Here is a 55,688-nt window from a genome sequence, read left to right on the forward strand (position 1 = left end):
CCCCCCGCCCCCCCCCCCCCGGCCCCCCCCCGCCGCCCCCCGCCCCCCCCCCCCGGGCGGGCCCCCCCCCCGCCGCCCCCGGGGGGGGGGGGGGACGGCGGCGGTGAGACGGGCGGCCGCGCCGCCGCAACGGCGGCGGTCACCTTCAAGGGGCCGCCGCAACCGGATGTCATGAAGGTGCGCGAGGAGCGGGAAACCGCGGTCGCCGACGGGGAGGAGATGCTGGCGGTCCTGGAAGCGGCAGGCTTCGAGGTGATCTGGCGCTACCAGAAGTACCGCCAGGAGTTCGATTGTGGCAGCGCCGTTGTCGCGATCGACGAGACGCCCGCCGGCGTCTACGTGGAGCTCGAAGGCGACGAGGCGAGCGTCACGGCGCTGGCCCTCGCGTTGGGGCGGGACACGGAGGACTACATCAACGCCTCCTACCGCGGCCTCTGGGAAGACTATTGCGGCGCGCGCGGCCGTCCGGTCGACGACATGGTGTTCGACTGACGTCCTCGGCAGCAATGGCCTCCCCTCCCGCTCTCCCGCCCGCTCTCGTCCTGACCGCCGGGCTCGGGACGCGGCTGCAGCCCCTTACTTCCGTCCGTGCGAAGCCGGCCGCGCCGGTCGCCGGGCGGGCGATCGTCCTGCGCATACTGGACGGACTCGCCCGCGCAGGGGTCACCGACGCGGTGCTCAATCTGCATCACCGGCCCGAGACGATCACCGGCGCCGTCGGTTGCGGCGAAGCGTCCGGAATCCGCGTCCGGTATTCCTGGGAGCCACGGATTCTGGGGTCCGCGGGCGGGCCCCGGCAGGCGCTGCCGCTGCTCGGCCCCCGGCTCCTCATCGTCAACGGCGACACGCTGGCCGACCTCGCGGCCGAGGCGCTTGCCGGTCTGGTCGCCGCGCACGCCCGATCGGGCGCCGCCGTAACGCTGGCGGTGATGCCGCATCCCGATCCGGCGCGCTACGGCGGCGTGGTCTCGGACCACGACGACCGCGCCCTCGCCTTCAGCCGGGCCGGTGGTCCGCCGTCGGACCATTTCATCGGCGTCCAGGTGGCCGAGGCCTCGGTATTCGCCGACCTGCCGGCGGGGGTGCCGGCCGCGACAATCGGCGAGGTGTATGACCGGATGCTGTTGAACGGCGGCGGCCGCCCGACCGGCGCCATCCGGACGCACCGGGTGGAGGGGCGGTTTTTCGACGTCGGCACGCCGGCCGACTACCTCGCGGCGTCGCTCGCGCTCGCGCTCGCACTGGACGAACCCGCCGTCGCAGGCGCCGGATCTGTTGTCGATTCGTCGGCATCCTTGACGCGCTGCGCCATCTGGGACCGCGTCACGATCGGCCCGGGATGCCGGCTGCACGAGTGCATCGTCGCCGACGACGTGTCGCTGCCGGACGGCGCCAATCTCGCGCGCCGCGTCGTGGTGACCTCGGCGGCGGCCCGTGCGTCCGGAAGGCACGACGGACAACCCATCGGCGACGCGGTTGCCTTCCCGATCGATGCCTGAGACGACGTCAGCGGGACCCGGCGCTCCGCCCGCCTGGGCCGATGTGGAAGCGCGGGCGCGAACCTGGATCGCCCGCGCCGGCCTGCCGGCCGCCACAACGGTGACTCGACTCGCGGGGGACGCCTCCGACCGGTGCTTCGTCCGCATCGCGCCACCCGATGGGACGACGCGCATCCTGGTGGTCCACGCCGGGCCCATCCGCCCCGCCGAGCTGCCGCTCGTGACCGTCGCGGCGCTGTTGCGTGAGGTGCCGGTTCCGGTCCCGGACACGCTGGGAGCCGACGCCGAACTGGGCATCGTCGTTCTCGAGGACCTCGGCGATGCGACGCTCGAAGCGGCGCTCGCCGCGGCGTCGTCCGACAGGCGTGACGCGTGGTACCGGGATGCGGTCGATCTCGTCGTGGCGCTGCAACAGGGAGGGCCGCGGATTCGCCGGCCCGACGCGCTTCCTTTCCGTCTGGCCTTCGATATCGAGAAGCTCACCTGGGAGCTGCAGTTCTTCCGGGAGCACTACCTCGACGGGTACCGGCGGCTCGCGCTGGCGCCGGCGCTGCGTGACGCGCTCGCCGGGGAATTCCGGACGCTCGCGGAACAGATGGCGGCCGAGCCGCGGGTCCTCTGCCACCGCGACTTTCACAGCCGCAACCTGATGCTCCACGCGGACCGCCTCTACGTGATCGACTTCCAGGATGCGCGCATGGGGCCCGACACCTACGACCTGGTTTCACTCCTGCGCGACGCGTACGTGGAGCTCGACGGCGCGGTGATCGATCGCTGTCTGGATCACTACCGGCAGTCGATGGGCGTGACCGACGGCGCCGCGCTGCGCCGGCGCTTCATCCGGACCACCGTGCAGCGCAGCCTCAAGGCGCTCGGCACGTTCGGCTACCAGATAACCGTCCGCCACAACGACCGATACGCCGGCGCCGCCCATCGCGCACTCCACTACGCACGGGGAGCACTGGAACTCGATCCCGACCGGCAACGCCTTCGTGACCTGCTCGTGCCGCTCCTCGACGGGGACGCCGGGGTCGCCTGATTTGACCATGGTCATGACCATGGTTACAATGGGACCGCGGCAACGGAACGGGAGCCGAACGGTTCAAGACCATGTCTGACGCCAAGACGGTCGGCACGCAAACGATCAAGGCATCCGAATTCAAGGCCCGGTGCCTGAAGCTGATGGACGAGGTGGCGGCTTCCGGCCAGGAGATCGTCATCTCCAAGAACGGTCGGCCGGTGGCGCGACTGGCGCCCTACCGCACAAGACCGAGGAGTTTGTTCGGCATCGACAAGGGGAAGATCGCGATTCTTGGCGACATCATCGAGCCGCTGGATGTCGAGTGGGAGGCCGTCACTTACGGGGATGCTGACGGATGATTCTCCTCGATACGCATGTCATGCTGTGGATGCGGGTCGGTGAACGACGGTTGGGGCCCATTGCCCGGCGCGCGATCGATCGGGCCTGGAAGAACGGCGAACTTGCCGTCTCCGCGATCTCGTTCTGGGAAGTAGCGTTGCTTCGGGAAAGGGGCAGAATCCGACTCCCTGGAGACGTCGGTCCGTGGCGCCGGGAACAACTGCAACAGGGAATGATCGAAATCCCGGTGGATGGAGAACTCGGCATCCGCGCCGTCAGTCTGCCCGATTTCCATGCCGACCCGGCCGACCGCCTGATTGTGGCTACGGCGCTGGATGGCCACCGGCTGGTGACCGCCGACGAGCGCATCCTCGGCTGGTCCGGACGTCTCGACCGCCTGGCGGCAACCGAATGAGGAGCCGCGTTCTGCGGGCGTGCGGCGACCTCGGCTCCGAGTACACTGAGTTCACCCGACACCCATGAGCGCCACCACTACCACCATCGCCTGCATCGCCGATCACGTCAGCGACACGGTGACCCTGCGAGGCTGGCTGCAGAGCCGCCGGTCGAGCGGCAGAATCCACTTCCTCACCGTGCGCGACGGCACCGGTCTGGTGCAGGCGGTGATGTCGAAGCGGGCGGTCGGCGACGAGACCTTCCAGCAGGCGGACCACCTGGGGCAGGAAACGTCGATCGTCGTGACCGGTGTCGTGCGGAAGGACGACCGTGCCCCCGGCGGCTACGAGCTCGACGTCACGGGGCTCGACGTCGTCGGCCGGTCGTCCGACTATCCCATTACACCGAAGGAGCACGGCGTCGACTACCTGCTCGACCGGCGGCATCTCTGGATCCGGAGCCGGCGGCAGGCGGCAATCCTCCGAGTGCGGCACGAAGTGATCGACGCGATTCGCGACTATCTCAACACCCAGGGCTTCGTGCTGACGGACACGCCGATCTTCACCCCCGCCGCGTGCGAAGGGACGACGACGCTCTTCCCCGTGCAGTACTTCGAGGATCGGACCGCGTACCTGACGCAGAGCGGCCAGCTCTACGTCGAGGCAACGGCGATGGCGCTCGGCAAGGTGTACTGCTTCGGTCCGACCTTCCGCGCCGAGAAATCGAAGACCCGGCGGCACCTGACGGAGTTCTGGATGGTGGAGCCGGAGATGGCCTACGCCACGCTGGACGACGCCACGGACCTGGCCGAGGCGCTGGTGGCGGCGGTGGTGGCGCGGGTGCTCGACCAGCGCCGCGCGGAACTTGACATCCTCGAACGCGACACCGCAGCGCTCGAACGCGTCCGCACGCCATTCCCCCGCATCTCGTACGACGAGGCGGTCGCCATTCTGAAGGGACGCGGACTCCCGTTCGAGTGGGGAGGCGACTTCGGCGGACCGGACGAAACGGCGCTTGCCGAGCACTTCGATCAGCCCGTCGCCATCCAGCGGTTCCCGAGCGCAATCAAGGCGTTCTACATGAAGCCCGATCCCGGCCGCCCGGAGCTCTCTCTCTCCGTTGACCTGCTCGCGCCGGAGGGCTACGGCGAAATCGTCGGCGGCGGCGAGCGCCTCGACGATCTCGACCTGCTGCTCGAGCGCATCCGCGCGCACGATCTGCCCCAAGAGTCGTTCGAGTGGTACCTCGACCTGCGCCGTTACGGCACCGTCCCGCACGCCGGCTTCGGCATGGGGATTGAACGGATGGTCGCCTGGATCTGCGGGATCGAGCACGTCCGGGAGACAATTCCGTTCCCGCGGATGCTCTACCGGCTGACTCCGTAGCAGCCGGTGCTGAGAACCCCGCCGCGGCCTGCCAGGAGTCCGTTTTTCGCGGCTTGGAACGGCGCGAACTGACCCCGCGTACGGGCGCCCGCGCCGGTTGCAGCCCCGCTTTGGAGCGTGCTATAGTCACTGATTGTACGCAGCGAAGTCCCTCCAAGAAGTGGGCGTTTCGCCCACTTCTTTTCGTTTGGGGAGCTTTGCACGGAGGTAACAGCGGTTCGGGAGACGAAGCACGGCGATGACCCGCGAGGATCGGGTGGCGCGCGTGCGGACGGTGGCGGCGAGAATCGCCCGGGACTTCGGGCTGGAGTTGTTCGATGTCCAGTTCCGGCGTGAGGCAATCGGCTGGGTGCTGCGGATCATGATTGATCGGGTGCCACAGGAGGCAGGCGAGACAGCCGACGCCCCGAAACGGGCAGGAGGCGGAGCGACGGACAGCGCGGCGGAAGGTGTGACCGTGGACGATTGCCAGCGCGTGAGCCGCGACCTGAGCGTTGTGCTCGATGCGGAGTTCACGTTCGATCAGGCGTACACGCTGGAGGTGTCGTCGCCGGGTCTGGATCGCCCGTTACGGCACGTGGCCGACTGCCGGCGGTTTCGGGGCCGGCTGGCGCGGTTCGTGACATCGGAGTCGGTGCAGGGTCAGCGGTTCGTTCTGGGCCGAATCGCTGGCATCGAAACGGTTGACAATGCCGCAACGGAGGATGGAACGGGAGACGGAGACGCGCCTGGGCCGGAGCCTCGCGTGGTAGTAAGCGCCGGCAGGCGAACCTACCGAATTCCGTGGTCGCTCGTGACGCGTGCCCGGCTGGAAGTGGACGTGTAACGGGAACCGCACGATGAGCACATTGAACCGGCAGATGATCGAGGCGGCCGCGAAGGAGAAAGGGGTCGAACCCGACGTGATCATCGCGGCCATCGAGGACGCCCTGCTTACCGCGTCGCGCCGCCACTTCGACGAGAACCAGGTCTTGCGCACCCGGTTCAACCCGGAGACGGGGGTGGTCGAGCTCTTCTCCGTGCGCCGCATCGTCGACACCGTCGAAGACGCCGTGAACGAGATCTCGCTTGCCGAGGCGCAGGATCTGTACGGCGAGGAAGCGGAAGTCGACATGGAGATCGAGTTCCCGGAACCGACCGACGTCCTCGGGCGCATTGCCGCGTCGACGGCCAAGCAGGTGCTGACGCAGAAGGTACGGGACGCTGAGCGGGACAACATCTACGACGAGTACCACGACCAGGTGGGGGAAGTGATCGGCGGCGTCGTCAAGCGGTTCGAGAACGGCGACATCGTCGTCGAGGCGGGAAGGCTGGAGGCGCTGCTTCCGCGCAGAGAGCAGTCACGCGCGGAGAACTACAGCGTCGGCGACCGAATCCGCGCTGTCATTCGCGAGGTGAACAAGAACGCGAAGGGGCCGCAGGTCATTCTGTCGCGGACCGATCCGGCCCTGCTCGTGCAGTTGTTCCGGCAGGAAGTGCCGGAGATCTACGACGGCATCGTCAACATCATGGGCGCCGTCCGCGAGGCGGGCGAGCGGGCGAAGGTGGCGGTCCACACGACGGAACGGGACATCGACGCGGTCGGCGCGTGCGTCGGCATGAAGGGAACGCGGGTGCAGGGAATCATCCGCGAACTGCGTGGCGAGAAGATCGACATCGTCGAATGGTCGGACGACCCCGCCACGTTCGTCACCAACGCCCTCAGTCCGGCGCGGACCCAGCGCGTGAGCGTGGTCGCGGGCGCGGACCCGGCCATCGAAGTGCTGGTGGACGAGAGCCAGACCTCGCTCGCGATTGGCCGGAAGGGACAGAACGTCCGGCTCGCCGCCCGGCTGACCGGTTGGCGCATCGATATCAAGAGCGAGAGTCAGAAGCGGCAGGAAGTGGAAGCGCGATTCGATGATCTCGAGGAGGGTGAGGCGGCGCTCACGCTTCCGGGGTTGACCGAGGCCCAGTTGATCGCGTTGAGCGAAGCGGGGCTGGACACCGCCGAGCGCCTGCTGGAGGTCGAAATCTCCACCCTGGCTGACGTGGCGGGCGTGGACAACGCGACGGCGACCGCGCTCCGGACCGCCGTGCGGGAGCAGGTTGACGCCGCGGAGCGGGCGGCGGCGGAAGCCGTAGGTGATAGCGGAGCCGAGTAGAGAACCACGACAGCGAACTGATATCCGGAAATCTCCATGATTCGACTCTTCCTCATCGCGCGGGAACTGGGCATCGAGACCCAGGAAGTGGTCGAGTTGCTCCGCGAGCTCGGCATCGAGGCGAAGAGCGCATCGAGCACGGTGGAAGAGATCGTCGCTACGCAGTTCTGCAAGCGCATCGCCAGAGAACGGAACGTCGCCCTGCCGGACGGCCCGCTCTTTCAACAGAAGCCGGCGACGAAAGGCAGGAAGGGGGCCAAAGGCAAGGCGGAGCCGGCGCCCGCCCCGAGACCTGCCCTCGGCAAGCCGCGGCTGGTCAAGGTACCCAAGCCCAAGCCGGTTGAGGAAGAGACGCCAGCCGAGGATGTAGCCGCAGCCCAACCGTCGGAAGCGGCCTCGACGGCGCCCGCGGAGGCAGAGGCTCCGCCTGCCGTAGCGCCGAAGAAAACCCCTCCGAAGAAGCACTTCGCGGCCGGTGGACGCCTGCGGCTGCAGGTGGAAACCGACGCTGAGCCGACTCCGGTCCGGCCCGAGAAGATCGTCCCCGCCGCCACGGCTCCGGAACCCGCACCGGCGACCGAGGCGGACGGGCAACCGGCGCCGCCGGCCGCAGCCGCCGCGCCGCCCGCAACCGCTACGCCGCCCGCCGCCGCTCCACCGGCCGGTGCGCCACCTGCCGCCGCGGCGAGCACACCAGCCTCCGAGGCTCCCGTCGCCGCGTCGCCGGCCTCCGAGGCCGCAACGCCAGCCGCCGCGGCGAGTCCACCGGAGGCCGTTCCGGCGGTTTCCGAACCCCCTGCGGCCCCGCCGGCGGCGGTCGCGCCACCGGCGATCGCGCCACCGGCTGCCGCCGCTGCCGCATCGGCGGCCCCGGCGGCTCGCGTGGCGGCCGGAAGAGCACCGCTCGCGCAGCCGGCCCGCCCCACCGGCCGCGCCGTACCCCCGAAGCTCCGCCTGCGGGTGGAGGAACCGAGACGGGTCGCGCGACCCCCGGTGCAGCCGAGCGCCGCCCCGGCCGGGACGGCGCGCACGATTCCGGCCCAGCCGGTCAGGCCGCCGGCAGTTCGACCTCTGCCGCCCCGGCCGGCGGTCGGCGGTTATCGTCCGCCACCCCGGCCGCATCATCGTCCGGGCGGACGCCGCTCGCAGTACCGGCGTGCGCGCGCCGCCTCGACGCCGGCCGCGCCGGCGCCGCCGCCCCCCGTCACCCGCACCATCACCGTCACCGAGGGCATGACGGTGAAGGACCTGGCCGAGCGCCTGGAGGTGACACCCAAGGACATCCTCAAGAAGCTGATCGAGCGGCGCGTGATGATGACCATCAACACGACGCTCGACGAGGAAACGGCGACGACGATCGCTCGCGAGTTCGGGGCGGACGTCACGATGCGCACCTTCGAGGAAGAGATGGGTGTGATCGAAGCCGAGGAGGCGAACCCGGAGGATCTGGTGACCCGCGCACCGGTCGTCACCGTCATGGGACACGTCGACCACGGCAAGACGACGCTGCTCGACGCCATCCGGGAAACGAAGGTGGCGGAAGGGGAAGCGGGCGGCATCACGCAGCACATCGGCGCCTACGCGGTCGAGATCAACAAGCGGCGCATCGTCTTCCTCGATACGCCGGGTCACGAGGCGTTTACGCTGATGCGGGCACGCGGCGCGCAGGTGACCGACATCGTCGTTCTGGTCGTGGCGGCTGACGACGGCGTGATGCCGCAGACCCAGGAGGCGATCGATCACGCGAGAGCCGCCGAGGTGCCGATCATCGTCGCCATCAACAAGATCGACAAGTCGGACGCCAACCCGGACCGCGTCAAGCAGGAGCTGGCGGAGCGTGACCTGGCGCCGGAGGACTGGGGCGGGACCACGGTGACCGTCCCGGTATCCGCGAAGAAGAAACAGAACCTGGATGGCCTGCTCGAGATGATCCTGCTCGTGACCGAGCTGGAGGAGACCAAGGCGAACCCGAAGCGGACCGCCACCGGCACCGTGCTGGAGGCGAAGGTGGACCGGGGCCGTGGTCCGGTCGCCACCGTTCTGGTCCAGGACGGCACGCTCAGCGTCGGCGACAACTTCATCGCCGGCATCGTCGTCGGCAAGGTGCGCGCGCTGCATGACGATCTGGGCCAGACGACCCGTGAGGTCGGGCCTTCCAGCCCGGTGGAGGTGCTGGGGCTGACGGCGCTCCCGCAGCCGGGCGACGCGTTCCAGGCGGTCGCCGACGCGGCCAAGGCACGGCAGATCGCGCTCCTCCGCCAGACGCACGCCAAGGAAAAGGCGCTCGGCGGACGGGGCCAGCGGCTGACGCTCGAGTCGTTGCAGCAACAGCTCGAAGCGGGCACCGCCAAGGAGCTCCCCATCGTCATCAAGGCCGACGTGCAGGGGTCGGCCGAAGTGCTGGCCGACTCGCTCGGCAAGCTCGGCGACGAACGAGTGAAGACGCGCGTCATCCACACCGGCGTCGGGGCGATCAGCGAGTCGGACGTCCTGCTCGCCTCCACATCGAACGCCGTCATCGTCGGCTTCAATGTCCGGCCGGACCGGAACGCGACCACGGCGGTGGAACGCGAAGGGGTCGACCTGCGGCTCCACTCCGTCATCTACGACGTGACGGACGAGTTGAAGAAGGCGCTGGCCGGCATGCTGGAGCCGACAACCAAGGAAACCCAGCTCGGCGCCGCGGAAGTGCGGCAGACCTTCAAGGTTCCCAAGTTCGGCACCGCGGCAGGCTGCCTGGTAACGGACGGCATGATCACGCGGTCGGGCGATGCCCAGGCCCGGCTGGTCCGGGACGGCGTGGTCGTGTACGAGGGCAGGATCGGATCCCTGCGGCGATTCAAGGACGACGTCAACGAGGTCAAGAACGGCCTCGAGTGCGGCATCGCGTTCGAGAAGTACGCTGACGTGAAGGTGGGCGACGTAATCGAATCGTTCACCGTCGAGAAGGTGGCCGCCACCGTCTGACCGTGGCGCACGGTACGCGGACGCTGCGCGTCGCCGAGCGCGTGCGAGAGGAACTGAGCACGCTGCTCACCCGATCCGTCCGCGACCCCGGCGTGGCGGGCGTCATCATCACCCTGGTCCGCATGACTCCCGACCTGCAGATCGCCCGTGTGTATTACACGGTCGCGGACAGCGCCGACCGCCGCGACGTCGCACGCGGGCTCAGGCGGGCGCGACCGTTTCTCCGCCGTGCGGTGAGTGAACGGCTGCAACTCCGCCGCGCGCCCGACCTGCAGTTCCTGCACGACAACTCGGCGGAACAGCAGGACCGGATTGCGCGCATCTTCGACGATCTGGAGCGCGAGCGCGACGCGGCTCCATCCGACACCGGCGACGACAAGACCGATGGCTCCTGATCCGCTGACGCAGATGGTCGATGCCGTCCGGGCGGGCCGGCGCTTCGTGCTCTCGTCGCACGCCCGGCCCGACGGCGATTCCATTGGCTCGCAGCTCGCGCTGGCGCATGCCCTCGACACGCTCGGCAAGACGGTCCGGATCGTCAACCACGACCCGCCTCCGGCGTATCTCGCGACCCTGCCGGGGGCCGACCGGATCGAGGTGACCGACGCGCTGCCGGAACCGTCGGGCCGATTCGACGCCGCCGTGATCCTCGAGTGCGGAACGCTCGATCGGACCGAGGTGGCCGGATTGGGTCGGCAGCCCGTGCTGAACATCGATCACCACGTCGGCAACACGGGTTACGGCGCCGTGAACTGGTTCGACCCGAGCGCCGCCGCCTGCGCCGAACTGGTGCATGACCTGATCGCCAGGCTCGAGGTCGGGTTGACGCCTCCGATTGGCGCCGCCCTCTACACCGGCATCCTGACCGATACGGGCGGCTTCCGCCATGGGAACATGACGGCCCGGACGTTCGACATCTGCCGGCGGGTTGCCGCGTGCGGAGTCGATGTCGCGCGGGTCGCGGCGGAGGTGTACCAGAGCAGCACGCTCGGCAAGGTTCGCCTGACCGGACGCCTGCTCGACACGATGCGCCTGGAGGGCGATGGCCGCTTGGCCCTGCTGGTCCTGGACGACGCGTTGATCCGCGAGACCGGCTGTCCACCCGACGACCTGGACGGGGTGATCAACATGCCGCTCGCGGCGCGGGCTATCCAGGCCGTGATCATGGTCAAGACGCTCGACGGGGTCACCCGCCTCAGTTTCCGTTCGAAGGGACCGGTCGATGTCCGGTCCGTTGCCGCGGCGTTCGGCGGCGGCGGACACCGGAACGCGGCCGGCTGCACGCTGGAGGCCCCGGCCATCGAGACGCCGATTGCCGTCGCGCGCACAGTCGCGGCCATCGACGCGGCCGCCACGACCGGATCGGACGCATGACCGGCCCGCAGGGCCAGGCGCTCGACGGCGTCCTGGTAATCGACAAGCCGACGGGGTTGACGTCGCACGATGTCGTCGCGCGCGTCCGCCGCGCCGCCCGCATCCGGCGCGTCGGGCATCTCGGCACCCTGGACCCGATGGCGACGGGCGTGTTGCCGCTGGTCGTCGGCAAGGCGACGCGGCTCGCCTCTCTCCTTTCGCCGGGACGCAAGACCTACGACGGGTTGATACGGCTGGGTGTCGCAACCGACACCTACGACATGACCGGCGCCGTCACCGACGACCGTCGCGAAGGGATGGCGGCAGGCGATCCTCCGCCTCCCTCGGAGGACGCCGTCGCCCGCGCCGCCGAGGCGTTCAACGGCACGTTTCTGCAGTGTCCGCCGCCCTATTCGGCGAAGCGGATCAAGGGCGTGCGCGCCTACCGGCTCGCCCGGCGGAACCGGCCCGTCGCGCCCGATCCGGTCGAAGTGACGGTCCACGCGCTCGACATCCTCGCCGTGACGCCGACGCAGGTCCGGTGCCGGGTCACCTGCGATCCCGGTTTCTACATGCGGGCGCTCGCCCATGATCTGGGCGCCGCGCTCGGCTGCGGCGCCTGCCTGGAGGCCCTCCGGCGCGAGCGCAACGGAACGTTCGACCTGGACAACGCGATACCCCTGGATCAACTCGATCGGCCGGATGCGGACGTCGCCGGGCGGCTGATCCCCATCGGGGACCTGTTGCCGGAGGCGCCGCGCCTGACCCTGACTCCGCACGGAGTAACCCGGGCCCGGCACGGCAATGATCTGACGGCGGCCGATGTCGTCTCGTCCGATCGGGCCTGGACCGACACTCCGCTGCCCGAGGGGAAGGCGCTGGCGCGGCTGTATGACGCGGACGGGAGGTTCCTGGCGATCGCGCGGAGCGACGCGGCACGCATTTTGCACCCGACGATCGTTGTAGTGTAGGATCCGCTGATCGAACAGAGGACAAAAACCAGAGAGACGGACCACAGAGCGAGGAAGTCGAAACGACGTGGCGCTGGCGAAGGATCGGAAGACGGAGTTGATCGGCTCGTATCGGCTGCACGACAGTGACACCGGGTCTCCCCAGGTGCAGATTGCCATCTTGAGCGAGCGGATCGGCTACTTGACCGAGCACTTCAAGACACACGCGAAGGATCACCATTCGCGCCGCGGCCTGCTGCAGATGGTCGGCCGCCGCCGCCGCCTTCTCGACTATCTCAAGGGGAAGGATTCCGAGAGCTACTCCGCGCTGATCAAGCGCCTCGGCATCCGCAAGTAGGCAACCACCGGGTCTCGATCGAGACCGCTTCCCCGCCTGCGCTCCGCGATTCCGGGCGCGAATCGCCAGCCCGCCTCATCACCGAACTGACAACCCGCTCGAACCTGACGGCTGCGACCGTTTCAACAGACAGAGGAGCAGAGTACATGCATACGGCCCAAGTGAACGTCGGCCGATCCACACTGACCATCGAGACCGGCAAGCTGGCCAAACAGGCCGACGGCGCGGTCACCGTTCGTTTCGGCGACACCGTCGTCATCGTCACCGCCTGCGCCGCTCCGGGCGCGCGCGAGGGCATCGATTTTCTGCCGCTCACGGTCGACTACCGGGAGTATTCCTACGCATCCGGCCGGATCCCGGGCGGATTCTTCAAGCGCGAGGGGAAACCGACGGAAAAAGAGGTGCTGACCAGCCGCCTGATCGACCGCCCAATCCGCCCGCTCTTTCCCGAGGGGTGGAATCGGGAGACCCAGGTGGTGTCCCTCCTGCTGTCGGCGGACCCGGAGAACGACTCCGATGTCCTGGCTCTGACCGGCGCGTCGGCCGCACTCGCGATTTCGTCCATTCCGTTTGCCCACCCGATCGCCGCGGTTCGCGTCGGCCGCGCCGACGGCGAGTTCCTGATCAACCCGACGTTTCCGGAACGGGAAGCGAGCGAACTGGATCTGATCGTCGCCGGCAGCCGTGACGCCATCGTGATGGTGGAGGCTGGCGCCAGGGAAGTGAGCGAAGAGGTGATGCTGGGCGCGCTCGAGGCGGGCCACGCCGCCATCCGCCAGCTTGTCGCCGCCATCGAGGAGCTGGCGGCGGCCGCCGGCAAGCCGAAGACGACCGTCGAACCGCGCACGATCGACCCGTCGCTCGCGGCCGACGTGGAAGCGAAGGCGCTCGCGCCACTCGCCGAAGCGATGCGGATCACCGACAAGCTCGAAAGCTACGCCCAGGTGGATCGGGTGCAGGACGAGCTGCTCGCCGGCATGCCGGAAGACGACGCCCAGGCCCGCGCCGACGCGAAGACGCTGTTCAAGGGCCTGAAGGAAAAAGTGCTGCGCGAAGAGGTGCTCGAACAGGGCCATCGCCTCGACGGGCGCCGGTTCGATCAGGTGCGCGACATCTGGTCGGAAGTGGGAGTCCTGCCCCGGGTCCATGGGTCGGCGGTCTTCACGCGCGGTGAAACGCAGGCGCTCGTCTCCGCCACCCTCGGCACTTCCGACGATCAGCAGAAGATCGAGCAGGTGGATGGCGAGCGGTTCAAGCGCTTCATGCTCCACTACAACTTTCCTCCCTTCTCGGTCGGCGAGGTGAAGTTCCTGCGGGGGCCGGGCCGGCGCGAGATCGGCCATGGCCATCTGGCGGAGCGGAGCCTCACGCCGATGGTCCCGAGCGAGGAGGACTTTCCCTACACGATCCGGGTCGTCTCCGACATCCTGGAATCGAACGGCTCGTCGTCGATGGCGAGCGTCTGCGGTGGCGCGCTCGCCCTGATGGACGCGGGCGTGCCGCTGACCCGTCCCGTGGCGGGCATCGCCATGGGGCTCATCCTCGATGAGGCGAACAGCCGCCACGCGATCCTCTCGGACATCGCCGGCGCCGAGGACCACTACGGCGACATGGACTTCAAGGTAGCGGGTACGAGCGAGGGCATCACCGCCCTGCAGATGGACATCAAGGTGTCGGGGATTACGACCGCCATCATGCAGGAGGCGCTGCAGCAGGCGCGAGCCGGCCGGCTGCACATCCTCGAGCGGATGGAAGCGACGATAGCGGCGCCGCGTGAGTCGATCTCGACCCACGCGCCGCGGATCATCACGCTCCAGATCCCCGTCGACAAGATCCGGGACATCATCGGCCCGGGCGGGAAGACGATCCGCAGCATCACGGCGCGGACCGGCGTCAAGATCGACGTCGAGGACGATGGCACCGTCAACGTCGCCTCCTCCGACGAGGAAGCGGCGAAGCAGGCTATCGCGATTATCGAGGAGCTGACCGCGAGTCCGGAGGTGGACAAGACCTACCTGGGCAAGGTGCAGCGGATCACCGACTTCGGCGCATTCGTGGAGATCCTGCCTGGCATCGACGGTCTGCTGCACGTCTCGGAGATCGCCCACTACCGGGTGGAAGATGTCCGGAGCGAACTGAACGAGGGCGATCAGGTTCTCGTCAAGGTGATCAACGTCGACCCGACCGGCAAGGTTCGCCTGAGCCGCAAGGCTCTCCTTCCGGGCGGCCCGGAAGCCGACCAGGGGTCGTCCGACGGCCAGCCCGCGGAACAGCGGTCGGGCGACGGCCAGTCCCGCCCCGACCGCCGCGGCAACCGCCCCGACCGCGGGGGCCGGCGGCCGCGCCGCCGCCGGGATGACGGGGGCCGGGGCGAACCCGCGCGACGCTAGGCTTCAGTCTTCGGAAGGGCGCGCGGCAGCCATCCTTGCGCCAAGCGGGGGATGCGAATAGAACAGCCACTCCACGAGGCGCGACGGACGTTCTTCGGCAAGGTGCTGCGCGGCCAGGCGGCGGAGGCCGGACAGGAACGCGTCGCGGTTGCCGGTCATCCGAATCGCGTAGCGGTCGGCGCGCCGCTCGTGCCAGCGAGACAAGCCGCGGGTCAGCGGCGACGCGCCCACCAGGACCACCCCTACCATCAACGCCATCAACGGTAGCCCCGCCGGGTCGCCCAACCCCGGCAGGCCGACCGCGGCGCCGGGTCCCGCGAGCGCCAGATGGGCCGCCAGGCAGGCCGCGGTCACGACGACGGCATCCAGCGCGATCGACTGCAGGAGGTCACGGTGCGCGTGGTGCGCCAGTTCATGCGCCACGACCACTTCGATCTCCGCGTCGCTGTAGTCCTGGAGCAGCGTGTCGGACACCAGGATGCGCCGCGACGGGCCGACGCCCACGACGGCGGCGTTCGCCGTGTCGCTCCGGCCGCCGATCCGCCATTCACGGATGTCGATGCCGGGAGCGCCGGCTCGCGCCGCAAGCAACTCGAGGCGCTCCCGCAAGGGGACCCGTTGCAGCGGCGCGGTCTCGAACAACCAGCGGGCAAGCAGACGTGGCGCCAGCATCGCTCGCCCCACCGCCGCCAGCAGGAAACCGGCGCCTGCCAACCACCACCACTCGTCAGGACGGTACGCGATCAGCAGGAACACGGCGCCCGTGGCCACGGTCCACCAGACGATCCGGCGGGCCGAAGCATGCAGGAGATGCCCGCGCAGCCAGTCTCGTAACCGTTCGCGCGACAGGCCGTAGCGGTGCTCGAGCATGAACTCCACGCGCCAGGCAAACGGAAGCGCCGCCGCTTCCGCGGCGGCGCAGAGCAGGACCGCGGCCAGGGTCGCCGCGACCACCGTGGAGAGGGCCTCGGCCGCCGGCTCGGCGGCGAGCGACACCGGAAGGAGCTGCCTCAGTGCCGGTGCGAGGCCGCGCGGCGGAAACTCAAGCGCGATGGCTCCGAGCAACACACCGGTCCGGGCGGCCACCGCCAACGCGCGCGCGCGGCGCACCTGGCGTTGGTAGCGGGCGGCCTTGTTCTCATTCACGCGTCACGGGATCTTGACGGAGATCAGCTTCGATACGCCGGGCTCTTCCATCGTGACACCGTAGAGCCGGTCGGCGATCTCCATCGTCTTCCGGTTGTGCGTTACCAGAACGAACTGCGTCCGATCCAGCAACCCACGAAGCATCTCGACGAACCGACCGATGTTGGCGTCGTCGAGCGGCGCATCGATCTCGTCGAGCAGGCAGAAGGGACTGGGGCGGTACCGGAAGATGGCGAACATCAACGCCATCGCCGTGAGCGCCTTCTCGCCCCCCGACAGCAATTGGATACTCTGGAGCCGCTTCCCCGGAGGCTGGGCGATGATGTCGATGCCGCTCTCCAGCAGGTCGGTCTCGTCGAGCAGCACCAGCCCTGCCCGTCCCCCGCCAAACAACGTCTGGAAGGTCTCCTGAAAGTAGTCGTTGACGGCGGTAAACGCCTCCCGGAACCGCTCGCGCGTCGTGGCGTCGATACGCGCGATCGCAGCACCGGTGGCCTCTATGGAATCGAGCAGGTCCTGACGCTGCCCGGTCAGGAAAGCATGCCGTTCCTCCAGCTCGTCGAACTGGTCGATCGCCATCATGTTGACCGGGCCGAGACGATCGATCTTGTCGCGGAGCACATCGACCATTCGATCCGCGTCGATCGCGTCGGCCGGCGGGCTGGCCGCATCCGCGTCTGCACCGTCAGCCGCCAGGCCAGCCGCATCCGCGTCTGCACCGTCAGCCGCCGAGCCAGCGGCATCCGCGCCGGGCGCGGCGCCGGCAGGGACGTCTTCCTCACCACCGTCCGCGTCGTCGCCACTCTCGGAGGACGTCGGGACGGAGCGGAGAAGCGCACGATCCGGCTCGATCGGACCTTCGGCCTCCATTCGGACGACTTCGGCCACCACGTCTGGCAGCGCCGCCTGGAGCGCCTCCCGGCACGCTTCCGCGAGGTGCGACACATCGGCGTCCACCGTTGCACGCGCCACCTCCAGGCGGGAGACCGTGGCCCGCGCCGCATCGAGATCCGATCGCGCCTGCTTGACCTCCTCTTCGCAACTCGCAATCCTCGCATGCTGATCGTTCGTGCGCGCATCAAGGCGCACGATTTCCCGGCGCAGGTCGTCGAGCGCACGAACGTCGGCATCGCGCTCGTCCTTCGCCCGGCGCACACCCGCAAGCAACCGGCGCCGATCGTCGTGCGCCTGCACGTTCGCGGCCTTTCTCGCCTCGATCTGCTGGCGCAGATCCTGCAGTCGATCCTCCAGGCGGCGGACATCGGCGACCAGAGCCTCGGCCCGTTCGGCCAGTGCGGCATGTTCCGCCTTCTCGTCAGTCGCGCGCCCGGTGAGCGCGTCCATCGTCTCGCGCGCCTCGAGCAGGCCGGCCTGCGCCGCCATGAAGCGCTCGTCGGCCGACTGCTGCTCCGCCTGGAGCCGGCGGATTGACTCTCGCGCTTCCGATTCCTTCCCTTCCAGGCCGCTCCGTTCCTCCATCACGTGGCGGCGGTCGGTGTCGATGACCTGCTGCCTCGTCGCCAACTGCGCCTGCTCATCTTCGAGGCGCTCGACCTGCATCCTGCAGCCGACCATTTCCTTCTCGAGCGCATGCCGATCGTCCTGCGCTTCCGTCAGCGCCTCACTCAGCCGGACCGCGTCCGCTTCCGACGCCGTCAATTCCTCCGCGATCCGATCCAGCGCTGCCCCGGCAGTCCGCAACTGGCCGCGCAACTCCTTGATCTCCCGCCGCGCGGTCAACAGGTTGCTGGCGCCTGAAGGGCCGCCTCCCTCGAGCCGCTCGGCGCCCCGGGCGACGAAGCCATCCGGCGTGACGATCGGATCGCCGGTGCATGCCGCGGCCGTGGTGGCCTCTTCGAGCGACGCGGCAAGCCAACGGCGGGCGAGCAGGCGCCGCACCACCGGGGCGCCCGGACCCGTCACCGTCACGAGCTCCGTCAGCGGACGGAGGGACGAGTGCGGGGGCGCGGGCGAGGCCGCCTCATCGCACTCGGACGCCGGCCGCGCCGGTTCGTCAGCGTCGGCGGGTCCGGCGATGAGAAAGCCGCAACGGCCCGCCTGCCGCGACTCAGCCAGAGCGACACCCGCCAGCGCCGCCTCGCGCGACGGCACGATGACGAACTGCAGCAAGGCGGCCAGTGATGCCTCGACCGCACGCTCGTGGGCCTCGGCCACTTCCAGGTGATCCGCCACCGAACCGTGGTGCTCGATGTTCCCGTTCCCTGTCAGTACTGCGCGGGCGCCGTCGCCGTAGCCGGCCCGCGCCGCGTCGAGCTGCACCAGCGACTCCAGCCGCGCCCGCACCGCCGCGATCTCCCGCTCCCGCACGCGCTGGTCAGCGCTGGCTTTGTCGACGCGCCGGCGAGCCGAAGCGAGCGCCGTGTCCACCTCCAGGCAGCGGGCGCGCGCCGCATCGAGGCGTCCCTGCACCTCGGCAACGGTCGCGTCCGCCGCGGTCCGCTGCTCCGTCGCGCGCGCGGTCTGGCTGGCGATATCCGTCCCCTCGGCGTCCAGCCTGGCCAGCGCTTCGGCGATCCGCGTGTAGCCCGCGGACGCTTGATCCACAACGTTCTGGAGTACGGTGGCGGCGCTGCCGGCAGCGAACATCTCGCTGCGTGCGGCCTCCACGTCGCTCTCGTGCTTATCGATGGTCCGCTGGGTCTGGGCCAGTGCCTTCTCCGCGTCACGTAGCCGCTCCAGCGCCGCGTCGCGATCCGTCACTGCGCGCCCGCGTGCCTCGCGCTGCGTCAGCAGCTCTGTCTCGACCGGTCCGAGCCTCTCCTCCAGGGTGGCGAGCGCCGTCTTCCCATCGGCCAGCTCTGTCTCGAGTTCGGCCGCGCGCCGCCCATCGAACTCGATCTGATGCTGGCGCCGGTCGATGGCAAGCTCCCGCTGGTGCGCGGTCTCGCGAACCGTGGTCGCCGCCTGCTCCGCCTCGACCAGTTCGAGCCCCAGCTTCTCGCGCCGGTTCTCCCTCTCGGCGAGCCGGGCCTTGGCGGCCTCCACCTGAAGCGTCGCCTCCTCCAGGCGGCGCGACGCTTCATCGACGGCGCGCTGAAGCGTCCGGCTCCGCCGGGCGAACGAAACCTTTTGCCAGCGGCGCAATTCCTCGCGCAGCCGGCGATAGCGGCGCGCCTTCGCCGCCTGCCGCTTGAGTGTCACCCGCTGCTTCTCGACTTCGAAGACGATGTCGTCGACACGGGTCAGGTTCTGATGCGCCGCTTCCAGCTTCAACTCCGCCGAACGGCGGCGTGACTTGTACTTGGTAACGCCGGCCGCCTCTTCGAGAAGCTGTCGCCGCTCGGTAGGCCGCGCGCCCAGGATCTGGCCGATCCGCCCCTGCTCTATCACCGAATACGCCTTGACTCCGACTCCGGAGTCCATCAGCAGGTCCTGGACGTCGCGCAGCCGGCAGACGCGGCCATCGATGAGGTACTCACTCTCGCCGGAGCGGTACAGCCGGCGCCCCACTTCGACGTCGCGCGTGATGAACGGGCCTTCCTCTTCCTCGAAGTCGAGTTCGAAACCGGCCAGCGAGTGCCCGTTACCGGTCTTCCTGGGCGTCGGTGGGGTCGATCCTGCGGCGGCGAGGGCCGCGGTGACGTTGGCGAGCTGAATCCTCACCTCCGCGGCGGCGGTCGGACGACGCCCGTCGCTGCCGCTGAAAATGACGTCCTCCATCCGCTCACCCCGAAGACTGCGCGCGCTCTGCTCGCCCAGCACCCAGGTGATGGCGTCGATGACGTTGCTTTTTCCGCAGCCGTTGGGGCCGACGATGGCGGTTACACCGTCGTCAAAGATCAGCGCCGAGCGTTCGGGGAAACTCTTGAACCCGTCGATTTCGAGCTGGGCCAGACGCATCACGAGTGACGGAACGGCGGCGGGTGCATCACCGCTTGCATCACTGGGCGGCGACGGCTGTCGCGGCGTCGCCGAGTAGGAGGAGAGCCTCCGCCTCGTCAAACAGGGTCAGCGCGTACTGCGCCTGGGGGTCGTAGTCGAACAGGCGCCGGCGCGCCTCCATCTCGCCGAACAGGTCGGTATCGATCTCGTAGTGGATCATGGCGCGGATGAAGTCGAGATCCGCCGCAAACGCTTCCTCGTCGACCGTCAGGCCGCGCTCCTCGACATGCGCCTTGAAGTCGGCCAGCATCGCGTCGTCAATGACGAAGCCGCGGTCGACCACCACGCGATCCGCCCCTTCCAGACTGACCCTGGTGTCGCCCGCGGCGGAGAAACGCTGGGCGAAGCTGACGAAATCGCGCCGCGCCGAGAGCAGGCGGCCGAACCGCGACGGGTCGAAGCCGGCAATCGGCCCGGTCAGGAAGTGGTCCGGCTCCACCCCGCCGCCGCTGTACACCTCGCGCCCGGCATCCGTCAGCTTCCGATCCGCCGGGATGCGATTCGGCGCCTCGGGCTCACGCAGTGAATAGGTAAGGTACTCGTCGAAGGCGGCGTCCCACGGGCGCTGCAGCATTCGGCCGCTCGGGGTGAAGTAGCGCGCCGTCGTCAGCGCCAGCCCCGCGCCGTGGCTGACTCGGAAGATCGACTGCACCAGCGCCTTGCCGAATGTCGTCTCACCCACCACCAGGCCGCGGTCGTGATCCTGAACCGCGCCGGCCACGATCTCCGACGCGCTGGCGCTGTTCCGGTTTACGAGCACGATGAGGGGCTGGTCGGTGTACTCCCCGGCTTCGCGTGCGAAGTAGTCCTGATCGGAGTTGGCGACCCGGCCGCGCGTATAGACGATCATGTCGCCGTTGGGCAGGAACTGGTTCGACACTTCGATCGCCTGATCCAGCGGACCTCCCGGATTGCCGCGCAGGTCCAGCATCAGCCGGGCGAAGCCCTCGGCGCGGAGCGACGCCAGGGCGCGGGTCAACTCCTCGTTGCTGGTCTCGGCGAAGTCGCCCAGGCGGACGTAGGCGGTCACGTCGTCCACCATGAACGCCGCCTCGACCGTCGCGATGTTGATCTCGTCGCGCTCGACCGCGAGGTCGATGAGATCGTCGTAGCCCGGCCGCTCGATGGAGATGTTGACCGACGTGCCGCGCGGTCCGCGCAGGCGACCCACCGCCTGATCGCTGCTCATTCCGATCGCGTTGTCCCCCTCGATACGGGCGATCACGTCGCCGCGGCGGAGCCCGGCCCGGTAAGCGGGCGATCCCTCGAAAAGGCTCTGTATGGTGATTCGCCCGTTGATGACGTTGATGGAAATGCCGAGCCCGTAGTAGCGGCCCTCCTGGCGCTCGCGCAGCCTGGCGTAAGAGCGGGCATCCATGTAACTCGAGTGGGGATCGAGCGTCTGCAGCATGCCCCCGACGGCGCGCGAGACGAGCTGCTCGACTTCCACGTCGTCGACGTAGTTCGCTTCGATCAGGGCAATGGCCGACGCGAACGCGTCGAACTGCCGCGCCATCTCGTCCTGACGGGCGAGCGCCTGCCCCCCGAACAACCCGCCGAGGATGGCGAGCATGACTACAGCCACCACGCCAGTCGTAAGGGATGCCGCGGTCCGCATGGGCTGATGCGATGCTACCAGAGCCGCCCGAATCCCGCAACGGCGGCGGCGATCCGGAGGCCGCCGATGGCGCCTTGACCCTCCTCCGGGCCGGTTCATATACTCGTCAAGAGCCGTCGTACGACAGGTTTGCCTGCCCAATTGACGGCCAAGGAGCAGCAGACATGGGGCCCATCGGCGTCTGGGAGATGGTCATCATCCTCGTGGTGGCGCTGATCGTCTTCGGTCCGCGCAAGCTGCCGGAACTGGGCCGTTCGCTCGGCAAGAGCCTCGGCGAGTTCAGGCGGGCGTCCAACGAGTTGCGCAACACGCTCGACGAGGAGATCCGGGTCGAGGAGCGCCAGAAGCCGAAGACCGGCACAGCGCCCCAACCCAAGGCTGTGGGCGCAGGTCCCTCCACGCCGGCGTCCGACGCCCAGTCGGTGCCCGCACAGACGTCGGCCACCGCGAAGGCAGCCACCACCTCGGGGCCGGTAGCGGCCGCCACCGCCACGGCGGCAGCCGCCGACGTTCACCCGACCGAGCCCGACGTGGGCACGTAGCAGCCACGCGATGGCTGACGTTCCGACGCCCAGGCAACCCGCAACTGATCCGCCCGATCTGCCCGATCCGGCGGAGCCGTCCGCCGCCTCGCCCGCTCCGCCCGCTCCGCCCGCGGCCACCGAAACGGCCGTCGCCGAACCGCCCGCGCCACCCTCCCCGCCGGCGCCGGCCGATCCCGGCGCGCCGCCGCCGGGAGAGCCGCCGGAGCCGGAAACCGACGAGGAGGGCGGCGACGGCGACGGCACGGGCGGCAAGATGTCGTTCCTCGATCATCTGGACGAGCTGCGCCGCCGCCTGATTCGGTCGTTCATCGCCCTGGGCGTCGGCCTGTTGATCTGCCTCGGCTTCATCGAGCCCATCTTCGACTTCATCATGGAACCGCTCGCCGAGGTGCTTCCGGAAGGCGGAAGACTCATCTACACCGATGCGACGGAGGCGTTCTTCCTTCGCCTGAAGATGGCGGCGCTGGCCGGCCTCGTACTCGCCACGCCCGTCGTGATGACGCAATTCTGGCTGTTCGTCGCCCCGGGGCTTTACGCGCACGAGAAGAAGTTCGCCATTCCCTTCATCGCGCTCGCCTCGATCTTCTTCATCGGGGGCGTGGTCTTTGGCCACTACGTCCTTTTCCCGGTCGCCTGGGGCTTCTTCGCCAGCTTCGGCGCCGCGGACGAGTACGTGGAGTTCACGCCGCGGCTTCAACCGGGCTTCGCGCTGTACGTGCGCCTGGTGCTCGCGTGCGGCGTGGTCTTTCAGATGCCGACGGTGGTGTTCTTTCTCGCCCGGATGGGTGTGGCGTCGCCGAAGTTCCTGCTGCGGAACTTCAAGTACGCGGTCCTGGTGATCTTCATCGTGGCAGCGGTTATCACGCCGACCCCCGACCCGGTAACCATGACCTTCATGGCCGGGCCGATGCTCGCGCTCTACCTGCTGAGCATCGGCATCGCCTGGGTCTTCCGGAAGCGGGGATCGGATACGGAAGAGAACGACTGACGAGCGGCAAGCCGCGTTGACTTGCCACAAACACGGCCATAGAATCGGGTGAAATACGCCCCGGTGGGGTGTACCAACACGTGGGGGCAACTTGGTGACACACCTGCGGAAGCACTATTCAGGTCAAGGGCGTTTCTGGTTCCGTGCGGCAGCCGCGGCTGCCGCACTGGTTCTTCTTGCCGGCCCCGCCGCCGCGCAGGAGGAAGAGAACACGCGGCCCGCGGGCGTCACCTTCCTGGGTGATACGGGTCTCTGGTTCGTTCCGACCGCCGAGGTGCTGGCCGCGGGCACCGTCTCGGCTTCCGCCCAGCACGCGACGTTGAACCGCGAGGCGGGCTTCACCGCCATCCAGGCGAGCGGCGGCACCTTCGCGGTCGGCGCCGGCGGGAGGGCGGAGATCTTCGCGTCGATTCCGCTGATCATGCGCCTGGACCGCGATATCCGTCCTCTCTTTCGGTCCGGGAACGCCGGCAGCCTTGATCTGGACTATCCGTTGGCCACGCGGGAGTTCAGCGGCAGCGCCATGGGCGACATCGTCGTCGGCGTGAAGGTGAACCTGTTGTCGGAGCGGACACAGGCTCCGGCCGCCGTGGCGTTTCGCGGCTGGACGCGGCTGCCGACCGGCAGCGAGGCCTCCGGCACGTCCGGCGGAGCGCCGGGTGGCGGCGTTGGCCTCGTAGTGAGCAAGGCCGCGCAGAACGCCGAAGTCGCGTTGCATGGGGACTTCCAGTTCCGCGGCAACCCCGACAACCTCACCGTCCCGAACGGATTCCGGTTCGGCGCGGGTGTGGGCGCGCCGATCGCCGGACCGGTTCGCGTCTTTGGCGAGCTGCTCGCGTCCGCTCCGCTGGGTGACGAGATCACGGTGCGTTCGCCGCTGATGGCGCGCGACAGAAGCATGAGCGGCCTGTCCCTTCCAGCTACCTCGCCCCTCGACCTTGTCGCCGGAGTGCAGGTGCAGGGGCGCGGCATCGCGTTCGGGGGCGGCATCACCTGGGCGCTGCGCCACGCGTCGCGATCCATGGTTGATCAGTCGCTGCCGCAGGCCGACCGGATGGGCGTGATCATGCGCCTCACCTATCACCCGGGCGTTCGCGTCTACACGCCGCCGCCACCACCGCCGCCGCCGCCGGAGCCGAACCGGCCTCCCACCGTCTCGGTGTCGTGCGACCCGTGTGAAGTGATGGTCAACGAGAACGTCAATTTGCGGGCGGATGCTTCCGACCCGGACGGCGACGCGCTCACCTACCGGTGGAATGCGCCGGCCGGCCAGTTCACCGGCGGCGCCGACCGCGCCACGACAACCTGGCAGGCGCCGGACAACGCCGGGCCGGTCCCGGTCAGCGTGACGGTCAGCGACGGCAACGGCGGCTCCGCCTCCGACACCGCGAACATCACGGTGAACGCGCCGCCGCCGCCGCAGCGCGACTGGATGTTCGAGGACGTCCACTTCGACTTCGACCGGTACTCGCTCCGGCCGGTGGCGCTGGAAGTGTTGAACGAAGTCGTCGAAGCGATGATGGAGGATCCGAACTTCACCATCCAGATCGAAGGCCACACCTGCAACATCGGCACCAACGAGTACAACCTGGCGCTCGGCGACCGGCGAGCCGATGCGGTGGAGTCGTACCTGACCAGCCGCGGCATCGACGCGAGCCGGTTGCAGACGATCACCTACGGTGAAGAGCGGCCGGCCCACGACAACGCGCGTGAAGAGACGCGACGGCTGAATCGGCGCGCCGCCCTCGTGGTTCGCCTCGTGCAGTAGCGGGCGACGGGCCGGGGGTTGCCCCTCCGGCCCGCTGGTGATCCTCAGTAGGCCTTCGCGAACCAGGCGTCGGTGACGCCGGGTTTCCGGCACCGGACACAGGTGCCCGACACCTTGACCGGCTCCAGCGGCAGGTTGCGGATCGTTGCCTGCGTGTCGGTCTTGATCCGCGCCTCGCAGTCCGCGTCACCGCACCAGGGGGCAACCACGAAACCGGGGCGCCCTTCGAACAACTGCTGGAACTCCGCACGGGAGGAGGTGCGGACGGTGTGGGCTTCGCGGAACGCCGCCGCGCGCGAGAACAGCTCGGCCTGCACCGTCTCGAGCAGATCGGAAACGTGCTCGCCGATCCCCTGCATCGGCACTGAGGTCTTCTCCCGCGTGTCGCGGCGAGCCACCACCACCTGCGACTGCTCGACGTCGCGCGGGCCGATTTCGACGCGCAGCGGCACCCCGCGCATTTCCCATTCCGAGAACTTCCAGCCGGGCTTGTGCTCCTCCCGGTCGTCGACCACAACACGAATCCCCTCTTCGCGCAGTGCGGCGGCTATCCGGTCGACGGACGGCAGCACCGTCTCCTTCCAGTTGCCGCGCGGGATCGGAACGATGACTACCTGGTGCGGCGCGATCCGCGGCGGCAGGATCAACCCGCTGTCGTCCCCGTGGGTCATGATGACGCCGCCTATCAGCCGCGTTGTCATGCCCCATGACGTCTGCCAGACGTATTGCACCGACTTGTCGCGCGCCTGAAACGTGATGTCGAACACCTTGGCGAAGTTCTGCCCCAGGTTGTGCGACGTCCCCGCCTGAAGCGCCCGGCCGTCGCCCATCAGCGCCTCGACCGAGTAGGTGTGCACGGCGCCGGCGAACTTCTCGCTTTCCGTCTTCCGCCCGTCCATCACCGGCATGGCGAGCTCCGTCTCGAGAAACTCCTTGTAGACACCCAGCATCCGGCGCGCTTCCTCCTCGGCCTCGGCCGCGGTCTCGTGCGCGGTGTGTCCCTCCTGCCACAGGAATTCGGTAGTCCGCAGGAACAGGCGCGTCACCTTCTCCCACCGGACCGCGTTCGACCACTGGTTGATCAGGATCGGCAGGTCGCGCCACGACTGCACCCACTTCGCGTACATCGTGCCGATGATTGCCTCCGACGTGGGACGGACGACCAGGCGCTCGTCGAGGGGCTCGTTCCCTCCCTGCGTTACCCACGCCACTTCCGGGGCGAACCCCTCCACGTGGGCCGCCTCCTTGCGAAGCAGGCTCTCCGGAATGAACAGCGGGAAGTACGCGTTGACATGGCCGGTCGCCTTGAAGCGACGGTCGAGGGCCGCCTGCAGCAGTTCCCAGATGGCGTAGCCGTACGGCCGGATCACCATGTTCCCCTTGACCGGCGAGTAGTCGGCCAGTTCAGCGCGGCGGATCACGTCGGTGTACCAGCGGGAGAAATCCTCCGACCGGGGCGTGATCTCGGTGACGAATGCCTGTCCCTTTGGCGCCATCTGGGTCTTGTCCTCGTCGGTCTGGTCCGTGGTTCCGTCCGTCCCGGCTGGCGGGACCGATCAGTGTAGATCGTTCCGCGGAACGATGGCGGGGTATCCTAACCGCGCCATGCGCGAGGTAGTGATTCGGGTCGGCACGGCGTCACGCGCCTACCGGATTCGCGTCGGTGCGGGTTCGGTGGAACATCTGAACCGCTGGATCACCGAGGCCGGCGGCGACGGCCCGCGGTTCGTCGTCTCGAGTCCAACCGTCTGGCGGGCGCACGGCGAGAGGATCAGCGCCGCCCTCCCCCTCGCCGGACACTGCCTCATGCCGGACGGGGAGCGGGCGAAGACGGTCCGGACGGTCGGGCTCATCCACGATGCGCTGGCGCAGGCGGCCGCCGACCGATCCGTCACCATCGTCGCCGTCGGCGGCGGTGTCGTCGGAGATGTCGCGGGCTTTGCCGCCGCCACCTGGCTTCGCGGCGTCCGCCTCGTGCATGTGCCGACGACATTGCTGGCGCAGGTGGATTCTTCCATCGGCGGCAAGGTGGGAGTCAACCATCCGCTCGGCAAGAACCTCATCGGCGCTTTCCACCAGCCAATCACGGTTGTGATCGACCCGCTGCTGCTCGACACGCTGCCGCGCCGCGAGTTCCGCGCCGGGCTGTACGAGGTGATCAAGTACGGCGTGATCGCCGACACCCGTCTGTTCCGGCGGCTCGAGCGGGACCTCGACGCCATCGTCCACCGCCACACCAGCGCGATCGTCCCGGTCATCACCGCGTCATGCCGAGTGAAGGCCCGGGTGGTCGCCAAGGACGAACGCGAGGCGGGCCTGCGGCGCATCCTGAACTTCGGCCATACGGCAGGGCATGCCATCGAGGCGGTGACGCGGTACCGGCGTTTCCGGCACGGCGAAGCAGTCGGCTACGGCATGCTGGCAGCCGCCGACCTGGCCGTCCGCCGCGCATCGCTCCCGGAGGCGGATCGCGCGGCGCTTGCCACCCTGATCGCGAGACTCGGGCCGTTGCCGGCGATCGGCGATCTCTCGGCGCAGAAGCTGGTCGAATCGATGCGGCGCGACAAGAAGGTCATCGGCGGCCGGCTGCACGTGGTTCTGCCCACCCAGCTCGGAGCGACGGAGATCGTCAACGACGTCACCGAGGCCCAGTTCCGTCGTTCGCTCCAGGCGATTGGAACCGCGGCCTGATAGCGCCCGCCCGCACCAACCAGCAAGCACCAGTCAACGCGCCCGGCAGGGCGCGCGTCAGCGGACGACGCGTTGGGAAATCAGCCGTGACCGCACGACCGGCGGCGCGGGCGGTGGCGGTGTCAGCACCTGGCGCACCAGCGTCGCCTGCAGCGCCCGGCTGGCCCCGCGCGGACCGTACGCCGCGGCATGCAACACCAACGTGCCGTTGCTGTCGACCAGCGGGGCGCCATCGGCATCCGTGGGGTCATCCGCCGCCCAGACCGCCACCAGCCAGGGCCCGAATCCGGGTGGCAGACCGACCCACGAGGCGAGATCGCCGTGCGCGAGAAGCGTCCACGCGAGGCCACGGCCTGCGTCATCCCCGCCCGCGCCGCGTGCGCGAAGCAACCCGGCGACCGCCGCCAGATCCACCGTCCGGCCATCCGGCATCGTCGGCGCCAGCGACGCTCCCCAGTGAGCCGACCGAAACGACCCGTCCAGGACGACACTCCAGTCGGGAAGCCCGCCCAGTTCCGCCGCGGCAAGCGCAGCCGCCGCCTCCGCGGCGTACAGCCCTTCGACCGAGCGGCGGTGGTTCGCCGCCACCTCCGTTTCGATGGTCGACAGCGGGACCAGCGCGGCGGTGAGCGCCACGAGCAGCAGTCCCAGCAGCAGCGCGACCACCAGCGCCGCGCCTCGCTCGCCGTGGCTTGCCATATCACCAGGACGTGAGACTGCGCGGCGTCACGTCGAGTGTCGCCCCGACGTCACGGATACCCGTCGATCGGCGCGGCCCGAGGGTGCCTGGCGGCGCCCGCCGCCACGCGTCATCCACGACGCGAAGCGTGACCTCGACACGGATACGCCGAATCCGGAACTGATCGACATCGAGCGCCGCGCCGGCGCCGCACCACGGGCCGTCCGCCAGTTCGGCCAGATCGATCGGCGCGGCCCGGGATGTCGGAGGCGCTCCGGCGGCTACCGCAGCGGCAAGGCAGGGCGCCATCAGGGCGACCGGAACGGGCGCCGGCGAGCCGGGCGGAACCACCAGCGGCCCCGCCGGCAGCGTCGTGGACGGCGGCGGCGCCGGCTGATCCGCGCCGTAATACCGGACGCCGAAACGGGCCACGCCCTCGATCGCGGGCCGGTCGGCGCCAGCGCCGTTGTGGACGCGGATCTGCTGGCGGCCCGCGTCATGGTAGTAGCCGCGGACACGCACCGGCGCGATTCGCGAACCGACCGCGAACGTTCCCCCGGCTGGACCGCCTCCGACGTGGATCAGCTCGACGGTGGCCCCGGAACGACCCGTGATGCGGTACAGACCGGCCCGACCGGTGTCGTCGTAGACGATTGCCAACCCACCGCCATCCCGGGTCAGGCCGCACGGAACAGACCGGCAGGCAGTGTCCTGCGTCACCGTGACGCTCCCGCCGGCGCCGGGCAGCGGCGCCGCCAGGCGCGCGCCCGACGCATTGGAACGCGCGTAGACGACGGAAAGGCGGTCCGCGCCCACCGCTCCGGTGGCCCCTTCACCCCGGAGTACCGGCGCAACCGCCGGCATTACGTGCGCCACCGTGCCAAGCATTCCCGGGTGCGGGCCACTACCGGCGGCGAGCAGATCCCGGTGCAGTTCCGCCAGGGCCGCCCGCTGCCGCTGATGCAGGTCGACGGCGTGCGTCTGCACGGCAAGGACCCCGCCCGAAGGATCGAGCAGGGTGGCGACCACGCCCAGCAATCCCAGGACGATGCCGGTGGAGACGAGCAGTTCGACGAGCATCGCGTCCTCACTGGCGAACGCGCACCGTGACCAGCCAGGTGACACCCGGGTCCCCGGACCGCACTGCCATGGGGCCCGCACCGCCCCGCGGGCCTGCCGCGACCACCGCCACCTGCAGGAGCAGTACGTCCGGGCCGGACAGGGGAACCGGCGAGACCGACCAATGACGGACGAAGGCGGTCCCGGCGGGGGGAACGGATCCGGTGCCGATCCAGGCGCCGTCGCGGTCGAGGTAGTCGATGTAGCCGGCTGCCGCCGCACCGATGGGCGGTGAGGGCAGCAGCCCCTGACCGGTCGGCGCGGGCGGATCGACGGCCAGGTCGGTGACGACGTCCGAGACCGGCCGCAGCGTTGCGTCGTAGGTCCACGCCAGCGAGGCGAGCTGCTCCAGCTTCTGCGCGGCGAGAAAGAGCGCCATCCCCTGGGCGGCGTCCCTCCGGACGGAAGCGGCGCTCATCACCGCCACCTGGGCGACACCCGCCGCGACCGTGATGACCACCGCCGACGCTATCAGCGCTTCGACCAGCGCGTGACCCGCCTCCTCGCCCCGCATGCGAACCACGGGTGCAAGCCGCGTGCCATCCCGACGGCGCCGACGTCTCAGTAGAACGCGAGATACCAGGCGAGGACGCGATCACCAACGGCCATCGCGATGATCGCGGCAACCGCGAGAAACGACCCGAACGGCAGCTCGGTCCGTGGTCCGGCCCGTCCGGCGGCAATCAGCGCCAGACCGACCGCGGCGCCGAGAAGGAACGCGAACACCGCGCTGACCAGCATCAGGCGCCAGCCCAGGAACGCGCCTACGAGACCAAGCATCTTGGCGTCGCCGTAGGCCAGTCCTTCGTGCCCCCGGATCCGCCAGTACAGCTCACGGATCGCCAACAGCAGCAGCAGGCCGCCGAGTGCGCCGATCAACGCGTCGATCCAGCCGGGGGGTAGCCAGATCGCCGCAACGAGGCCGACGACGGCGCCGCGAATCGTGATCACGTCCGGCAACAGGCGGTGACGGAGGTCGGTGACGAACAGCACGACCAGCATGCTGGTAAAGACCAGACGCGACGCCAGCGGCGGCCCGAAACCGGCGAGCGCGTACTGAAGCAGGAAGAGAAGCGGCGTGGCGATCTCCACGGCGGGGTACATCGCGCTGATTCGGGCTCCACAGTCGCGGCAGCGGCCGCCCAGCACGAGGTAGCTGATGACCGGAACGTTGTCGCGCCACCGGACGATGTGCCCGCAGGTGGGGCAGTGCGAGCGCGGCGTGATGACGGAACCGCCCTCTGGCAGGCGCCGGATGCAGACGGTCAGGAAGCTGCCGGCCGCCAGTCCCCCCAGGACCAGCAGCGGAACGGCAAGCGGAGCCGGGAGCACGCTACTCGTCGGCCGCGGCGCGCTCCAACTCGTACGCGATCGCCGCGTCGAAGAAGCGAGGGGCCAGCATCCCGCCGATGACGACGCCGTTGACGACGTACGTCGGCGTCGCTTCCACCGGCAGCGCCACGCCCACCGCGATGTCTGCCCGAACCGCGTCGACGGTCTCGTCGTACGCGGCGTCGTAGGCCGCCTGATCGATCCCGGCGATATCCGCAACCGCCTCCGTCACCGCCGCTCGCGTCAGGCCGGGCTGGTTGTTGTAGAGCCAGTCTTCCATCTCGGAACGGAGATCCTCTCCCCGCGCAGCCGCGATGCGGACAGCAACCGCCGCCGCACAGGCGCCGTCGTGCTGCCCGAACGGCGCCTCGTCGTTGCACGACGGATCGAGCGGAAAGTCGAGAACCACCTGCACCACCCGTCCCGGGTCGGACGAGGCATATTTCGCGAAGACCGGTCCGTACAGCCGGTGCGCATTGGCGCAGGCGGGACACTGGTAGTCATTGAATTTCAGCACGACGACGTCCGCGCCCTCCGCCGCCGCGGCCGACGCCGGCGGCAGGTCCATCTCCACCCGCGGTTCGGCCGACCAGTAACGTTCGAACTCGCTCTGCTGGTCCTCCTCCGAGAGGGTGGGTGGGGCCGGATCCGCCGCCGGAGCGCCCGCGCCCGCATCCTCGACGGGCAGCTCCGCCAGCGCCGCCATGGCATCGGCCTGCGACAGGCTGTTGAACCAGAGAGTCGATCCCACCGAGCCGGCGACAAAGGCTACGGCGACCGCCCGGCCCATCGGACTCCGCGCCAGCAGCCGCAGGTCACCCGCCGCCACCCCGATCAGCTTCAGGGCGGGGGTCGCCGGCGCGCTGCCGGCGAGCACGAAGACGCCGATCACGCTGACGTAGACCGCGACGCAGAAGAGACAGACCATACCCAGGAGGAAGAACGACGCATAGGCGAGGTACATCGCGACGGCCAGTCCGGCCGTCGACCAGGTGAGCAGGTAGCCCGCCACGTTCTCCGCCGATTCCGCGGGCGCGCGTCCGCCCGCCCAGGCGAGCAGTAGTGTGCCGGTGAACCAGATGACGCCCCCGAGGGCGACGGGGACACCGAGGAAGCTCCCGTACCGGCTCTCGTAGACCTGCGAGCAACTGACCGTGGCGTTGACATCGCAGACGCTGACGTAGAACGGATCGAGGAGGATCTGCAGATGCACCCAGGTGGAAGCCAGCGACGCCCCCAATCCCGCAAACGCAAAAAGCAACAGCCCGGTTCGCGCGCGTCCGGTCATGTCAACCTCCGTTGCGCATCCCCCAGCGGCCGTCGCCAACCCCTGCCGACAGGCGTGCGCCGCCGGTCGCTGTCACTCGTTGTCACCAGGAACCGCAACCCGGATTGCGCCGCCGGCGATGCGCTACTGAATCGGCACGGCGCCGGCCGGCGCGCCGTTCTGCGTCACTGCCACCGTCGCGTTCGCCTGGTAGATCGTCCCGCCCTGATTCGTTCCGAAGAACCGGACGCCGCCGCCGGGGTTGGGATCGGCGCCGACGAAGTAGGTGGAGACGACCGCCGCGCCGTTGCAGGACACCGGGGCGCCGACGGCGGCCGCGCCCGCCGTCATCGCGACCGTGTAGCCACTCTTGACCGACGGATCGACTGACAGGTCGGTGCCGATGAAACCGTCTCCGCCGCCGACCGTCGGCGGGGTTGCCAGATTCGCGAGCGTCGGCGCGTAGAAGCCATTGCCGCAACTGGCCGCGTACGTCGACTGCGCGCTGTTGATGGCCCGAAGCGAACCGATTGCGGACGCCTCGTTCCCCGCCATGCGGGCCCGCAGCAGTCCCGGAGCCGCGATAGCGGCTATGATGCCGATAATCGCGACCACGATCAGCAGCTCGATCAGCGTAAAGCCCCGCTCGCGGTCCGTGGTTCGTTCAGCACGCCATCGCTTTCCGGTCATCTAGAGCCTCCCTGGCGAGGGATCCGGCCGGTTCTCCGCGCCGCCACCGTCCCTCTGCCGGACATGGAAGCAATCGGTACGCCAACTATACCCCGATGCGCCCCAGGGCGCGCTCTCGCACCAGCGGAACTTCCAACGCGTCCCCCCCGGCGGGCGCGCCCGCCAGAGCGTTCGGGCGCGGGCCTGCTAGCCCGCCAGGCGGCTGATCAGGTCGAAGACCGGCAGGTACATGGCGATGACGATGCCGCCGACAATCGCGCCCAGCAGAGCTATCAGCACCGGCTCGAGAAGTGCGGTGAAGCCGGCGACGGCGCGATCCACTTCAGCCTCATAGAAGTCCGCCACCTTCGACAGAAGCGCGTCGAGGGATCCCGTTGCCTCGCCCACGCCCACCATCTGCGTCACCATGGGTGGGAAAACGCCGGTGCTCCGGAGCGGCGCGGCTACCGACGAGCCCTGCTCTATCGCACTGCGGGTCGCCCTCACAGCGTCCGCAACCACCGCGTTGCCCGAAGTGCCCGCGGTGATCGTGAGGCCATCCAGTATCGGGACGCCGGCGCCAAGGAGGGTCGCGAGCGTCCGGCAAAAGCGTGCGACTACCAGTTTGCGGAGGAGCGGACCGATCACCGGCAGGCGCAAACGGACCCCATCGAGCGCGCGGCGGCCACGGGGCGTGGCGTACCAGCGCCGGCCGATCCAGGCAGTTCCGCCGGCGACGATCATCAGAACGGGGGCGGCCACCGGAAGTGAATCGCTGGCCGCGATGACGACGCGGGTGGGGAGCGGCAGGACCGCACCCAATCCGTCGAAGAGCTCGGCGAACGTCGGAATGACCTTCCAGAGGATGACGCCCACCACGACCGCAGCGATCAGCAAGACCGCGACCGGGTACATCATCGCTGCGCGCACCTGCCCGCGGAGGGCAACCGATTTCTCCGCGCAGTCCGCCAGGCGGCCCAGCATGGTGTGAAGGACTCCGCCGGCTTCTCCGGCCGCCGCCATGCCGACGTACAGCTCATCGAAGACCCGGGGGCGGGCGGCGAGCGCCGCGGCAAACGACGCGCCGCTCTCGATGTCGTCGCGGAGGGCAAGGAGGGTCTCGGCCAGGAGCGGATCGCGTTCCTCCGAGCCCAGAAGGTCCAGGCACTGCGCTAGCGGCACACCGGCGCCCAGCATGACGGCGAGCTGCCGGGTGGCGATAGCCAGATTCTTCGTCGAAACCGTCCGCCGCCGCGGCCACGGGAGCGTCATTGCGGGTGCCCGCGACCACGCCCCCGATCGAGCGCCCGATCGAGCAGGGCGATCAGTTCGTTGCGGTTCGGCGCCTGGGTCAGCGCCGTTTTGCGAGTGATCGCGCCTCGGTGGCAATGCGACGCCAGCGCCTGCGTCATCGTCTGCATGCCGACCGACGCGCCGGCCGCCTGCATCGTGGAGTATGCCTGGTGCAGCCGGTCTTCCCGAATCAGGTTCCTGATCGCCGGTGTCGCTATCAGCACCTCCGCCGCGCAGACGCGCACGCCGCCGTCCGCAGCCGGAACCAGACGCTGGCAGACCACGCCTTCGAGCACCTGGCAGAGCTGCGTCCGGACCAGATTCTGCCGGTGGGCCGGGTAGAGATCGATGATCCGGCTGACCGCCTGCACCGCCGAGCTGGTGTGCAGCGTGGCCAGCGTGAGGTGGCCCGTCTCGGCCAGACGGAGCGCCGCCTCGGATGTTTCCAGGTCACGCATCTCGCCGATCAGGACGACGTCCGGATCCTCGCGGAGAGCGGCGCGCAGGGCCGACGCGAAGCTGGCCGTGTCGGCGTGCACTTCGCGTTGATTCACCACCGATCGGCGGTGCGGGTGGACGTACTCGATGGGATCCTCGATCGTCAGGACATGCGCCGGCCGCGTCCGGTTGATCCGGTCGATCATCGCGGCAAGCGTGCTCGTCTTTCCGCTGCCGGTCGGCCCGGTCACCAGCACGAGGCCATGCGGCCGGTCGGACAGGTCCACGACCGCCGAAGGAAGGCCGAGCATCGCGAAGTCCGGAATCCGATCCGGGATCAGCCGGTAGACACCCGCCGCGTGGCCACGCTGGCGGTAGACGTTCACGCGAACCCGCGGGCCGTCCTCGGCCCCCGAGCCTCCGCCGAAGGCGTAGTCGAGTTCCGAGGTCGTCTCGAACACTTGCCGCTGCGCCTGGGTCAATCCGCTGTAGATCAACCGCTTCACATCATCGGGACTCAGGGAGCTCAGGTCGTCCTGGGGACAAAGATCGCCCCGCACCCGGATCCGGGGCGGCGTCCCCGCGGTCAGGTGCAGGTCCGAGCCGTCCTGTTCCGCGGCGCGCCGCAACAACCCGGTGAGTGTCGCCGGCATGACGTTTCCAGCTACACCAGCGTCTCGCGCCGAACTTCCTCGATCGTCGTGACGCCGGCCGCGATCTTTCGGAGGCCACTTTCACGGAGCGTCACCATCCCGTCGGCCACCGCCGCCTCGCGCAGCGCGCGCGCCGGAGCCCCCGCAAGTATCAGCTCCCGCACCGCAGGGTTCAGCTCCATCACCTCGTACAGCCCGACCCGTCCCTGATAGCCGGTTCGGCCGCAGGCATCGCATCCCTTGCCGGCTCGCGGCACGACGCTGGCCGCCCTCCCGCGGTCGAAGCCGAGGTCGGCAAGGGCGGAAGGGCTGACCGGAGCCGGAGCCGCACATCCCTCGCAGATGCGGCGGACGAGTCGCTGCGCGCAGATCAGGTGGACGGACGCGGCAACGAGGAACGGTTCGATCCCCATGTCCAGCAGCCTGTAGACCGCGCCCGGGGCGTCGTTGGTATGAAGGGTCGACAGCACCAGGTGGCCGGTCAGCGCCGCCTTCACCGCGATGGCGGCGGTCTCGACGTCACGGATTTCTCCCACCAGGATCACGTTCGGGTCCTGCCGGAGAAACGCCCGCAGCGCGGCCGCGAAGCTGAGGCCGATCCCGTCGCGCACGAGCACCTGGTTGACGCCGTTCAGGTTGAACTCGACCGGATCCTCGGCGGTCATGATGTTCACGCCGGGAGTGTTGAGCCGCGCGATTGCGGAATAGAGCGTGCTGGTCTTGCCGCTGCCGGTCGGTCCGGTCGCCAGCACCATCCCCCAGGGCTTCCGGATGCTCGCCTCGAATCGGCGGAGCGACGCGGCGTCGAACCCCAGTTGCGTCATGTCACGCTTTAGCCGCGCCCGGTCGAGAACGCGGAGCACGATCGTCTCGCCGAAGAGCGTCGGCAGGCTGGAGACGCGGAGGTCGATCGTGCGTGGAGCGCCGTCGTCCGCGTCGCGATGGCGAAGCCGGATCCGGCCATCCTGCGGCAGCCGCTTCTCCGCGATGTCGAGCTTCGCCATCACTTTGAGGCGGGAAGTGATGGCGTCCCGCAGACTGACGTCCGGCGCCATCACCGGCTGCAGGACGCCGTCGATCCGGAACCGGACGCGGAACTCGCCATCGTACGGCTCGACGTGGATGTCGCTCGCGCCTCGATCGATCGCCGAGTCGATCAACTCCTGCACCAGGCGGACAGCCGGCGGTTGCTCCCCGTTTGCCGGAGCTGCCGGGATTCCCGTCGCGCTGTCGGGCGCCGCCTCCCGACCGGTCTCGCGAGGTGGGACGGACGGGCGGTAGTACCGGGCGAGCGCCGCCTCCACCGCCGGCCGCGAGGCCACGACCGGCGCGACACGGCAGCCGGTCAGGAAGGCGAGATCGTCGAGCGCCGCGACGTCCCTCGGATTGGACATCGCCACCGTCAGGGTGGAGCCGGCCCGATGAATCGGCACCACCTGGTACTGTCGCGCGGCATCGGCCGGGATCAGGCGAACGACCTCCGGCTCGATGTCGAAGCGCGCGAGATCGATCGACGGCACACCGTGGCGCGCGCTCAATGCGAGCGTCGGGTCGCCATCGCCTGCCGCCGCCGGGACGGGTTGCTCGGACAAGGAACTGCGAGGAGCCTTCAAGGTGGGGGTTTGAAGGCAGCAGCTTCTTCAGCGTAGCTGGTTGCCGGCTTGCGATCAACTATGCCGGCCTGGAGGCCGGCGCACCAAAGGAGGCCGGCGCACCAAGGGGGGCAGGCGTTTCAGCCGACGACCACGGCAGCGGCAACGACCGTGGTCCAGAGCCTCTCCCGGTTGCCGACCGCGGTCTGGGTGATGTTCCGCGTCCGGACGATCTCGTCGGACAGGCGCCACACTTCCTTGTTCTCGTCCCAGCTCTTCTCCGGATCGAACTTCAACCCGAGGGTGGTGGCGAGCATCTCCGCGGCCAGGTCCTCGGCGTAGTCGCCCGCCTGGGTCGCGTCCTCCCCGTAGCTGTGATGTTCCGCCAGGTAGCCGTACAGTTTCCGGTCGCGCGGAATCGCCACGCCGATCGTCGCCGCGATCCGCCGGTGCGGCTCGCGAGTTGCCGCTTCCGACATCACGACGAACGTGACCTGTCCCGGGTGCAGCCGCTTGATTCCCTCGGCGCGCGAGATGATCTTGCAGCCGGGCGGAAAGATGCTGGAAACCCGCACCAGATTGCAGGCCGCGATCCCCGCCGCCCGGAGCGCCGCCTCGAACGACGTGAGCTTCTCCCGGTGAATGCCCACCCCTCTGGTGAAGAAGAGCTCCCGTGGAACGAAACTCAGCATTGCTCCCTTCACCTGCCGCCAGATCCCCCGGCCGAAAAACCACGCATCCTAAGGCCGCGCGCGAGAGCGCGTCAAGGGAACGGCGTTATAGTGAAGTTGACGGCGCAATCGCGGAGGGAGCCGGGGAATGGCGAACGGAAGCGCGCGGCTCGGGCTGGGAGCGCGGTTCTTCGGCGTGGTCTTCTCACCCCAGGCCACGTTCGAGCGGGTGGCTGCCGATCCCCGGTGGCTGGGGATGCTCGTACTGACCGTCGTGTTGTTCGCGGCGATGGTCGCCACGCTCATGAGCACCGACGTCATGCAGCGCGCCATCCTCGATCAGCAGAGCGAGGCGATGGCATCGTTCGGCGTCGAGATGACCGACGAGATGTATACGCAGATGGAAGAGCAAATGGGGATGACGCCTATCTACACGGCGGTCTCCACCCTGGTCTTCGTACCGATTGGTTGCCTGATCCTGGCGGGCGTGCTGTATGCCGCGGGCTACGGCCTGTTCGGCCCGCGCGCCACCTTCGAGCAGATGTTCGCCGTCGTTGCCCACGCAGGAGTCATCTTCGTCGTTACGCAGTTGTTCGTAGCACCGCTCAACTATTTCCGCGAGGCGGCCGACTCCCCGACCACGCTCGCGGCGTTCGCGCCGATGCTGGAAACGGGAACGTTCGCTGTCAACCTGCTGAGCGCGATAGACCTGATCCACGTCTGGTGGCTGATGGTGCTCGCCATCGGTCTCGGCGTCGTGTGGCAGCGGCAGGTCGCGGGCATCGTGACGACGCTGTACGCGCTGCAGATGGCGATCGCGTTCGTCGTGGCGATAGTCCGGACCACCATAGGGTTCTGAGGATGCGCGGTCCGGAAGGGCGCGCGGGAGGGCCGCCGGGAACAACCCGCCGGAAACTGCGTATCTTCAGAGTGGAATCCGAACTGCCCGGATGGTGTACGGCGTTAGGCAGTACAATGGTCTGTTTGGAATGACGACGAAACGCCTTGTGATCGGGATCGTGATCGTGGTGCTCGCCGCCGCGCTCGTTGCCGTCAACCTGTGGTACCGGCGGAGCAACGCGGCGGAAGTTGACATCGAGATGATCGAGCGGCGCAACCTGATCGCCATCGTCTCGGCGCCGGGAACGATCCAGCCTCAGTTGCTGGTGGAGATGTCGGCCAGCACGATGGGGCGAGTCACTCGCCTCGCCGTCGACGAGGGGGATCCGGTCGATGCCGGCCAGTTCCTGCTGGAGATCGATCCCGAGAACCTCCAGGCGCTCGTCGACCGGGGCGAGGCGTCTCTGGAAGCGACCCGCGCGGCGTACCGGCAGGCGCAGGTGGCGGTGGAGACCGCGACCGTCAATCTGGAGTTGGCTCGCGAGAATCTGGATCGGCAGGCGGACCTGTGGGAACTCCGGCTGGTCGCGCGCGAGGTATACGAACAGACGGAGGCGGACGTCCAGGTGCGCGAGACGGAGCTCCGCCAGCGCGAAGTGGAAGTCGAAGCGGCGATGGAACGGATCCGGCAGGAGGAGGCCGCGCTCGACAGCGCGCGCTACGACCTGACCCAGGTGACGATCACCTCACCCATCAACGGCATCGTGACCCGCCGGAACATCGACGAGGGCGAGACGGTCGTGATCGGCACGATGAACAATCCGGGCACCGTGCTGCTCGAGATCGCCGACTTCTCGGTGCTGGAGGCGGAGATCGAAGTGGACGAGACCGATATCCCCGCCATCGAGCTGGGCCAGCGGGCCGAAATCACGATCGACGCCCTGCCCGACAAGATCTGGACCGGCACGGTGACCGAGATTGGCAACAGTCCCATTCAGCAGGCTGGCGGCGCCACCACGCAGGAAGCGACCAACTTCCTCGTCGTGGTGACCCTCGACGAGATCATCCCCAACGTCCGGCCCGGGTTCACCTGCACGGCGGAGATCACCACGGCAACCCGCCAGGCCGCGATAGCCGTACCGATTCAGGCGACGACGGTGCGGGAGATGGACATCGATTCGGACGGCAACATCATCCGGCAGATGGACGGCGAGGACGACCGGAACCGCGGCGGCGTCCCGTTCCGTCTGGCCGGCGATGGCGCGAGCGCGCCCGGGGTTGCCGATGCGGCGGCGGCCGACACCGAGGAACTCGAGGGGGTCTTCGCCGTCCGGCAGGGGCGCGCCATGTTCATCCCGGTCCAGACCGGTATCGCCGGCGACCGTTACTTCGAGGCGTTGAGCGGCCTCGCCGAGGGAGACGAGGTGATCACCGGACCGTTCGAGGTGGTTCGCAACCTGGAAGACGGCGATCCGGTGGCACCGAATGACCCTGACGCTGGTTAGCGAGATGATCCGAATCGCGCTCAGCGCGATTTGGGCCAACAAGCTCCGCTCCTTCCTGACGATTCTCGGCAACATCGTCGCCATCTCGTCCATCATCACCCTCGTCTCGCTCATCCAGGGGATCACGGAAGAGGTGACCGACGTCATCCTGACGGAGGTGGGGGCGGACGCCTTCATGGTTGACCGGCGCGGCATCATCCGGAGCCAGGAGCAGTTCGAGCGGGCCCGGAACAACCCGCTCATCACGATGGACGACGCGGACGCGATCCGCCGCTTCGCCGAGAATGTCACCGCCGTCATGGTCCAGGCCCAGCGGAGCGGCGAGGTGCGCTACCGCCACCGGCTGCTCGAACAGGTCTCCATTCAGGGCGTGACGGAAGATTTCACCAGTTTTTCGACCTTCAACGCCGAGGAAGGGCGCCTGATGACGCCGTCCGAGGTGCAGCGCAGGCGCAACGTGACGGTCCTCGGCGCGGAAACGGCGGAACGGCTTTTCGAGACGCTCGACCCCATCGACCGGGAGGTCCGGATTCAGGGGGTGCCGTTTCGCGTCGTCGGGGTCAGCCGCCCGGTCGGCTCGACGTTCGGCGTCTCGCAGGACGAGTACGCCATCATTCCCCTGGGAGCGTTCAGGCGCCTCTTCGGCACCAGGTCGTCACTCGGCATTCGCGTGCAGCCGGCCGATCCCAACCGGATCGACACGGCCATCGGCGAGACGACGGTCGCGCTTCGGATCGAGCGGCGGCTCCGGCCCGACGAGGAAGACAATTTCGGGATCTTCACCTCCGAGACCGCGCTCGGCCTCTTTCAGCAGGCAACCACGGGTATCTTCTCGGTGCTCGTGGGGGTCGTCGGCCTCGCCATGGTGGTCGCCGGCATCGTCATCATGAACATCATGCTGATGGCAGTCTCGGAACGGACCAAGGAGATAGGCCTCCGGAAGGCCCTCGGGGCGCGCCGGCGCGACATCATGTGGCAGATGCTGTCCGAGTCGGTCGTGCTCGCCCTCGCCGGCGGCATCGCGGGCACCGCCCTCGGCGCCGTCGCGGCGGTGGCGATCGACCGGTTCGCCCCGGTTCCCGCCACCGTGCACCTGTGGTCGGTGCTGTTGGCAATCACGCTGACCGGCCTGGTGGGGCTCTTCTTCGGGATGTACCCCGCCGCGCGCGCCGCCGCCCTCGATCCGATCGACGCCCTCGGCCGCTCCGACTGACGGCGCGGCGCACCAGAGAACCACGATGCGCACTTCACTCATCAACGAGATCGTGTTGATGGCGATCGGCACGATCCGGACACAGAAGATGCGCTCCGGGCTCACCATTCTCGGCATCGTCATCGGCATCACGTCGATGGTCGGCATGACATCCCTCATTCTCGGCTTCGACGAGACGCTGCGCGACAGCATTCGCGAGCTGGGCCCCGACACCATCTTCGTGGCGCAGTTTTCCGGCTTGAGCGTGATGTCCGGCGCCGATTTCCAGGTACTGCTGGACCGGCCGACATTGACCCTGGACGATGCCCGCGCCATCGAACGCCAGGCGGCCGATACGGTCGCCCGCGCCACCGTTTCGGTAGGCGAGGGCGGGCCGGGGTCGGTCCGCTCGCGCGTCTCGTACGACGGGGAGCAGACGCTTCCCCTGTCGATCATTGGCACGACGCACGACTATCCGAGCGTCTTCAGCCTGACGATGGACACCGGGCGCTTTTTCACCGAGGGGGAAGTGAGCCACCGGCGCCGCGTGGTCGTCCTGGGCCAAGGGCCGTACGAAGCGCTCTTTCCCAACGTCGACCCGCTCGGCAAGACGGTCCGGATTGAGAGCCAGCCCTACACCGTGGTCGGCGTCCTCGGCCCCCGCGCGAGCTTCGGCGGGATGGACGCGGGCCAGGACGACCTTGCCATCATTCCGTACAGCGCCTACCAGCAGCAGTATGGCCTGCGACTCGAGCGCTCGCGGCGCGGCCGGTTGCAGAACATGCTGATCGCGGTGGTGCCGCGCGACGGCGTAGCCCGCGACACGGCAATGCGCGACGTGACCGAGGTGATGCGGATCCGGCACGGCCTGCGTCTGGACGAGCCGAACGACTTCGATCTCATCACGCAGGATGCCGCCCTTCGGCTCTGGGAGCAGGTGAGCAGCGCCGTCTTTCTGGCGCTCGTTTCCATCTCGTCGATCGCCCTGATGGTGGGCGGGATCGGCGTGATGGCGATCATGACGATCTCGGTCAAGGAGCGGACCCGCGAGATCGGCACGCGGAAGGCGATTGGCGCCCGGCGCCGGGAGATCCTCTGGCAGTTCCTGCTCGAGGCGGTGTTCCTGACCGCGATCGGCGGCGTGCTGGGCATCTTCTTCGGCAGCAGCATCGGGGTTGGCGTGAACGTCGCGACCGGCTTTCCCGTCGCCCTGCCCTGGTGGTCGTTCGCCCTGGGGATCAGCTTCTCGGCGACCGTGGGGATCGTCTTCGGCATCGTGCCGGCGATTCGGGCCTCCGGTCTCGACCCGATCGAGGCGCTCCGCTACGAGTAGCCGTCCGGACGCCCCACAAGGCCCCCTTCACCGGAAAATCGGGTACGATCACCGTTTTGCCCGGCAGGCAGGAGGAATACCAGCGATGAAGGTCTACGGCGGATCGGACATCCGCAACGTCGCCGTGACGGGGCACAGCGGCTCCGGCAAGACGCAGCTCATCTCGGCGATGCTGTTCGATGCGAAGGCGGTCAACCGCCTCGGCACGGTCGACGAGGGCAATACGGTCACCGACTTCGACGAAGAGGAAGTGGCCCGCAAGCACACGCTCTCGTCCGCCACCGCGTTCGTCGAGTGGCACGGAACGAAAATCAACCTCATTGATACCCCTGGAATCGGCAACTTCCTGAGCGACACGCGCGCTGCACTCCGCGTGGCGGACGCCGCCGTAGTCGTCGTGGACGCCGTGGCGGGCGTGGAAGTGCAGACCGAGAAGGTCTGGTCCATTGCCGCGGAGCTCGATCTCCCCTGCCTCGTGGTGCTCAACCTGCTCGACCGCGAACGCGCCAGCCTGGACCGGGCTCTCGAATCGCTCCACGAGTCGTTCGGTCGCGAGGTGGTGCCGGTGCAGTTGCCGGTCGGCTCGGAAAAGGACTTCCGCGGCGTCGTGGACCTGATCCGGATGCGCGCCTGCACCTTCACGCCGGAAGGCAACGGCGTCGCGTCGGAGGCGGACGTCCCGGCCGAAATGACCGACGCCGCGGAAAGCGCCCGCGAGGCGCTCATCGAGATGGTGGCCGAGGCGGACGAAGCGCTGATGGAGAAGTTCTTCGAGGAGGGAACGCTGGAGCAGGCCGATCTCGAGGCGGGCTTGCGCGACGCGGCCCGGACCCGCCGGATCTTCCCGCTGGTCTGCACCTCCGCGCAGGCGAACATCGGTGTTCCGCTCCTCCTCGACGCGATCAAGGGCTACGCGCCACCGGCGAGCGAGCATCCCCTGCCGGCCGAGCCGGCGGAAGAGGGAGGCGACCCGGCCGACTACGACACGAGCGACGACGCTCCTCCCGCCCTGTTCGTCTGGAAGACGGTCGCGGACCGGCACGCGGGACGCATCACGCTGTTCCGGGTGGCGGCCGGGACGATCAAGGCCGACTCCGCCATTCACAACGTCACGCAGGACGCATCCGAACGGCTCGGCGCGGTCGGCGTGCGCCAGGGCGCGACGCAGACCGGAGTGCCGGAACTCCGGGCCGGCGACCTCGGCGCGGTGGCCAAGCTGAAGTCGACGAAGACGAGCGACACGCTGGCCGTCAAGGGGAGCCCCGTGAGGTTCCGGCCGATCGCGTTTGCCGATCCGGTCCTTTCCTACGCCATCGAGCCGAAGAGCCGGGGCGACGAGGAGAAGATCAGCGGCGCCCTGCAGCGGCTGCACGAGGAGGATCCGACCATCCGCTTCACGCGCGACCCGCAAACGCGCCAGTTGCTGCTGGCCGGGCAGGGGCAGCTGCACATCGAGGTGACCGTCGCCAAGCTGAAGAGCCGTTTCGGCGTCGAGGTCAACGTCAAGCTGCCGCGGATCCCCTACCGGGAGACGATCACGGCGGCGACCGACGCCCACGGCCGCCACAAGAAGCAGTCGGGGGGCCATGGCCAGTTCGGTGACTGCAAGATCAAGGTGGAGCCCCTGCCGCGCGGTGAGGACTTCGTGTTCGTCGACGAGATCTTCGGCGGCTCGATCCCGCAGCAGTTCCGTCCGGCCGTCGAGAAGGGAATCCAGGAAGCTCGCGGAAGAGGCTACCTCGCCGGCTACCCGATGGTCGACTTCAAGGTGACCCTGACCGACGGGCAGTTCCACTCGGTCGACTCCAACGAGATGTCGTTCAAGATGGCGGGCCGCCTCGCCTTCCGCGATGCGATGGAACGCGCGAGGCCGACGCTGCTCGAGCCGGTGATGAACGTCGAGGTCTACGCGCCGAACGACTTCGCCGGCGACCTGATGGGCGACCTGAACGGCCGGCGCGGCCGAATCGGCGGAATGGAAACCCGGGGCTCCTCAACCCTCATCAAGGCGCAGGTGCCGATGGCCGAGATGCTCACCTACGAGCAACAACTCACGTCCGCCACCGGCGGCCGAGGCAGCTACCACATGGAGTTCTCGCACTACGAAGAAGTGCCGGCCCATCTGCACGCCAAGATCGTCGCCGACGCGAAGGCGGCGGACGGCGACGACTCCGGAGCCGAAGACTAGAACCAGGAGCTTGCGCGCCGGGCACGGCGCGCTAGATCTTCTTGCGGGTCCGCTTGGTGTGGGTCTTGGCCCCGCCGTCGGCTGCGCCCGGCCCGGCCCCTCCCGCTTCCGGGCCACGGAAACGGCGCGCGACGCGACGCAGGCGCCCGCCGCCCTCCTCGGACGACGCGGCTTCCTTCTTCTGATCGTCTGCCTTCGGCTCGTCCTGCTCCGGGTCGTACTCGCTCCCAATCAACTCGATCTGCGCCAGTTCGGCATCGTCTCCCACGCGGCGGCCGACACGCATCACGCGCGTGTAGCCGCCGGGGCGCTCGGCGAAGCGGGGCGCGAGCGTCTCGAACAGCTTGCCCGCCACCGCCAGGTCCGCGACATCGCGCCGGACCAGGCGCCGGGCATGAACCGCGCGGGGCGTGTCCGCACCGTCGGCCAGCCCCCGCTTCGCCACCGTGATCAACCGCTCGACGAAGGGCCGCAACTCCTTTGCCTTGGCCACCGTCGTGGTGATCCGCTCGTGGCGCAGCAGCGCCGTCGCCTGGTTGCGAAGCAGCGCAATCCGGTGCTCCGTCACCCGGCCCAGTTTCCGGTGTGCGACGCGATGACGCATGGTCTGCTGGCTCCTGCTCCTGTCGTTCCGAACGCCGCCTACGCCGAAGCGGCCGCAGCCGGCTCGTCGAGTGTCATCCCGAGCTCGAGGCCCATGGTGGCCAGAATGTCGACGATCTCCGAGAGCGACTTCTGGCCGAAGTTCTTGGTCGCCAGCAGCTCCGCCTCCGTCTTGACGACCAGTTGGCGAACTGTCTGGATGTTGGCGTTCCGGAGGCAATTGTATGACCGCGCGGACAGTTCCAGCTCCTCGACGCTCTTGCCCAGATGCTCGTTCTCGGCCGGCGCCGGGTTTCCGGCTGCCTCCGCCGCCTCTTCGTCGCCCACGGCGGGCTGGTTGTCCTGGTCGATGAAGATGTCGAGGTGGTCCTTTACGAGGGTTGCGCCGAACGACACGGCGTCGCGGGCGCTGACCGTGCCATCCGTCCAGACCTTGAGGGTCAGCTTGTCGTAGTCCGTCGTCTGTCCGAGACGCGCCGCCTCCACCACGTAGTTGACCTTCTTGATCGGCGAGTGCACCGAATCGACGGGAATCCAGCCGATTCCGAGGTCTTCGTCCAGATTCCGCTCCGCGGAGACATAGCCCCGGCCCCGCTTGATGCGCAACTCCATGTTGAGCGAACCGCCACGCTCCACCGTGGCTATGTGGATCTCCTTGTCGAGGACCTCCACGTCCTGATCGGTCCGGATATCACCCGCCGTCAGCTTGCCGGGACCGGTAGCGCTCAGGGTCACCGTCTTCACGCTCTCCGAGTGCAGCTTGATCGGTACCTGCTTCAGGTTGAGGATGATGTCGGTCGCATCCTCCACCACTCCCCTGATCGGCGAAAACTCGTGGAGCACACCGTCGATCTTCACCGCGGTCACCGCGGCGCCCTCGATCGACGAGAGCAGCACGCGCCGGAGGGCGTTGCCGATGGTGGTCCCGAACCCACGCTCGAACGGCTGGGCATGAAACTCCCCGTACTGCCCGGTGTCTTCGTCGCACGCCAGAGCCTTGGGCCTCTGAAAATCCTTCCACATTGGGGTGCAGTCCTTTCAGGCGTGACGCCCGTTACTTCGAGTACAGCTCAACGATCAACTGCTCCTGAACCGGCAGGTTCAGTTGCTCACGCGTCGGAACCGCCGCGAGGCGCCCCGACGTGCCATCGGCGTCCAGCTCGAGCCATTCCGGAATGCCGCGGCCCTTCACTTCTTCCTGCGCATAGGCGATCGCCACGTTCTTGCCGCTCGACGGCTTGATCCGCACCGTGTCGCCCACGCGCAGGCCGTACGACGGAATGTCCGCCCGGCGGTCGTTCACCAGGAAGTGCCCGTGCCGGACCAACTGGCGCGCCTGCGGACGCGAAACCGCGAATCCGAGCCGGTACACGACGTTGTCGAGACGGCTCTCGAGCAGTTGCAGCAGCGTTTCGCCGGTGATGCCCCGCCGGCGGTCCGCTTCATGGAAGTAGCGCCGGAACTGCCGTTCGAGCACGCCGTATATCCGCTTGACGCGCTGCTTCTCCCGAAGCTGCAGCCCGTAGCCCTGCAGCTTCGCCTTCCGTCCCTTGCCATGGTGGCCGGGCGGAACGTTGCGCCGCTCGATGGCGCACTTCTGCTGGTAGCAGCGCTCCCCTTTCAGGAACAGCTTCATTCCTTCGCGCCGGCACAACCGGCAGACGGAACCGACATAGCGTGCCATGTGTTCCGGACCTCCTTAGTTCCCTCGTCGATTCACACGCGCCGCCGCTTCGGCGGACGGCACCCGTTGTGCGGGATCGGGGTAACGTCGCGGATCGACTTCACCTCGAGTCCCGCCGCCTGCTGGAGCGCCCGAATGGCGGACTCGCGTCCCGCCCCGGGGCCCTTCACCAGCACGTCCACCGTCCGTACTCCGAACGCCTTCGCCGAATGCCCCGCGGTTGTCGCGGCCTGGGTCGCGGCGAACGGCGTCCCCTTCCGCGACCCCTTGAACCCGATGCCACCGGCGCTCGACCACGACAACGTTGCCCCGTCGGCGTCGGTGATCGTGATGATCGTGTTGTTGAAGGAGGCCTGGATATGCGCCACCGCATGCGGCACAACCCGCTTCTCGCCCCGCTTCTTGAAAACCTTCTTCCGCTTCTTTGGACGTCCGGCCTTCTGTGAACCGGAACTGTCGGATTTGGCCATCGTCTACGTCTTCTTCTTCTTGGCGACCGCGCCGCGCTTCGGGCCCTTTCGGGTCCGTGCGTTCGTGTTAGTCCGCTGGCCGCGCACCGGCAGGTTGCGCCGGTGGCGCAGTCCACGGTAGCAGCCAATCTCCAGCAGGCGCTTGATGTTCAGCGAGACCTCCTTCCGGAGGTCGCCTTCCACGCGACCTGCGCCCTCCATCGCGCGGGTGATTCTCCGCACGTCGTCCTCGGTCAGGTCCTTCACCCGAACATCGGGGCTGACGCTCGCCACCGAGAGAATATCGGTCGAGCGTTTCGGTCCGATTCCGTAGATGTAGGTGAGCCCCACCTCAATCCGCTTCGACTGCGGCAGGTCGACTCCGACAATTCGTGCCATAGACCCTCTCCTCCGCCTCGCCTAGCCCTGCCGCTGCTTGTGCTTCGGGTTGGTGCAGATGACCCGTACCACGCCGCGGCGGCGGATGATCTTGCACTTGCTGCACATGCGCCGAACCGATGCTCTCACCTTCATCGGATCTCCTCGTTTCCCCAATCAGACACCGTCGACGGCGGGGCTTGCCGCGCCGGCCACGCTGTCCGCCTTCCCGGCCGCGCTGGATGCCGCCAGCGGGCGGCTCAGCACCATCGGTCCCTCGTCCGTGATCGCCACGGTGTGCTCGAAGTGGGCCGCCGTGCTGCCGTCCCGGGTGACCGCGGTCCAGCCGTCGTTCAGCACCCGCACGTCGGGATTGCCCATCGCCACCATCGGCTCGATGGCCAGCACCATGCCGACGGCGAGCCGCGGGCCTCGGCCCGGCCTTCCGTAGTTCGGCACCTGCGGCTCCTCGTGCAGGCTTCGGCCGATGCCATGCCCCACGAACTCCCGTACGACCGAGTAACCGTGCGATTCGACATGCTGCTGCACCGCATGGCCCAGATCCGACACCCGGCCGCCCGGCCGCGCGTGATCGATGGCCTGGTGCAGCGATTCCTCGGTCACCCGCAACAGGTTGCCAATCGAGCCGTCGATGGCGCCGACCGGGACGGTGACCGCCGCGTCGCCGTAGTAGTCCTCGAGCACGACTCCGAGATCGATCGACACCACGTCACCGTCGCGGAGCTGCCGGCCCGACGGGATGCCGTGGACAACCTCGTCGTTGATCGACGTGCATAGCGTCGCCGGATACCCGTGATAGCCCTTGAAGGCGGGTACCGCCCCGGCCGCGTGCACGCGTTCCTCCGCGATCTCATCCAGTTCCCGCGTCGTAACGCCATCGGCGACGATGGTCCGCAGCTCGCCCAGGATGTCGGCCACGAGCGCGTTCGCCAGCCGCATGCGCTGCACCTCCGCGGGCGTCTTGCAGGCAATCATCGCGTTGTCGTCCCTAGGCGCTCCGCCGCACCGGCGAGAGCGCCTCCACCGCGTCGGCGGTCGCTGCCGCCACATTGTCGGGGGGCTGCGTTCCATCCACGGCGCGGAACGTCGTCCGGCCGCCGTAATAGTCCAACAGCGGCTGCGTGCTCCGGCGGTACACCTGGAGCCGCTCGCGCACGACCGGCTCCCGGTCGTCGTTGCGCTGGTGGAGCACGCCGCCGCACTCCTCGCAGACGACCGGAGGATCGCCTTCCGCCGCGCCTACGATCAGCCCGCAACTGGTGCACAGCCGCCGCTTCGACAACCGCCGGATCAGTTCCGGATCCGGCACTGCCAGGTCAATCACCACCAGCGGGTCGCGGCCATCCAGCAACCCGTCAAGCGCCTCGGCCTGCGGCAGGGTTCGCGGAAAGCCGTCGAGGACGAAGCCGCGCGCCGCGTCCGGCCGGGCGATCCGTTCCTGGACGATGCCAATCATGATCTCGTCATTCACCAGCCGGCCGCCGTCGATGACCGCCTGCGCCCTCCGGCCCAGCTCCGTGCCGGCCCGCACCGCTTCGCGCAGCATGTTGCCGGTCGAGATATGGGGAATCCCCCACGCGGCGGCGAGACGGATCGCCTGCGTTCCCTTGCCGGCGCCGGGCGGCCCCAGCAGCACCAGGTTGAGCTGCGCTGCAAGATTGTCCATCGGCCCATCCCGTCAGGCGCGACGTCCCCGTATCCGCGTCTTCTTCATGAAGCCGTCGTAGTGCCGCATGATCAACTGCGACTCCACCTGCTGCACCGTGTCCATGGAAACGCCGACGATGATGAGCAGCGACGTGCCGCCGAAATAGAACGTCACGCCCAGCCCGTTCGTGATGAAGCCGGGCAGCATCACGTCGAGCTGATCCCCGATGAACGGAACGGCGTCCGCCCGGAAGCCGGTGATCATCAGGTCCGGCATTACGGCCACCAGGGCCAGGTAGATCGAGCCGACGAACGTGATCCGGGTCAGGATGGTGTCGATGTACTCGGCGGTGCGCTTCCCGGGGCGGATGCCCGGGATGAACCCGCCATGCTTCCGCATGTTCTCCGCCACATCGTCCGGATTGAAGATGATCGCCGTGTAGAAGTAGGCGAAGAAGATGATGCCGGCGACGAACAGCAGATAGTACCCCGGCATCCCGTTCATCAATTGATCGGTTATCTGCTGGAGCCAGCCGCCGACCGGAAACGCGGTGGCCGCGGTCGCCGGGAACGCCAGGATCGACGAGGCGAAGATCACCGGGATGACTCCGCCCGTGTTGACCTTCAGCGGGATGTGGGTGCTGGTTCCCCCGTACATGCGGCGGCCCACGACCCGTCTGGCGTACTGCACCGTCACGCGCCGGTGCCCCCGCTCGATGAAGACCACGGCGCCGATCACCACCACCATCACGATGACCAGCGTGATGAGCGTGAACAGCCCGATCGCTCCGCTGCGCATCTGTTCGAGCGTCGTCAGCACCGCGGTGGGGAGACCGACGACGATCCCGGCGAAGATGATGAGCGACATGCCGTTGCCGATTCCGCGCTCGGTGATCTGCTCGCCCAGCCACATGATGAAGGCGGTGCCGGTGGTCAGCGTCAACACCGTCATCAGGCGGAAGGACCAGCCCGGCTCGTAGACCAGCGGCAGTCCGCCGGCGATATTGGTCTGGCGCTCCAGGAAAATGGCGATTGCCATCGACTGGATGACGCAGAGCACGATGGTGCCGTACCGCGTGTACTGGGTGATCTTGCGCCGGCCCAGCTCGCCTTCCTTCGACAGGCGCTCGAGATAGGGCCAGACCACGGTGAGCAACTGCAGGATGATCGAGGCGCTGATGTACGGCATGATGCCGAGCGCGAAGATCGTCGCCTGCGCGAGGTTGCCTCCCGAGAACATGTTGTAGAGGCCGAACATGGTGTTGCCCGCCTGTTCGACCAGGATCTGAAGCGCCTCGGTGTTGACGCCGGGCGTCGGAATGACGCTGCCGACGCGATACACGGCGAGAACGCCCAGCGTGAAGAGCACACGCTTGCGCAGGTCCGGAATCGCGAAGACGTTCTTCAGGCTGTCGATCATTCCGCGACCTTCTGCTTCGTCTTCATCCGGGGCGCGTCCGGCGCCAGCTCCGTTCGCCCGCCGGCGGCGGCGATCGCCGCGCTCGCCTTGGCGCTGAAACGGTGCGCGGTCACGGTGAGCGCCTTGGTCAGCTCTCCGCGCGCCAGCACCTTGACGAACGCCCGCTTGCCGACAAGACCCGCCGCGCGCAGGGCGTCAGGCGTCACTTCCGCGCCCGCTTCAAACCGCGCTTCCAGCGTGTCCAGATTCACCACGTCGTAGGCGATGCGGAACGGGTTGTGGAAGCCCCGCTTCGGCAGGCGCCGATGGATCGGCATCTGCCCGCCCTCGAAGCCGCGCTTGCGCGAGTAGCCCGACCGCGACTGCTGGCCCTTGTGTCCCCGGCCGGCCGTCACGCCGGTGCCGGAGCCCTCTCCCCGGCCGACGCGCTTCCTGCTCCGCTTCGCGCCGGCGGGCGGCCGCAGGTTGCTCAGATTGTTCGATCGGTCGGACGTCGCCATGGTTCTACCGTTCCGTTGTCTCCGTCGTCGTCACGAGGTGCCGCACGGCGCGGATCATCCCCCGCACCGACGGATTGTCCACCACGTCCACCGAGTGTCCGATCCGGCGGAGACCCAGACCGCGGACGATCTTCTCGTGGCGCTCCTCGTATCCGATCCAGCTCTTGACGAGCGTCACCCGCACGCGCGGCGCCGTCTCGTTCCGCTTTGCCGACGGCCTCATCCCTCGGTGCCCTTCCCGGCTTCCGCCGGCGAATCGGCCTCGGCTTCCGCCTTGGATTCCGGCTCGGACGCAGCCGCGTCCGCGGGTTCCCCGTCGGACTCCGCAACGGCTTCGGGCGCCGGGGCTTCCGCCGGCTCCGCAGCCGCTTCGGCTTGTGCAGCAGCTTCGGGCGCCGGAGCGTCCGCTGGCTCCGCAGCCGCCGGTTCAGGCGGGGCCGGTGCCGCCGCCGGTTCAGGTTCGGGCTCGGCCGGCGTCTCGGCCGCCGCCGTGGCCGCGGCCACGGCCGCATCCGCCGCCGCCTCCACGTCCACCACAGCCCGGTGCGTGACGCGTGTCGCCTCCGCCTCCAGTTGCTCGAGCGACCGCCCGCGCAGGCGCGCCACCTTCACGGGGTCCTTCAGGCCCGCCAGTCCCGCGAATGTCGCCCGGACCACGTTCTGCGGGTTGTCCGACCCGAGAGACTTCGTGAGGATGTCGTGCACGCCGGCCAGCTCCACCACAGCGCGGACCGCGCCGCCGGCAATGATGCCGGTTCCTTCCGGGGCCGGCTTCAACAGGACGCGCCCGGCGCCGAAGCGGCCCAGAATCGGGTGAGGAATCGATGTCGCCTGCAGCGGAACCCGGATCAATGCCTTCTTCGCCGCCTCGATCCCCTTCTTGATCGCCGACGGAACCTCCTTCGCCTTGCCGACCGCGTAGCCGCAGTGCCCGGCGCCGTCTCCCACCACCACGAGGGCGCTGAAGCTGAGGTTCTTTCCCCCCTTCACCACCTTCGTGACGCGGTTGATGGAGACGACCGAGTCCTTCAGGTCGAGCGTGGTCGGATCGATCTTGACGTGTTCGTCGCCCATGGGTCTCCTAAAACTCCAGCCCGCCCTTGCGGGCTGCGTCGGCCACCGCCCGAACGCGGCCGTGGTACAGGAATCCGCCGCGGTCGAACACCACGCGGGTCACCCCCTCCTTGCGCGCCCGCTCCGCGATCGCCGTTCCGACGATGTCCGCTCCCGCCTTGTTGCCGCCGCGAGCGCCGTTCGTGAACTGCTTCCGGATCCCCGGTTCGGTGCTCGAGGCCGCGGCAAGCGTCCGGCCCGACAGATCGTCGATGACCTGCGCGGAGATGTGCGCCAGGCTGCGGTTCACGGCGAGACGGGGCCGCTCGGGGGTCCCGTTGATTCGCTGACGCTGGCGCAACCGCAGCCGGGTCCGCCGATCTTTTCTCGTCTTGACTCGCATCGCGTGTCGCTCTTGTACAGCTCCCGACGCCACCTAGGCGCCGGTCTTGCCCACCTTCTTCTTCAGCACTTCACCGGTGTAGCGGATCCCCTTCTGCTTGTAGGGGTCCGGCTTCCGCAACGCCCGGATGTCCGCCGCCACCTGCCCTACCCGCTGGCGATCGATGCCGCTCACCGTGATGTGCGTTTGCTTCTCAATCGCCACGTCGATCCCTTCCGGAACATCGAAGTGGATCGGATGCGAGTACCCCAACTGGAACACGACCTGCCGGCCCGAAGCCTCGGCGCGATAACCGATGCCGACGATGTCGAGCTCCTTCTTGAACCCCACCGCCACGCCCTGCACCGCGTTCGCCACCAGGCTGCGCGCAAGGCCCCGGAACTTCTGGAGGGCCGGAGCGTCGCTGAGCGGCTGCGCCAGCAGCACGCCATCCGCCTGCTCGATGCGGACGCCGGGAGGCAATGCCTGCGTCATCGCCCCCTTCGGTCCCTTCACCTCGACGGCGTCGTCGCGGATCGACACGTTCACGCCCCCGGGGAGCGGGATCGGACGCTTGCCTACCCGCGACATGCCGGCCTCCTACCAGACATTGCACAGCACCTCGCCGCCGACGCCCGCCTTGGCGGCGTCCCGGCCCGTCATCACGCCGCGCGACGTCGTCAGGATGCTCGTCCCGAGACCGGCCAGCACCGGCGGCGCCTTGTCGCGGCCGTAGTACACGCGGCGCCCGGGGCGGCTCACGCGCTGGAGGCCGGTCAGGACCCGCTCGCCGTGCGGGCCGTACTTCAGGTACAGCCGCAACGTGGGCAACGGATGGGTACCCCGCGGGTTCTTCAACTCGATCTGACGGAATCCGGAGATGTATCCCTCACTCTCGAGGATCCGCGCGATGTCCGCCTTCAGGCGCGAAGCGGGAACGTCCACCCGCGGCCGGCGACTCCGCGTCGCATTCCGCACGCGCGTCAACATGTCGGCAATCTGATCGGCCATGTTCTACCAGTGACTCCTCGGAACTGCCCGGTTACCAACTGCTCTTGGTCACGCCCGCGATCTCGCCCTGCAGCGCCAGCTCGCGGAAGCAGAGCCGGCACAGCTGGAACTTCCGGAGGTACCCGCGGGGCCGGCCGCAGACCTTGCAGCGGTTGCGCAGCCGCACCTTGAACTTCGGGGGTTTCCGTTCCTTCGCGATCTTCGCGAGCGTGGCCATAAGTGCTCCTCGTCCCTGCCTCGGGCTCCTAGTTCCGCCTGAACGGCATCCCCAACAACTGCAGCAACCGGCGACCCTCCTCGTCGGTCGTCGCCGTCGTCACCATGCAGACGTTCATTCCTCGCGCGTGGTCGACCTGCATGTAGTCGATCTCCAGGAAGATCAACTGATCCTTCAGCCCGAGCGTGTAGTTGCCGCGGCCATCGAAACCATTGGGCGACACGCCCCGGAAGTCCCGGACGCGCGGCAACGCGATCGACACGAGCCGGTCGAGGAACTCGTACATGCGCGGGCCACGCAGCGTCACCATGGCGCCGATGGGCATTCCCTGGCGCACCTTGAACTGCGCCACAGACTTCCGCGCCCGCCGAACCACCGACTTCTGCCCGGTGATGAGGGCCAGCTCCCGCGATCCGACGTCAATCAGCTTCGCGTTCTGGGTCGCCCCACCGAGGCCCATGTTGACCACGATGCGCTCCAGCTTCGGCACCGCCATCACGTTGGTGTAGCCGAACTCCTTTGTGAGAGCCGGCACCACCTCCGCCTGGTAACGTTCGCGCAAACGGCTCATTTGTCCACGGCTCCGTCACACTTGCGGCAGACCCGCACCTTGCGGCCATCGCCCAGAATCTGACGACCGATCCGCGCCGGCGCGCCGCATTCCGGGCAGACGATCTGCACGTTCGAGGCGTGCACCGACGCTTCGCGCTCCACGATGCCGCCCTTCACGTTGGCCCGCGGGTTCGGGCGCGTGTGCCGCTTGATGAAGTTCACCCCTTCGACCACCACGCGGTTGCGCTTCGGGAATACCTTCAGCACGCGCCCCTTCTTGCCACGGTCCTTGCCCGCGACGACAATCACGCTGTCGTTCTTCCGGACCGGTGTGCGCAGATGCGACATCGTTGGTTCCTCGACCTACAGCACTTCCGGCGCGAGCGAGACGATCTTCATGAACTTCCGCTCACGCAACTCCCGCGCCACCGGCCCGAACACGCGCGTCCCGACCGGTTCGTTCTGATCGTTGATGAGCACCGCCGCGTTCCGATCGAACCGGATGTAGGTGCCGTCGCGGCGGCGCTGCTCCTTGTGCGTCCGGACGATGACCGCCTTGACCACCTGTCCCTTCTTGACGGTTGCGTCGGGCGCGGCTTCCTTGACGGAAGCGGTCACAACGTCGCCAAGTCTCGCGTAGCGGCCGGTCGCTCCGCCCAGCGCGTTGATCACGGCGATCCGCCGCGCCCCGGAGTTGTCCGCGACATCGAGCACGGACTGCATCTGGATCATCGTTCTGGCGCTCCTACACCGTCTCCGCGCGCTCGATGACGCGGGTCACGACAAACCGCTTCCGGCGGCTCAACGGACGCGATTCCACCATGGCCACGCGGTCGCCAACCTGGGCGGCGTTCTCCTCGTCGTGCGCCATGAAGGTCTGCGTGCGCCGGCGTATCTTCTGGTAAACGTCGTGACTCACCCGGCGTTCCACCGCCACGGTGACCCCCTTGTCCATCTTGTCCCGGACCACTACGCCAACCACTTCGCGCTGCTTGCCCATCGTTCGCTCACTCACCCGACGCTAATCGGTGGACGCCCCCTCCGGGGAAGCTTCATTACCCCCCGCCGGCGTTTCCTGGGACCCCCGCTCGCGCAGCACGGTCAGGCCGCGCGCCCGGTCCCGCCGGAGGCTCCGCACCTTGTTCGCGGCGTCGACCGATCCCATCGACTTCTGCAGCCTGGCGCGGAACACCTGATCATCCAGGTCGCGGACCCGCTGCGCTATATCCTGGGTTCCCAGCTCCCGGAACTCGGACGCCTTCATCGCACTAGTTCTCCGACTGACCGAACCGCGCCGTGAAGCGCGCGTGGATGGGCAGCTTGGCGGCGGCCAGCTCCATCGCCCGCTTCGCGTCGGCGGCGCTGACCCCCTCCATCTCGAAGAGGATCCGGCCGGGGCGGACCACCGCCACCCACTGCTCCGGCGCGCCCTTGCCCTTGCCCATCCGCGTCTCCTGCGGCTTCTTCGTGATCGGCTTGTCCGGGAAGACGCGGACCCAGATCTTGCCGCCGCGCTTGACGAACCGGGTCATCGCGACC

59 protein-coding genes (1 of these 59 running past the window's edge) are annotated in these 55,688 nt (G+C 68.5%); 23 read left to right on the forward strand and 36 right to left on the reverse strand.

Annotated elements, in window-relative coordinates; genetic code table 11:
* From F4Y45_17205 to pnp, 14 genes are all read left to right on the forward strand, one after another.
* Window positions 1–492, forward strand: a 492-nt coding sequence (locus tag F4Y45_17205; protein ID MXY26243.1) for a class IV adenylate cyclase, incomplete at its 5' end; no start/stop codon positions are given.
* A 14-nt stretch (window positions 493–506) separates the two neighbouring features.
* Window positions 507–1,499, forward strand: coding sequence for an NTP transferase domain-containing protein (locus F4Y45_17210; GenBank protein MXY26244.1), 993 nt, complete (start codon window positions 507–509; stop codon window positions 1,497–1,499).
* Complete coding sequence (locus F4Y45_17215; GenBank protein MXY26245.1) at window positions 1,492–2,538, forward strand: phosphotransferase; 1,047 nt, start codon at window positions 1,492–1,494, stop codon at window positions 2,536–2,538. The genes F4Y45_17210 and F4Y45_17215 overlap by 8 nt, the downstream gene beginning before the upstream one ends.
* A 71-nt stretch (window positions 2,539–2,609) precedes the next feature.
* On the forward strand, window positions 2,610–2,879 hold the full coding sequence (locus F4Y45_17220; GenBank protein MXY26246.1) for a type II toxin-antitoxin system prevent-host-death family antitoxin: 270 nt from the start codon (window positions 2,610–2,612) through the stop codon (window positions 2,877–2,879).
* Window positions 2,876–3,274 carry a type II toxin-antitoxin system VapC family toxin gene (locus F4Y45_17225; GenBank protein MXY26247.1) on the forward strand — a complete coding sequence of 133 codons (399 nt, stop codon included), beginning with the start codon at window positions 2,876–2,878 and terminating at the stop codon, window positions 3,272–3,274. Before F4Y45_17220 ends, F4Y45_17225 begins: the two co-directional genes overlap by 4 nt.
* Window positions 3,275–3,338: 64 nt before the next feature.
* The gene (gene asnS, locus F4Y45_17230) at window positions 3,339–4,640 is read left to right on the forward strand and encodes an asparagine--tRNA ligase (GenBank protein MXY26248.1); all 1,302 of its coding nucleotides are present in this window, start codon (window positions 3,339–3,341) and stop codon (window positions 4,638–4,640) included.
* A 238-nt stretch (window positions 4,641–4,878) separates the two neighbouring features.
* A complete protein-coding gene (locus F4Y45_17235; protein ID MXY26249.1) occupies window positions 4,879–5,466 on the forward strand; it encodes a ribosome maturation factor RimP in 588 nt (195 codons plus the stop codon).
* 13 nt (window positions 5,467–5,479) lie between these two features.
* Window positions 5,480–6,784, forward strand: coding sequence for a transcription termination/antitermination protein NusA (gene nusA / locus F4Y45_17240; protein ID MXY26250.1), 1,305 nt, complete (start codon window positions 5,480–5,482; stop codon window positions 6,782–6,784).
* Between the two features lie 30 nt (window positions 6,785–6,814).
* The gene (gene infB / locus F4Y45_17245) at window positions 6,815–9,751 is read left to right on the forward strand and encodes a translation initiation factor IF-2 (protein MXY26251.1); all 2,937 of its coding nucleotides are present in this window, start codon (window positions 6,815–6,817) and stop codon (window positions 9,749–9,751) included.
* The gene (rbfA, locus tag F4Y45_17250; protein ID MXY26252.1) at window positions 9,715–10,146 is read left to right on the forward strand and encodes a 30S ribosome-binding factor RbfA; all 432 of its coding nucleotides are present in this window, start codon (window positions 9,715–9,717) and stop codon (window positions 10,144–10,146) included. Before infB ends, rbfA begins: the two co-directional genes overlap by 37 nt.
* Complete coding sequence (locus tag F4Y45_17255) at window positions 10,136–11,125, forward strand: bifunctional oligoribonuclease/PAP phosphatase NrnA (GenBank protein MXY26253.1); 990 nt, start codon at window positions 10,136–10,138, stop codon at window positions 11,123–11,125. The genes rbfA and F4Y45_17255 overlap by 11 nt, the downstream gene beginning before the upstream one ends.
* Window positions 11,122–12,075 carry a tRNA pseudouridine(55) synthase TruB gene (gene truB, locus F4Y45_17260; GenBank protein MXY26254.1) on the forward strand — a complete coding sequence of 318 codons (954 nt, stop codon included), beginning with the start codon at window positions 11,122–11,124 and terminating at the stop codon, window positions 12,073–12,075. The genes F4Y45_17255 and truB overlap by 4 nt, the downstream gene beginning before the upstream one ends.
* A 67-nt stretch (window positions 12,076–12,142) precedes the next feature.
* On the forward strand, window positions 12,143–12,412 hold the full coding sequence (rpsO, locus tag F4Y45_17265) for a 30S ribosomal protein S15 (GenBank protein ID MXY26255.1): 270 nt from the start codon (window positions 12,143–12,145) through the stop codon (window positions 12,410–12,412).
* 146 nt (window positions 12,413–12,558) lie between these two features.
* Window positions 12,559–14,802, forward strand: a complete 2,244-nt coding sequence (gene pnp / locus F4Y45_17270; protein ID MXY26256.1) for a polyribonucleotide nucleotidyltransferase — start codon at window positions 12,559–12,561, stop codon at window positions 14,800–14,802.
* A gap of 3 nt (window positions 14,803–14,805) precedes the next feature.
* Here pnp and F4Y45_17275 read toward each other — a convergent pair whose 3' ends face one another.
* Genes F4Y45_17275 through F4Y45_17285 form a run of 3 tightly spaced genes read right to left on the reverse strand, consistent with a single transcriptional unit; the run spans window position 14,806 to window position 21,568 of the window.
* Window positions 14,806–15,948, reverse strand: coding sequence for a M48 family metalloprotease (locus tag F4Y45_17275; protein ID MXY26257.1), 1,143 nt, complete (start codon window positions 15,946–15,948; stop codon window positions 14,806–14,808).
* A gap of 3 nt (window positions 15,949–15,951) precedes the next feature.
* Window positions 15,952–19,809, reverse strand: coding sequence for a chromosome segregation protein SMC (smc, locus tag F4Y45_17280; protein MXY26258.1), 3,858 nt, complete (start codon window positions 19,807–19,809; stop codon window positions 15,952–15,954).
* Window positions 19,810–19,849: 40 nt separating this feature from the next.
* Window positions 19,850–21,568, reverse strand: coding sequence for a S41 family peptidase (locus F4Y45_17285; protein ID MXY26259.1), 1,719 nt, complete (start codon window positions 21,566–21,568; stop codon window positions 19,850–19,852).
* Between the two features lie 65 nt (window positions 21,569–21,633).
* Between F4Y45_17285 and tatB the strand changes: the two genes are divergently transcribed.
* The 3 genes from tatB (at window position 21,634) to F4Y45_17300 (ending at window position 24,770) form a co-directional block, all read left to right on the forward strand.
* Window positions 21,634–22,011, forward strand: a complete 378-nt coding sequence (tatB, locus tag F4Y45_17290; protein MXY26260.1) for a twin-arginine translocase subunit TatB — start codon at window positions 21,634–21,636, stop codon at window positions 22,009–22,011.
* Between the two features lie 10 nt (window positions 22,012–22,021).
* Window positions 22,022–23,002, forward strand: coding sequence for a twin-arginine translocase subunit TatC (gene tatC / locus F4Y45_17295; GenBank protein ID MXY26261.1), 981 nt, complete (start codon window positions 22,022–22,024; stop codon window positions 23,000–23,002).
* A 94-nt stretch (window positions 23,003–23,096) separates the two neighbouring features.
* Entirely contained in the window at window positions 23,097–24,770 is a 1,674-nt protein-coding gene (locus tag F4Y45_17300) for an OmpA family protein (protein ID MXY26262.1), read from the forward strand.
* Between the two features lie 44 nt (window positions 24,771–24,814).
* Here the strand turns inward: F4Y45_17300 and F4Y45_17305 are convergent, their stop codons facing one another.
* A complete protein-coding gene (locus tag F4Y45_17305; GenBank protein MXY26263.1) occupies window positions 24,815–26,266 on the reverse strand; it encodes a proline--tRNA ligase in 1,452 nt (483 codons plus the stop codon).
* 85 nt (window positions 26,267–26,351) lie between these two features.
* Between F4Y45_17305 and aroB the strand changes: the two genes are divergently transcribed.
* Entirely contained in the window at window positions 26,352–27,461 is a 1,110-nt protein-coding gene (gene aroB / locus F4Y45_17310) for a 3-dehydroquinate synthase (GenBank protein ID MXY26264.1), read from the forward strand.
* A 57-nt stretch (window positions 27,462–27,518) separates the two neighbouring features.
* On the opposite strand, the gene F4Y45_17315 is transcribed toward aroB, so the two are convergent.
* The 10 genes from F4Y45_17315 to F4Y45_17360 all read right to left on the reverse strand — a co-directional run bounded on the left by F4Y45_17315 (window position 27,519) and on the right by F4Y45_17360 (window position 37,195).
* Entirely contained in the window at window positions 27,519–28,160 is a 642-nt protein-coding gene (locus F4Y45_17315; protein MXY26265.1) for a hypothetical protein, read from the reverse strand.
* Window position 28,161: 1 nt separating this feature from the next.
* Entirely contained in the window at window positions 28,162–29,220 is a 1,059-nt protein-coding gene (locus F4Y45_17320; protein ID MXY26266.1) for a hypothetical protein, read from the reverse strand.
* 7 nt (window positions 29,221–29,227) lie between these two features.
* Window positions 29,228–29,782, reverse strand: a complete 555-nt coding sequence (locus F4Y45_17325) for a hypothetical protein (GenBank protein MXY26267.1) — start codon at window positions 29,780–29,782, stop codon at window positions 29,228–29,230.
* A gap of 38 nt (window positions 29,783–29,820) precedes the next feature.
* The gene (locus F4Y45_17330; protein ID MXY26268.1) at window positions 29,821–30,591 is read right to left on the reverse strand and encodes a prepilin peptidase; all 771 of its coding nucleotides are present in this window, start codon (window positions 30,589–30,591) and stop codon (window positions 29,821–29,823) included.
* A 1-nt stretch (window position 30,592) separates the two neighbouring features.
* Window positions 30,593–31,879 (reverse strand): thioredoxin domain-containing protein, encoded by a 1,287-nt coding sequence (locus F4Y45_17335; GenBank protein ID MXY26269.1) that lies wholly within the window; start codon window positions 31,877–31,879, stop codon window positions 30,593–30,595.
* Between the two features lie 123 nt (window positions 31,880–32,002).
* Complete coding sequence (locus tag F4Y45_17340; GenBank protein ID MXY26270.1) at window positions 32,003–32,548, reverse strand: prepilin-type N-terminal cleavage/methylation domain-containing protein; 546 nt, start codon at window positions 32,546–32,548, stop codon at window positions 32,003–32,005.
* Window positions 32,549–32,734: 186 nt separating this feature from the next.
* Window positions 32,735–33,799: a type II secretion system F family protein gene (locus F4Y45_17345; GenBank protein ID MXY26271.1), complete on the reverse strand. Its 1,065-nt coding sequence runs from the start codon at window positions 33,797–33,799 to the stop codon at window positions 32,735–32,737.
* Entirely contained in the window at window positions 33,796–34,911 is a 1,116-nt protein-coding gene (locus F4Y45_17350) for a type IV pilus twitching motility protein PilT (GenBank protein MXY26272.1), read from the reverse strand. Before F4Y45_17350 ends, F4Y45_17345 begins: the two co-directional genes overlap by 4 nt.
* A gap of 11 nt (window positions 34,912–34,922) precedes the next feature.
* Window positions 34,923–36,524, reverse strand: coding sequence for a type II secretion system protein GspE (locus tag F4Y45_17355; protein MXY26273.1), 1,602 nt, complete (start codon window positions 36,522–36,524; stop codon window positions 34,923–34,925).
* A gap of 119 nt (window positions 36,525–36,643) precedes the next feature.
* A complete protein-coding gene (locus F4Y45_17360; GenBank protein MXY26274.1) occupies window positions 36,644–37,195 on the reverse strand; it encodes an arginine decarboxylase, pyruvoyl-dependent in 552 nt (183 codons plus the stop codon).
* 127 nt (window positions 37,196–37,322) lie between these two features.
* Here F4Y45_17360 and F4Y45_17365 point away from each other — a divergent pair, with 127 nt between their 5' ends.
* From F4Y45_17365 to F4Y45_17385, 5 genes are all read left to right on the forward strand, one after another.
* Window positions 37,323–38,033: a hypothetical protein gene (locus tag F4Y45_17365; protein MXY26275.1), complete on the forward strand. Its 711-nt coding sequence runs from the start codon at window positions 37,323–37,325 to the stop codon at window positions 38,031–38,033.
* Window positions 38,034–38,124: 91 nt separating this feature from the next.
* Window positions 38,125–39,519 (forward strand): efflux RND transporter periplasmic adaptor subunit, encoded by a 1,395-nt coding sequence (locus F4Y45_17370; protein MXY26276.1) that lies wholly within the window; start codon window positions 38,125–38,127, stop codon window positions 39,517–39,519.
* Complete coding sequence (locus F4Y45_17375) at window positions 39,500–40,732, forward strand: FtsX-like permease family protein (protein MXY26277.1); 1,233 nt, start codon at window positions 39,500–39,502, stop codon at window positions 40,730–40,732. The genes F4Y45_17370 and F4Y45_17375 overlap by 20 nt, the downstream gene beginning before the upstream one ends.
* Window positions 40,733–40,757: 25 nt before the next feature.
* Window positions 40,758–42,044: an FtsX-like permease family protein gene (locus F4Y45_17380; protein ID MXY26278.1), complete on the forward strand. Its 1,287-nt coding sequence runs from the start codon at window positions 40,758–40,760 to the stop codon at window positions 42,042–42,044.
* A gap of 85 nt (window positions 42,045–42,129) precedes the next feature.
* Window positions 42,130–44,232 carry an elongation factor G gene (locus F4Y45_17385; GenBank protein ID MXY26279.1) on the forward strand — a complete coding sequence of 701 codons (2,103 nt, stop codon included), beginning with the start codon at window positions 42,130–42,132 and terminating at the stop codon, window positions 44,230–44,232.
* 31 nt (window positions 44,233–44,263) lie between these two features.
* On the opposite strand, the gene F4Y45_17390 is transcribed toward F4Y45_17385, so the two are convergent.
* The 22 genes in view from F4Y45_17390 to rplP are tightly spaced (at most 38 nt apart) and all read right to left on the reverse strand, a layout consistent with a single transcriptional unit that may run on beyond the window.
* Window positions 44,264–44,836, reverse strand: a complete 573-nt coding sequence (locus F4Y45_17390; GenBank protein ID MXY26280.1) for a 50S ribosomal protein L17 — start codon at window positions 44,834–44,836, stop codon at window positions 44,264–44,266.
* Window positions 44,837–44,874: 38 nt separating this feature from the next.
* Window positions 44,875–45,858, reverse strand: coding sequence for a DNA-directed RNA polymerase subunit alpha (locus F4Y45_17395; GenBank protein MXY26281.1), 984 nt, complete (start codon window positions 45,856–45,858; stop codon window positions 44,875–44,877).
* A 31-nt stretch (window positions 45,859–45,889) separates the two neighbouring features.
* A complete protein-coding gene (gene rpsD / locus F4Y45_17400; protein MXY26282.1) occupies window positions 45,890–46,519 on the reverse strand; it encodes a 30S ribosomal protein S4 in 630 nt (209 codons plus the stop codon).
* Between the two features lie 32 nt (window positions 46,520–46,551).
* Complete coding sequence (rpsK, locus tag F4Y45_17405) at window positions 46,552–46,989, reverse strand: 30S ribosomal protein S11 (protein MXY26283.1); 438 nt, start codon at window positions 46,987–46,989, stop codon at window positions 46,552–46,554.
* A gap of 3 nt (window positions 46,990–46,992) precedes the next feature.
* Window positions 46,993–47,367, reverse strand: a complete 375-nt coding sequence (gene rpsM, locus F4Y45_17410) for a 30S ribosomal protein S13 (GenBank protein MXY26284.1) — start codon at window positions 47,365–47,367, stop codon at window positions 46,993–46,995.
* Between the two features lie 21 nt (window positions 47,368–47,388).
* Window positions 47,389–47,502 carry a 50S ribosomal protein L36 gene (gene rpmJ / locus F4Y45_17415; protein MXY26285.1) on the reverse strand — a complete coding sequence of 38 codons (114 nt, stop codon included), beginning with the start codon at window positions 47,500–47,502 and terminating at the stop codon, window positions 47,389–47,391.
* A 21-nt stretch (window positions 47,503–47,523) separates the two neighbouring features.
* Window positions 47,524–48,342: a type I methionyl aminopeptidase gene (map, locus tag F4Y45_17420; GenBank protein ID MXY26286.1), complete on the reverse strand. Its 819-nt coding sequence runs from the start codon at window positions 48,340–48,342 to the stop codon at window positions 47,524–47,526.
* Between the two features lie 13 nt (window positions 48,343–48,355).
* Window positions 48,356–49,033 (reverse strand): adenylate kinase, encoded by a 678-nt coding sequence (locus F4Y45_17425; GenBank protein MXY26287.1) that lies wholly within the window; start codon window positions 49,031–49,033, stop codon window positions 48,356–48,358.
* Between the two features lie 12 nt (window positions 49,034–49,045).
* Complete coding sequence (secY, locus tag F4Y45_17430; GenBank protein ID MXY26288.1) at window positions 49,046–50,434, reverse strand: preprotein translocase subunit SecY; 1,389 nt, start codon at window positions 50,432–50,434, stop codon at window positions 49,046–49,048.
* The gene (locus tag F4Y45_17435; GenBank protein MXY26289.1) at window positions 50,431–50,934 is read right to left on the reverse strand and encodes a 50S ribosomal protein L15; all 504 of its coding nucleotides are present in this window, start codon (window positions 50,932–50,934) and stop codon (window positions 50,431–50,433) included. Before F4Y45_17435 ends, secY begins: the two co-directional genes overlap by 4 nt.
* 4 nt (window positions 50,935–50,938) lie before the next feature.
* Window positions 50,939–51,157: a 50S ribosomal protein L30 gene (gene rpmD, locus F4Y45_17440; GenBank protein ID MXY26290.1), complete on the reverse strand. Its 219-nt coding sequence runs from the start codon at window positions 51,155–51,157 to the stop codon at window positions 50,939–50,941.
* A complete protein-coding gene (locus F4Y45_17445; protein MXY26291.1) occupies window positions 51,154–52,008 on the reverse strand; it encodes a 30S ribosomal protein S5 in 855 nt (284 codons plus the stop codon). Before F4Y45_17445 ends, rpmD begins: the two co-directional genes overlap by 4 nt.
* A gap of 7 nt (window positions 52,009–52,015) precedes the next feature.
* Window positions 52,016–52,390, reverse strand: a complete 375-nt coding sequence (locus tag F4Y45_17450; GenBank protein ID MXY26292.1) for a 50S ribosomal protein L18 — start codon at window positions 52,388–52,390, stop codon at window positions 52,016–52,018.
* A 33-nt stretch (window positions 52,391–52,423) separates the two neighbouring features.
* Window positions 52,424–52,960 carry a 50S ribosomal protein L6 gene (locus tag F4Y45_17455; protein MXY26293.1) on the reverse strand — a complete coding sequence of 179 codons (537 nt, stop codon included), beginning with the start codon at window positions 52,958–52,960 and terminating at the stop codon, window positions 52,424–52,426.
* Window positions 52,961–52,969: 9 nt separating this feature from the next.
* The gene (gene rpsH, locus F4Y45_17460; protein ID MXY26294.1) at window positions 52,970–53,380 is read right to left on the reverse strand and encodes a 30S ribosomal protein S8; all 411 of its coding nucleotides are present in this window, start codon (window positions 53,378–53,380) and stop codon (window positions 52,970–52,972) included.
* A gap of 31 nt (window positions 53,381–53,411) precedes the next feature.
* A complete protein-coding gene (locus F4Y45_17465; GenBank protein MXY26295.1) occupies window positions 53,412–53,597 on the reverse strand; it encodes a type Z 30S ribosomal protein S14 in 186 nt (61 codons plus the stop codon).
* Between the two features lie 28 nt (window positions 53,598–53,625).
* Window positions 53,626–54,168, reverse strand: a complete 543-nt coding sequence (gene rplE / locus F4Y45_17470; protein ID MXY26296.1) for a 50S ribosomal protein L5 — start codon at window positions 54,166–54,168, stop codon at window positions 53,626–53,628.
* Window positions 54,165–54,497, reverse strand: coding sequence for a 50S ribosomal protein L24 (locus F4Y45_17475; protein ID MXY26297.1), 333 nt, complete (start codon window positions 54,495–54,497; stop codon window positions 54,165–54,167). Before F4Y45_17475 ends, rplE begins: the two co-directional genes overlap by 4 nt.
* A gap of 15 nt (window positions 54,498–54,512) precedes the next feature.
* A complete protein-coding gene (rplN, locus tag F4Y45_17480) occupies window positions 54,513–54,881 on the reverse strand; it encodes a 50S ribosomal protein L14 (protein ID MXY26298.1) in 369 nt (122 codons plus the stop codon).
* Between the two features lie 13 nt (window positions 54,882–54,894).
* On the reverse strand, window positions 54,895–55,149 hold the full coding sequence (gene rpsQ, locus F4Y45_17485) for a 30S ribosomal protein S17 (protein MXY26299.1): 255 nt from the start codon (window positions 55,147–55,149) through the stop codon (window positions 54,895–54,897).
* A 21-nt stretch (window positions 55,150–55,170) separates the two neighbouring features.
* Window positions 55,171–55,413, reverse strand: a complete 243-nt coding sequence (gene rpmC / locus F4Y45_17490; GenBank protein ID MXY26300.1) for a 50S ribosomal protein L29 — start codon at window positions 55,411–55,413, stop codon at window positions 55,171–55,173.
* 4 nt (window positions 55,414–55,417) lie between these two features.
* On the reverse strand, window positions 55,418–55,688 hold the 3' portion of the coding sequence (gene rplP, locus F4Y45_17495; GenBank protein MXY26301.1) for a 50S ribosomal protein L16. 152 nt of this gene lie beyond the right edge of the window; 271 of the gene's 423 nt are visible here — the last part of the coding sequence; its start codon lies beyond the right edge, outside the window; the stop codon is at window positions 55,418–55,420.

The organism is Acidobacteriota bacterium (assembly GCA_009838525.1).
In the GTDB taxonomy this organism is placed as follows: Bacteria; Acidobacteriota; Vicinamibacteria; order Vicinamibacterales; family UBA8438; genus VXRJ01.

Bases quoted from the DNA above. Each gene is read 5' to 3' on its own strand.
- F4Y45_17255 (MXY26253.1), top strand. From the start codon at position 10,136: ATGGCTCCTGATCCGCTGACGCAGATGGTCGATGCCGTCCGGGCGGGC.
- rpmD (MXY26290.1), bottom strand. From the start codon at position 51,157: ATGAGGCCGTCGGCAAAGCGGAACGAGACGGCGCCGCGCGTGCGGGTG.
- rpsQ (MXY26299.1), bottom strand. From the start codon at position 55,149: ATGGGCAAGCAGCGCGAAGTGGTTGGCGTAGTGGTCCGGGACAAGATG.
- F4Y45_17220 (MXY26246.1), top strand. From the start codon at position 2,610: ATGTCTGACGCCAAGACGGTCGGCACGCAAACGATCAAGGCATCCGAA.
- F4Y45_17315 (MXY26265.1), bottom strand. From the start codon at position 28,160: ATGGCAAGCCACGGCGAGCGAGGCGCGGCGCTGGTGGTCGCGCTGCTG.
- F4Y45_17350 (MXY26272.1), bottom strand. From the start codon at position 34,911: ATGCCGGCGACACTCACCGGGTTGTTGCGGCGCGCCGCGGAACAGGAC.
- F4Y45_17225 (MXY26247.1), top strand. From the start codon at position 2,876: ATGATTCTCCTCGATACGCATGTCATGCTGTGGATGCGGGTCGGTGAA.
- F4Y45_17390 (MXY26280.1), bottom strand. From the start codon at position 44,836: ATGCGTCATCGCGTCGCACACCGGAAACTGGGCCGGGTGACGGAGCAC.
- F4Y45_17465 (MXY26295.1), bottom strand. From the start codon at position 53,597: ATGGCCACGCTCGCGAAGATCGCGAAGGAACGGAAACCCCCGAAGTTC.
- F4Y45_17375 (MXY26277.1), top strand. From the start codon at position 39,500: ATGACCCTGACGCTGGTTAGCGAGATGATCCGAATCGCGCTCAGCGCG.
- F4Y45_17455 (MXY26293.1), bottom strand. From the start codon at position 52,960: ATGTCGCGGGTAGGCAAGCGTCCGATCCCGCTCCCCGGGGGCGTGAAC.
- F4Y45_17335 (MXY26269.1), bottom strand. From the start codon at position 31,879: ATGACCGGACGCGCGCGAACCGGGCTGTTGCTTTTTGCGTTTGCGGGA.
- rplN (MXY26298.1), bottom strand. From the start codon at position 54,881: ATGATCCAGATGCAGTCCGTGCTCGATGTCGCGGACAACTCCGGGGCG.
- rpmJ (MXY26285.1), bottom strand. From the start codon at position 47,502: ATGAAGGTGAGAGCATCGGTTCGGCGCATGTGCAGCAAGTGCAAGATC.
- smc (MXY26258.1), bottom strand. From the start codon at position 19,809: ATGCGTCTGGCCCAGCTCGAAATCGACGGGTTCAAGAGTTTCCCCGAA.
- F4Y45_17340 (MXY26270.1), bottom strand. From the start codon at position 32,548: ATGACCGGAAAGCGATGGCGTGCTGAACGAACCACGGACCGCGAGCGG.
- secY (MXY26288.1), bottom strand. From the start codon at position 50,434: ATGATCGACAGCCTGAAGAACGTCTTCGCGATTCCGGACCTGCGCAAG.
- asnS (MXY26248.1), top strand. From the start codon at position 3,339: ATGAGCGCCACCACTACCACCATCGCCTGCATCGCCGATCACGTCAGC.
- aroB (MXY26264.1), top strand. From the start codon at position 26,352: ATGGCGGGGTATCCTAACCGCGCCATGCGCGAGGTAGTGATTCGGGTC.
- rpmC (MXY26300.1), bottom strand. From the start codon at position 55,413: ATGAAGGCGTCCGAGTTCCGGGAGCTGGGAACCCAGGATATAGCGCAG.
- F4Y45_17450 (MXY26292.1), bottom strand. From the start codon at position 52,390: ATGCGAGTCAAGACGAGAAAAGATCGGCGGACCCGGCTGCGGTTGCGC.
- F4Y45_17475 (MXY26297.1), bottom strand. From the start codon at position 54,497: ATGTCGCATCTGCGCACACCGGTCCGGAAGAACGACAGCGTGATTGTC.
- F4Y45_17345 (MXY26271.1), bottom strand. From the start codon at position 33,799: ATGACGCTCCCGTGGCCGCGGCGGCGGACGGTTTCGACGAAGAATCTG.
- F4Y45_17435 (MXY26289.1), bottom strand. From the start codon at position 50,934: ATGGCGACGTCCGACCGATCGAACAATCTGAGCAACCTGCGGCCGCCC.
- F4Y45_17445 (MXY26291.1), bottom strand. From the start codon at position 52,008: ATGGGCGACGAACACGTCAAGATCGATCCGACCACGCTCGACCTGAAG.
- F4Y45_17395 (MXY26281.1), bottom strand. From the start codon at position 45,858: ATGTGGAAGGATTTTCAGAGGCCCAAGGCTCTGGCGTGCGACGAAGAC.
- F4Y45_17285 (MXY26259.1), bottom strand. From the start codon at position 21,568: ATGAACCGGCCCGGAGGAGGGTCAAGGCGCCATCGGCGGCCTCCGGAT.
- F4Y45_17210 (MXY26244.1), top strand. From the start codon at position 507: ATGGCCTCCCCTCCCGCTCTCCCGCCCGCTCTCGTCCTGACCGCCGGG.
- rpsD (MXY26282.1), bottom strand. From the start codon at position 46,519: ATGGCACGCTATGTCGGTTCCGTCTGCCGGTTGTGCCGGCGCGAAGGA.
- F4Y45_17320 (MXY26266.1), bottom strand. From the start codon at position 29,220: ATGCTCGTCGAACTGCTCGTCTCCACCGGCATCGTCCTGGGATTGCTG.
- F4Y45_17360 (MXY26274.1), bottom strand. From the start codon at position 37,195: ATGCTGAGTTTCGTTCCACGGGAGCTCTTCTTCACCAGAGGGGTGGGC.
- rpsM (MXY26284.1), bottom strand. From the start codon at position 47,367: ATGGCACGAATTGTCGGAGTCGACCTGCCGCAGTCGAAGCGGATTGAG.
- F4Y45_17215 (MXY26245.1), top strand. From the start codon at position 1,492: ATGCCTGAGACGACGTCAGCGGGACCCGGCGCTCCGCCCGCCTGGGCC.
- nusA (MXY26250.1), top strand. From the start codon at position 5,480: ATGAGCACATTGAACCGGCAGATGATCGAGGCGGCCGCGAAGGAGAAA.
- F4Y45_17305 (MXY26263.1), bottom strand. From the start codon at position 26,266: ATGGCGCCAAAGGGACAGGCATTCGTCACCGAGATCACGCCCCGGTCG.
- truB (MXY26254.1), top strand. From the start codon at position 11,122: ATGACCGGCCCGCAGGGCCAGGCGCTCGACGGCGTCCTGGTAATCGAC.
- map (MXY26286.1), bottom strand. From the start codon at position 48,342: ATGATTGCCTGCAAGACGCCCGCGGAGGTGCAGCGCATGCGGCTGGCG.
- rpsK (MXY26283.1), bottom strand. From the start codon at position 46,989: ATGGCCAAATCCGACAGTTCCGGTTCACAGAAGGCCGGACGTCCAAAG.
- rplE (MXY26296.1), bottom strand. From the start codon at position 54,168: ATGAGCCGTTTGCGCGAACGTTACCAGGCGGAGGTGGTGCCGGCTCTC.
- F4Y45_17385 (MXY26279.1), top strand. From the start codon at position 42,130: ATGAAGGTCTACGGCGGATCGGACATCCGCAACGTCGCCGTGACGGGG.
- tatB (MXY26260.1), top strand. From the start codon at position 21,634: ATGGGGCCCATCGGCGTCTGGGAGATGGTCATCATCCTCGTGGTGGCG.
- F4Y45_17380 (MXY26278.1), top strand. From the start codon at position 40,758: ATGCGCACTTCACTCATCAACGAGATCGTGTTGATGGCGATCGGCACG.
- tatC (MXY26261.1), top strand. From the start codon at position 22,022: ATGGCTGACGTTCCGACGCCCAGGCAACCCGCAACTGATCCGCCCGAT.
- F4Y45_17365 (MXY26275.1), top strand. From the start codon at position 37,323: ATGGCGAACGGAAGCGCGCGGCTCGGGCTGGGAGCGCGGTTCTTCGGC.
- F4Y45_17425 (MXY26287.1), bottom strand. From the start codon at position 49,033: ATGGACAATCTTGCAGCGCAGCTCAACCTGGTGCTGCTGGGGCCGCCC.
- F4Y45_17235 (MXY26249.1), top strand. From the start codon at position 4,879: ATGACCCGCGAGGATCGGGTGGCGCGCGTGCGGACGGTGGCGGCGAGA.
- F4Y45_17370 (MXY26276.1), top strand. From the start codon at position 38,125: ATGGTGTACGGCGTTAGGCAGTACAATGGTCTGTTTGGAATGACGACG.
- rpsH (MXY26294.1), bottom strand. From the start codon at position 53,380: ATGGCCGATCAGATTGCCGACATGTTGACGCGCGTGCGGAATGCGACG.
- pnp (MXY26256.1), top strand. From the start codon at position 12,559: ATGCATACGGCCCAAGTGAACGTCGGCCGATCCACACTGACCATCGAG.